The 57,671-nt window shown below is 45.2% G+C and carries 52 protein-coding genes and 1 pseudogene (2 of these 53 only partly in view); 30 read left to right on the top strand and 23 right to left on the bottom strand.

The annotated features are described in order from the left end of the window. The 4 genes from HQQ92_RS15790 to HQQ92_RS15775 form a co-directional block, all read right to left on the bottom strand. Nucleotides 1–971: the 5' portion of an AAA family ATPase gene (locus HQQ92_RS15790; protein WP_173246661.1), read on the bottom strand. It extends 202 nt beyond the left edge of the window; 971 of the gene's 1,173 nt are visible here — the first part of the coding sequence; the start codon lies at nt 969–971; its stop codon lies beyond the left edge, outside the window. Nucleotides 972–1,054: 83 nt separating this feature from the next. Beyond that, nucleotides 1,055–2,221 (bottom strand): membrane dipeptidase, encoded by a 1,167-nt coding sequence (locus HQQ92_RS15785; protein WP_173246658.1) that lies wholly within the window; start codon nt 2,219–2,221, stop codon nt 1,055–1,057. Between the two features lie 176 nt (nt 2,222–2,397). After that, nucleotides 2,398–2,844: a SufE family protein gene (locus HQQ92_RS15780; RefSeq protein ID WP_173246655.1), complete on the bottom strand. Its 447-nt coding sequence runs from the start codon at nt 2,842–2,844 to the stop codon at nt 2,398–2,400. Between the two features lie 84 nt (nt 2,845–2,928). After that, the gene (locus HQQ92_RS15775; protein ID WP_173246653.1) at nt 2,929–4,278 is read right to left on the bottom strand and encodes an aminotransferase class V-fold PLP-dependent enzyme; all 1,350 of its coding nucleotides are present in this window, start codon (nt 4,276–4,278) and stop codon (nt 2,929–2,931) included. A gap of 346 nt (nt 4,279–4,624) precedes the next feature. Between HQQ92_RS15775 and HQQ92_RS15770 the strand changes: the two genes are divergently transcribed. The 5 genes from HQQ92_RS15770 to HQQ92_RS15750 all read left to right on the top strand — a co-directional run bounded on the left by HQQ92_RS15770 (nt 4,625) and on the right by HQQ92_RS15750 (nt 9,839). Then, on the top strand, nt 4,625–6,325 hold the full coding sequence (locus HQQ92_RS15770; protein WP_173246650.1) for a methyl-accepting chemotaxis protein: 1,701 nt from the start codon (nt 4,625–4,627) through the stop codon (nt 6,323–6,325). Between the two features lie 280 nt (nt 6,326–6,605). Further along, nucleotides 6,606–7,445: a MipA/OmpV family protein gene (locus HQQ92_RS15765; RefSeq protein WP_028761859.1), complete on the top strand. Its 840-nt coding sequence runs from the start codon at nt 6,606–6,608 to the stop codon at nt 7,443–7,445. A 9-nt stretch (nt 7,446–7,454) separates the two neighbouring features. Beyond that, the gene (locus tag HQQ92_RS15760; protein WP_028761860.1) at nt 7,455–7,844 is read left to right on the top strand and encodes a DUF3019 domain-containing protein; all 390 of its coding nucleotides are present in this window, start codon (nt 7,455–7,457) and stop codon (nt 7,842–7,844) included. A 1-nt stretch (nt 7,845) separates the two neighbouring features. Beyond that, nucleotides 7,846–8,550 (top strand): response regulator transcription factor, encoded by a 705-nt coding sequence (locus tag HQQ92_RS15755; protein ID WP_105250123.1) that lies wholly within the window; start codon nt 7,846–7,848, stop codon nt 8,548–8,550. Further along, nucleotides 8,547–9,839: an ATP-binding protein gene (locus HQQ92_RS15750; RefSeq protein ID WP_173246647.1), complete on the top strand. Its 1,293-nt coding sequence runs from the start codon at nt 8,547–8,549 to the stop codon at nt 9,837–9,839. The genes HQQ92_RS15755 and HQQ92_RS15750 overlap by 4 nt, the downstream gene beginning before the upstream one ends. A 260-nt stretch (nt 9,840–10,099) precedes the next feature. Here the strand turns inward: HQQ92_RS15750 and HQQ92_RS15745 are convergent, their stop codons facing one another. From HQQ92_RS15745 to HQQ92_RS15730, 4 genes are all read right to left on the bottom strand, one after another. Beyond that, on the bottom strand, nt 10,100–10,558 hold the full coding sequence (locus tag HQQ92_RS15745; protein WP_028761861.1) for a hypothetical protein: 459 nt from the start codon (nt 10,556–10,558) through the stop codon (nt 10,100–10,102). Nucleotides 10,559–10,579: 21 nt separating this feature from the next. Next, nucleotides 10,580–11,353, bottom strand: a complete 774-nt coding sequence (gene ompV / locus HQQ92_RS15740; protein ID WP_173246644.1) for an outer membrane protein OmpV — start codon at nt 11,351–11,353, stop codon at nt 10,580–10,582. 232 nt (nt 11,354–11,585) lie between these two features. After that, a complete protein-coding gene (locus tag HQQ92_RS15735; RefSeq protein WP_173246641.1) occupies nt 11,586–12,014 on the bottom strand; it encodes a hypothetical protein in 429 nt (142 codons plus the stop codon). A 107-nt stretch (nt 12,015–12,121) separates the two neighbouring features. Beyond that, nucleotides 12,122–13,162, bottom strand: a complete 1,041-nt coding sequence (locus HQQ92_RS15730) for an NADP(H)-dependent aldo-keto reductase (RefSeq protein ID WP_105250120.1) — start codon at nt 13,160–13,162, stop codon at nt 12,122–12,124. Nucleotides 13,163–13,616: 454 nt separating this feature from the next. On the opposite strand from HQQ92_RS15730, the gene HQQ92_RS15725 reads away from it, so the two are divergent. From HQQ92_RS15725 to nqrF, 6 genes are all read left to right on the top strand, one after another. Next, nucleotides 13,617–14,990 carry a Na(+)-translocating NADH-quinone reductase subunit A gene (locus HQQ92_RS15725; protein WP_173246638.1) on the top strand — a complete coding sequence of 458 codons (1,374 nt, stop codon included), beginning with the start codon at nt 13,617–13,619 and terminating at the stop codon, nt 14,988–14,990. Next, nucleotides 14,990–16,222 carry an NADH:ubiquinone reductase (Na(+)-transporting) subunit B gene (locus HQQ92_RS15720; RefSeq protein ID WP_028759366.1) on the top strand — a complete coding sequence of 411 codons (1,233 nt, stop codon included), beginning with the start codon at nt 14,990–14,992 and terminating at the stop codon, nt 16,220–16,222. Before HQQ92_RS15725 ends, HQQ92_RS15720 begins: the two co-directional genes overlap by 1 nt. Further along, entirely contained in the window at nt 16,212–17,018 is an 807-nt protein-coding gene (locus HQQ92_RS15715) for a Na(+)-translocating NADH-quinone reductase subunit C (protein ID WP_105250117.1), read from the top strand. The genes HQQ92_RS15720 and HQQ92_RS15715 overlap by 11 nt, the downstream gene beginning before the upstream one ends. After that, nucleotides 17,015–17,635, top strand: a complete 621-nt coding sequence (locus HQQ92_RS15710) for an NADH:ubiquinone reductase (Na(+)-transporting) subunit D (protein ID WP_028761892.1) — start codon at nt 17,015–17,017, stop codon at nt 17,633–17,635. Before HQQ92_RS15715 ends, HQQ92_RS15710 begins: the two co-directional genes overlap by 4 nt. A 9-nt stretch (nt 17,636–17,644) precedes the next feature. Beyond that, nucleotides 17,645–18,253: an NADH:ubiquinone reductase (Na(+)-transporting) subunit E gene (gene nqrE / locus HQQ92_RS15705; RefSeq protein ID WP_105250116.1), complete on the top strand. Its 609-nt coding sequence runs from the start codon at nt 17,645–17,647 to the stop codon at nt 18,251–18,253. 77 nt (nt 18,254–18,330) lie between these two features. Next, nucleotides 18,331–19,548 (top strand): NADH:ubiquinone reductase (Na(+)-transporting) subunit F, encoded by a 1,218-nt coding sequence (nqrF, locus tag HQQ92_RS15700; RefSeq protein ID WP_105250115.1) that lies wholly within the window; start codon nt 18,331–18,333, stop codon nt 19,546–19,548. 119 nt (nt 19,549–19,667) lie between these two features. On the opposite strand, the gene HQQ92_RS15695 is transcribed toward nqrF, so the two are convergent. Continuing rightward, entirely contained in the window at nt 19,668–19,985 is a 318-nt protein-coding gene (locus tag HQQ92_RS15695; protein ID WP_105250114.1) for an ankyrin repeat domain-containing protein, read from the bottom strand. 166 nt (nt 19,986–20,151) lie between these two features. Between HQQ92_RS15695 and HQQ92_RS15690 the strand changes: the two genes are divergently transcribed. Together HQQ92_RS15690 and HQQ92_RS15685 are read left to right on the top strand one after the other, a co-directional pair. Continuing rightward, nucleotides 20,152–20,469: a hypothetical protein gene (locus HQQ92_RS15690; RefSeq protein ID WP_173246633.1), complete on the top strand. Its 318-nt coding sequence runs from the start codon at nt 20,152–20,154 to the stop codon at nt 20,467–20,469. A 252-nt stretch (nt 20,470–20,721) separates the two neighbouring features. Next, complete coding sequence (locus HQQ92_RS15685) at nt 20,722–21,921, top strand: serine hydrolase (RefSeq protein ID WP_173246630.1); 1,200 nt, start codon at nt 20,722–20,724, stop codon at nt 21,919–21,921. Nucleotides 21,922–22,066: 145 nt separating this feature from the next. Here the strand turns inward: HQQ92_RS15685 and HQQ92_RS15680 are convergent, their stop codons facing one another. The 4 genes from HQQ92_RS15680 to yjjX all read right to left on the bottom strand — a co-directional run bounded on the left by HQQ92_RS15680 (nt 22,067) and on the right by yjjX (nt 26,966). Continuing rightward, on the bottom strand, nt 22,067–22,486 hold the full coding sequence (locus tag HQQ92_RS15680) for a hypothetical protein (protein ID WP_105250111.1): 420 nt from the start codon (nt 22,484–22,486) through the stop codon (nt 22,067–22,069). A gap of 161 nt (nt 22,487–22,647) precedes the next feature. Continuing rightward, entirely contained in the window at nt 22,648–25,110 is a 2,463-nt protein-coding gene (locus HQQ92_RS15675; protein ID WP_173246627.1) for an ankyrin repeat domain-containing protein, read from the bottom strand. A 241-nt stretch (nt 25,111–25,351) separates the two neighbouring features. Next, nucleotides 25,352–26,401 carry a bifunctional helix-turn-helix transcriptional regulator/GNAT family N-acetyltransferase gene (locus HQQ92_RS15670; protein ID WP_173246624.1) on the bottom strand — a complete coding sequence of 350 codons (1,050 nt, stop codon included), beginning with the start codon at nt 26,399–26,401 and terminating at the stop codon, nt 25,352–25,354. A 4-nt stretch (nt 26,402–26,405) separates the two neighbouring features. Next, a complete protein-coding gene (gene yjjX / locus HQQ92_RS15665) occupies nt 26,406–26,966 on the bottom strand; it encodes an inosine/xanthosine triphosphatase (protein ID WP_173246621.1) in 561 nt (186 codons plus the stop codon). A 258-nt stretch (nt 26,967–27,224) separates the two neighbouring features. On the opposite strand from yjjX, the gene HQQ92_RS15660 reads away from it, so the two are divergent. Both HQQ92_RS15660 and HQQ92_RS15655 read left to right on the top strand, forming a co-directional pair. After that, entirely contained in the window at nt 27,225–29,789 is a 2,565-nt protein-coding gene (locus tag HQQ92_RS15660) for an acylase (RefSeq protein ID WP_173246618.1), read from the top strand. Nucleotides 29,790–30,240: 451 nt separating this feature from the next. Next, on the top strand, nt 30,241–31,536 hold the full coding sequence (locus HQQ92_RS15655) for an aromatic amino acid transport family protein (protein WP_028761640.1): 1,296 nt from the start codon (nt 30,241–30,243) through the stop codon (nt 31,534–31,536). A 109-nt stretch (nt 31,537–31,645) separates the two neighbouring features. Here HQQ92_RS15655 and HQQ92_RS15650 read toward each other — a convergent pair whose 3' ends face one another. Continuing rightward, nucleotides 31,646–32,089, bottom strand: a complete 444-nt coding sequence (locus tag HQQ92_RS15650; RefSeq protein ID WP_105250107.1) for a GNAT family N-acetyltransferase — start codon at nt 32,087–32,089, stop codon at nt 31,646–31,648. A 213-nt stretch (nt 32,090–32,302) separates the two neighbouring features. On the opposite strand from HQQ92_RS15650, the gene HQQ92_RS15645 reads away from it, so the two are divergent. Together HQQ92_RS15645 and HQQ92_RS15640 are read left to right on the top strand one after the other, a co-directional pair. Beyond that, nucleotides 32,303–32,599 (top strand): hypothetical protein, encoded by a 297-nt coding sequence (locus HQQ92_RS15645; RefSeq protein WP_105250106.1) that lies wholly within the window; start codon nt 32,303–32,305, stop codon nt 32,597–32,599. Between the two features lie 209 nt (nt 32,600–32,808). Next, the gene (locus tag HQQ92_RS15640) at nt 32,809–34,143 is read left to right on the top strand and encodes a dicarboxylate/amino acid:cation symporter (protein ID WP_173246615.1); all 1,335 of its coding nucleotides are present in this window, start codon (nt 32,809–32,811) and stop codon (nt 34,141–34,143) included. A gap of 73 nt (nt 34,144–34,216) precedes the next feature. On the opposite strand, the gene HQQ92_RS15635 is transcribed toward HQQ92_RS15640, so the two are convergent. Further along, nucleotides 34,217–34,633 (bottom strand): META domain-containing protein, encoded by a 417-nt coding sequence (locus HQQ92_RS15635; RefSeq protein ID WP_173246612.1) that lies wholly within the window; start codon nt 34,631–34,633, stop codon nt 34,217–34,219. Nucleotides 34,634–34,704: 71 nt separating this feature from the next. On the opposite strand from HQQ92_RS15635, the gene HQQ92_RS15630 reads away from it, so the two are divergent. Next, nucleotides 34,705–34,935, top strand: coding sequence for a hypothetical protein (locus HQQ92_RS15630; RefSeq protein ID WP_173246609.1), 231 nt, complete (start codon nt 34,705–34,707; stop codon nt 34,933–34,935). A gap of 36 nt (nt 34,936–34,971) precedes the next feature. On the opposite strand, the gene HQQ92_RS15625 is transcribed toward HQQ92_RS15630, so the two are convergent. Further along, nucleotides 34,972–35,988 carry a GGDEF domain-containing protein gene (locus HQQ92_RS15625; RefSeq protein ID WP_173246607.1) on the bottom strand — a complete coding sequence of 339 codons (1,017 nt, stop codon included), beginning with the start codon at nt 35,986–35,988 and terminating at the stop codon, nt 34,972–34,974. Between the two features lie 168 nt (nt 35,989–36,156). Here HQQ92_RS15625 and HQQ92_RS15620 point away from each other — a divergent pair, with 168 nt between their 5' ends. Then, the gene (locus HQQ92_RS15620; protein ID WP_131525099.1) at nt 36,157–36,699 is read left to right on the top strand and encodes a GNAT family N-acetyltransferase; all 543 of its coding nucleotides are present in this window, start codon (nt 36,157–36,159) and stop codon (nt 36,697–36,699) included. 80 nt (nt 36,700–36,779) lie between these two features. Next, nucleotides 36,780–37,130, top strand: coding sequence for a hypothetical protein (locus HQQ92_RS15615; RefSeq protein ID WP_131525100.1), 351 nt, complete (start codon nt 36,780–36,782; stop codon nt 37,128–37,130). Between the two features lie 38 nt (nt 37,131–37,168). Here the strand turns inward: HQQ92_RS15615 and HQQ92_RS15610 are convergent, their stop codons facing one another. Continuing rightward, a complete protein-coding gene (locus HQQ92_RS15610) occupies nt 37,169–37,573 on the bottom strand; it encodes a GNAT family N-acetyltransferase (protein WP_131525101.1) in 405 nt (134 codons plus the stop codon). A gap of 158 nt (nt 37,574–37,731) precedes the next feature. Here HQQ92_RS15610 and HQQ92_RS15605 point away from each other — a divergent pair, with 158 nt between their 5' ends. Further along, nucleotides 37,732–40,146, top strand: coding sequence for a TonB-dependent receptor domain-containing protein (locus tag HQQ92_RS15605; RefSeq protein WP_173246604.1), 2,415 nt, complete (start codon nt 37,732–37,734; stop codon nt 40,144–40,146). Between the two features lie 123 nt (nt 40,147–40,269). Here HQQ92_RS15605 and HQQ92_RS15600 read toward each other — a convergent pair. The 3 genes and pseudogenes from HQQ92_RS15600 to metK form a co-directional block, all read right to left on the bottom strand. Then, a pseudogene (locus HQQ92_RS15600) lies at nt 40,270–40,595 on the bottom strand (transposase); the annotation flags it as partial. Between the two features lie 77 nt (nt 40,596–40,672). Then, nucleotides 40,673–41,158 (bottom strand): hypothetical protein, encoded by a 486-nt coding sequence (locus HQQ92_RS15595; RefSeq protein WP_105252989.1) that lies wholly within the window; start codon nt 41,156–41,158, stop codon nt 40,673–40,675. A 142-nt stretch (nt 41,159–41,300) separates the two neighbouring features. Next, nucleotides 41,301–42,452, bottom strand: a complete 1,152-nt coding sequence (gene metK / locus HQQ92_RS15590; protein ID WP_028761631.1) for a methionine adenosyltransferase — start codon at nt 42,450–42,452, stop codon at nt 41,301–41,303. A gap of 445 nt (nt 42,453–42,897) precedes the next feature. On the opposite strand from metK, the gene tkt reads away from it, so the two are divergent. The 6 genes from tkt to nhaD all read left to right on the top strand — a co-directional run bounded on the left by tkt (nt 42,898) and on the right by nhaD (nt 51,271). After that, a complete protein-coding gene (tkt, locus tag HQQ92_RS15585) occupies nt 42,898–44,892 on the top strand; it encodes a transketolase (protein ID WP_028761630.1) in 1,995 nt (664 codons plus the stop codon). A gap of 116 nt (nt 44,893–45,008) precedes the next feature. Further along, nucleotides 45,009–46,025, top strand: a complete 1,017-nt coding sequence (epd, locus tag HQQ92_RS15580; protein ID WP_105250098.1) for an erythrose-4-phosphate dehydrogenase — start codon at nt 45,009–45,011, stop codon at nt 46,023–46,025. A gap of 134 nt (nt 46,026–46,159) precedes the next feature. Continuing rightward, the gene (locus tag HQQ92_RS15575; RefSeq protein ID WP_113939810.1) at nt 46,160–47,335 is read left to right on the top strand and encodes a phosphoglycerate kinase; all 1,176 of its coding nucleotides are present in this window, start codon (nt 46,160–46,162) and stop codon (nt 47,333–47,335) included. A gap of 223 nt (nt 47,336–47,558) precedes the next feature. Further along, nucleotides 47,559–48,626, top strand: coding sequence for a class II fructose-bisphosphate aldolase (gene fba / locus HQQ92_RS15570; protein ID WP_028761627.1), 1,068 nt, complete (start codon nt 47,559–47,561; stop codon nt 48,624–48,626). A gap of 205 nt (nt 48,627–48,831) precedes the next feature. Continuing rightward, the gene (locus HQQ92_RS15565) at nt 48,832–49,569 is read left to right on the top strand and encodes a YdiY family protein (protein WP_028761626.1); all 738 of its coding nucleotides are present in this window, start codon (nt 48,832–48,834) and stop codon (nt 49,567–49,569) included. 232 nt (nt 49,570–49,801) lie between these two features. Beyond that, nucleotides 49,802–51,271, top strand: a complete 1,470-nt coding sequence (gene nhaD, locus HQQ92_RS15560) for a sodium:proton antiporter NhaD (RefSeq protein WP_173246601.1) — start codon at nt 49,802–49,804, stop codon at nt 51,269–51,271. Nucleotides 51,272–51,452: 181 nt separating this feature from the next. Here nhaD and HQQ92_RS15555 read toward each other — a convergent pair whose 3' ends face one another. Further along, the gene (locus HQQ92_RS15555) at nt 51,453–51,971 is read right to left on the bottom strand and encodes a hypothetical protein (protein WP_113939812.1); all 519 of its coding nucleotides are present in this window, start codon (nt 51,969–51,971) and stop codon (nt 51,453–51,455) included. A gap of 10 nt (nt 51,972–51,981) precedes the next feature. After that, nucleotides 51,982–52,803: a cytochrome C gene (locus tag HQQ92_RS15550; RefSeq protein WP_168824862.1), complete on the bottom strand. Its 822-nt coding sequence runs from the start codon at nt 52,801–52,803 to the stop codon at nt 51,982–51,984. A 429-nt stretch (nt 52,804–53,232) separates the two neighbouring features. Here HQQ92_RS15550 and HQQ92_RS15545 point away from each other — a divergent pair, with 429 nt between their 5' ends. The 3 genes from HQQ92_RS15545 to HQQ92_RS15535 all read left to right on the top strand — a co-directional run bounded on the left by HQQ92_RS15545 (nt 53,233) and on the right by HQQ92_RS15535 (nt 56,028). Beyond that, complete coding sequence (locus HQQ92_RS15545) at nt 53,233–53,982, top strand: helix-turn-helix domain-containing protein (protein ID WP_105250092.1); 750 nt, start codon at nt 53,233–53,235, stop codon at nt 53,980–53,982. Beyond that, nucleotides 53,975–54,529 carry a hypothetical protein gene (locus tag HQQ92_RS15540; RefSeq protein WP_113939813.1) on the top strand — a complete coding sequence of 185 codons (555 nt, stop codon included), beginning with the start codon at nt 53,975–53,977 and terminating at the stop codon, nt 54,527–54,529. The genes HQQ92_RS15545 and HQQ92_RS15540 overlap by 8 nt, the downstream gene beginning before the upstream one ends. A 95-nt stretch (nt 54,530–54,624) precedes the next feature. Beyond that, the gene (locus HQQ92_RS15535; protein ID WP_028761621.1) at nt 54,625–56,028 is read left to right on the top strand and encodes a hypothetical protein; all 1,404 of its coding nucleotides are present in this window, start codon (nt 54,625–54,627) and stop codon (nt 56,026–56,028) included. Here the strand turns inward: HQQ92_RS15535 and HQQ92_RS15530 are convergent. After that, nucleotides 56,009–57,671, bottom strand: partial view of a PAS domain-containing protein gene (locus HQQ92_RS15530; protein ID WP_173246598.1) — the 3' portion only. It continues 575 nt past the right edge of the window; only the last 1,663 of its 2,238 coding nucleotides appear in the window; the start codon falls outside the window, past its right edge; it ends in the stop codon at nt 56,009–56,011. The genes HQQ92_RS15535 and HQQ92_RS15530 overlap by 20 nt on opposite strands.

Genomic DNA, 57,671 nt, shown 5'->3' with positions numbered 1-57,671 from the left:
AAGTCGGGATGTAGGCTAGTTTCTGGCTCATTTAACACCATAAGCTCTGGCGGTCTTGGGGTCAGTAGGGCGGCGATTAACAGCAAATAGCGCAGGGTGCCATCCGACAATTCACTGGCATTGAGTGGCCTTAATAAACCATGCTGATGAAATGCGAGCACTAAAATGCCGCCCTCTTGAGGTTCAATGCGAACCTCAGCACCGGGAAACGCATCGCTGACCGCATGGTCAAAAGCCGTTTTATCACCTATCTCAAAAATGGTTTGAATTGCTGATGCAAGGTCGCGCCCATCGTGGTGCAATACTGGCGTGGCTGTACCTAATTGTGGACGACGGGCTGGCGCTTCTGCATCGGTTCTGAAGTGATCGTAAAAACGCCATGCGCGGATACTGTCGCGAAGTTTTAGCACTTCAGGGCTGCGCTCTGGATCGGCAAGTTCCGTAAAAATACTGTCGCCGGTTTGCAGGTGTGCGCCTAAGGTTATCCAGCCTTGTCCGTCAGCACTGCGACTCTTCACCATAGGACCACGGCGCTCAACCAATACTGTTGAGGGTCGATACTTAGGCCCGTTCCAAATGGCTTCGCGCTTGATTTGTGGATCTAAGCCAAACAGCGTGGTGGAATCGGGTTTGGGTAAACCGAGTTCAATAAGATAGCTAAAATCTTCGCCGGCAAAGCCAAGCTTTAGGCGTCTTGGCGCTTGCCTGACGGTGGCTTCAATGGCGGTGTCGCCCGCTAGCATACTTTTGGTGGGGTTTTCTGGTCCCGCCCAAAAGCTGGAGTCGAGTCCGCCTTCTTGGGCTAAAGCATTGACAACGCCGCCTTGCGCCGTTTGTGCGAGTAAACGTAGTGCTTTGTATAGATTCGATTTACCACTGCCATTCGCCCCTGTGATCAAATTGAGTTGCCCTAGGGGCAAGACGATTTCACGCAGAGAGCGATAATTGAAAATAGCGAGAGTGGTCAGCATAGAATATCCAAGACTGAAACAAGCTGATAAGCCAGTAAATTTATCGACAAAGTAAATTAAACATGACGATAAAACAATGGCATTTACAGTAGCACTTTGTTGAGCACTCTTTGCCAGTTACCACCCATAAAACGGTCGCGGTCAGTAGATTTAAAGCGTGCCTTGGCTAAGGCATCGTCGATACGGCTCATGCGATCGATATGATTCAGCTCGGGGATCACTACATGCCTTGGCTCTGCATCAAAACCTAGCACGCCTTTCGCCCTCAGGCTGTACCACCATTCTTGATATTCTTTAATGCCTTTGGCGTTGTCATTACCCAGTGCCAGTAGGTTTTCTTGGCCACGGAGCGGGAAGTCATTCGCGATTGCCACGCAGTCCACTCCACCAACACGCATAACGTATTCCAGTTGTCGAATATAATCATCAATCGTGGGCACGGCATTATTGGTAAGCCAGAAACTCATCATAAATACGCCGAATACGCCGCCGCTATCGCCGATGGCGCGGATCACTTCATCGGGGGAACAACGGGCATGGTTTACTATACCGCGCGCTGCGCCGTGGCTTTGCACTATGGGTGATTTAGTGATTTTTGCGACATCTAAAGCGGTTTGAGCGCTGGAGTGACTCACATCAATCAAGATATTGGCGTGATTGAGTTTGGCGATAAGTTCGTGCCCGTGGGCCGTGAGTGGTTTATTGAGTCCGCCACTGGCATCATTATCTAAGGCGCCACCGGCAAAGGTATTGCCGTAATGGTGGGTGAGTTGCAGTACGCGTAGCCCTTGTTGATGAAACTCATCTACCCGCGCCCACTGGTTAGCTTCGCTGTCTTCTTCGACACAATCTGCGCCTTGGATTTGAAAGTATACCGCAGTGCGCTGGCTGTCGCGTGCACGTTGAATATCTCGTCCCCTCAGGCCTTGCAACAAAATATCGGGATGATCACTCACCCGTTTAGCGGCCTGCTTAATGCTTTCCATGCAAGCTTTATAAGTGCGTTTGTAGTTTTGAGTGCCATCGGCTTGTTCTATGGTCTCAATAGCCGAAATATCGCAAAGATAGGCATCGAGTTTAGCGGCGGTTACATCACTTAAGTCATCGGGTAGGAAGGATAAACCATCGACATATATCCGCCTTTGTTGGGCGGCAAAGCTAGGTAAACTGGCGAGTGGACTTAACAGAGTTGCTGCGCCAAGACCTTTAAGGAGTGTACGACGGTAGTGATTGACTGCCTTGATGGGCATGCTCGGTTCCTATCAATAACGCAAATGTAACTTCTTTATACCTTTTTAGGGCGTAGAAGTCTTTGATTAAATCCCTTTTTTGGCCTTTGCCCCTGAGCAAGAGTTGTGATTATTTGTTGTTGCCGAGTGGTTTCAATTATCGCTTGTCGCAGTAAATGAAAACCCTCGGGTTATGATTATCGAGTGGCTTCAACCATTGCTTTTGCCAGTGAGTTAAGGCCGTTAGTGCGCGATGGGCTGAGCTGACCTTCTAGGCCCAATTGTTTGAAGTAAGCTGTAGGATCAAATGCTTGGATTTCAGCGCGGCTTTTGCCATGGCAGGCACCAAGCAATAATCCGATCAATCCCTTAACGATGCGGGCATCGCTGTCGGCTAAATAATAGTGCCTGCCAGCCTGTTCTAGATGATAAATCCACGCATCACTTTCACAGCCTTTTACTTGAGCGGCCTCGATGCGAAGCTCAGGGCTTAAACTTGGTAAGTCTTTCCCTAGCAACATAATTTGGCGATATCTTTCCTGCCAGTTAGGGGCATTGGTAAAACGCGCCAGTAAGGTTTCGGCATCTTGCACTAAATAGTGAAAATCGGCTTCATTTGGCATAGGCATGATTGAATCTGTCATAGGGCTAAATCCTGTCTCACTTACTTGAGCGTAACTTGTCTTGAGCATCGTATGAGTGGCGTAGATCAGTGGCTAAATGCTGGATTACAGCAGCAAGTCTTTTACCGAGGCTAACGCGGCAATAAAGCGGTCGATATCGTCTTTATTGGTGTAGATACCGATAGAGGCGCGGCAACAGCCCTTAAGATTCAGGCTCTGCATTAATGGCATGGCACAATGATGGCCACAACGAACGGCAACCCCTTGTTGGTCCAGCAAAATGCCTACATCTTGGTGATGTTCGCCGGCAAGATTAAAGGCGACGACGCCGATATTGTCATCAAAGGCGCCGTATAAGTGCACTTCACCGAGCGCGCGCAATTGGCTTTGTAAATAGTTAACTAGTTCTGCTTCATAAGCTTGAACCTGCGGCATGAGCTCGGTTTGTAAAAATGTAATGGCCGCGCCCAAACCTATGACTTCAGCAATCGGCGGCGTGCCCGCTTCTAAGCGATTCGGCAGGTTGCCAAATTCTGTCGCTTCAAAACTCACGTGTTTAATCATCTCGCCGCCAGTTAATAGTGGCGCGAGATTATCTAACGCGTCGAAACGGCCGTAAAGTACACCCGCACCAGTGGGACCATACATTTTATGCCCCGAGAAGACGTAAAAATCACAATCGATTTCAGTCACATCCAGCGTTAAATGCGCCACTGCCTGTGCGCCATCAACTAAGGTGATAGCACCTTGTTTTTTCGCTAACTGCACTAGCTGAGCCACGGGATTGACTGTACCTAGGGCGTTGGAAACATGACACAGGGCGACGATTTTAGGCTTTAACTCGAGCAAGGTTTTATAGGCGATGATATCTAAGCGGCAATCCTGACAGAGCGGGATTGGTTTAATGATTGCCCCTGTGCGTTTCGCCAGTTCCTGCCAAGGCACGATATTGGCGTGGTGAGCGGCGGCGTCGATTAATATCACATCGCCAGCGCTTAATTGGGCAGTCAGTCCAAAGGCGACTAAGTTGATTGATTCTGTGGTGCCGTGGGTAAAAATGATTTCTTCGCGGCGTTTTGCCTTCAAAAATTGCTGCAACTGATCGCGCACTTTCTCATAGCTTAAGGTCGAACGCGCTGATAACTGATGCGCAGCACGGTGTACATTGGCATTGTCGTTAGCGTAAAACTGCGCCATGGCATCTAACACCATTTGCGGTTTCTGGCTGGTGGCTGCTGTGTCGAGATAACACAAGGGATAACCATCAAGCAGTTGATTTAACACTGGGAATTGCGACCGAATCTGAGCATTTAGCTGATATGCCTCAGATGAGCCAAGTGTCACTGTGGTATCAGGCATAGCATTCACCGAGGCATGGGATGTTTCAATGTCAGCCATTGTATTCGTCGCTGTGTTAGTCACAGTATTTGGCGTAGGCGATGCAGGTTGAGTCATGGGCGAGGCTAAGGGCAATGAAAAAGGCCAAGGGATCTTCTGTGATCTGCCATGTGAATGCAAGTTTTAGCAGTTTGTTGAGGCGTTGGTATTGGACAGTGGTATTGAATGCCTAATTTCACCAAGGTCTGTTCAAACTGTTGCCTAATAGATATTTCGCACGCCTCAAACGGTTTTAGACTCTAACGCATCATTGAGCTTAGCTATGATGCGATTTTTCTAATGTTTAAGTTTTTCTTTTAAATTCAGCTAATACTTTACGCTTAATTCATCCACAGAAAGTTAAAACTCCGACTATCCTAAATTGGACGTCCTTCGTTGTCAGTGTTTGCTGGAGAGTAGTTTTATGGTGAAGTTTTTAAAAGACTTACGGATTAAACATAAGATGATCGCCCTCGTTGGGGTGATGTTAGTGCTGATCTTGATTTTGTCTGGATTTAGTCTGTTGAAGATGCAGCGTGTATCGGAGGAAATTCATGGCATTGCAGAAGAGAATATTCCATTAGTCAGGCTATCGACAGACATCACCATTAAGCAGCTTGAAAGCTCTGTCATTCTAGAAAAAGCGTTTCGTGCCGCGGATGTTGACGCCGTATCCAGCCCACTCATTCTAGCGGCTTTTATTGCGGATGTTGTTCAGCACAATGAAGACATTAGCAAGGAGTTGCTCTCGACTCAAACCATGCTTGGAGAGGCATTAAAAAACGCTAAAACTCCTCAAGTACGTGAGAAAACACAGCAGCTAAATCAAGATATTGGCACGATTATTCAACGTTTTGGTGACTATGAAGCTTTACTTGCTACTGTCATCACAGGTATCCAGCAAAAAGAAGAACCAGCCGCTTTAGCTAAGCGGGTTGAATCCTTAGAGGTTGCGCAAAACGAGTTTAATACTGAGCTAAGTCAGTTCGTTGAGCGGTTAGAGCAAATGACTCAAACCGCGGTTTCTGTGACTGAGGACGAAGAGCTTAGGGCGATTTATGGCTTAACGATTATTTCTATCGTGTCTTTAGTCATAGGCTTATTGATTGGCATCGCTTGCAGTCAATACATGGTCAAATCTATCAATCGGTTACGTAATTCTGCCGCTAAGATGGAACAGGGTAACTTTAACCAAGAGCTGCGCGTCGATTCTAAGGATGAACTGGGCGAACTCACCGTCAGTATGAATCAAATGGCGTGGACCTTAAGTAAAACTGTTGGCCAAGTGATTGCTCGAAGTGAAGAAATTGCCTCTATGGTGACTGAGCTTAATGCGGTGGCCGAGAATAATCGTGAGGCCATGTTGAGGCAGCAGGATAACACCGACCAAGTCGCCGCCTCTATGACCCAAATGGCAGCAACGATCACTGAAGTGGCGAGTAGTGCAGAAACCGCTTCTTACTCAGCGGGACAAGCCGAGCATAAAGTGAAAGAAAGTTGTGAAGTTGTCGATGCTAGCGAAAAAATCTCGAAGCAGTTGGTTGCCAGCGCCCAGTATTCGAATCAACTTATTCAACAGGTTCAAGCGAGTACTGGAAAAATCCTCAACTTTGTTTCTGTGGTCGATGCGATAGCGGGGCAGACGAACTTATTAGCTTTGAATGCATCGATTGAAGCGGCGCGGGCGGGAGATCAAGGTCGTGGTTTTGCTGTCGTTGCCGAAGAAGTGCGGGCATTGGCAACGCGCAGTCAAACGGCCACGCAGGAGATCAGCGATCTTATCCAAACACTCGTGAAAGATGCCAAATCCTCAGTCGAATCCTTCGCCAATAACGATAAGCAAATCAGTGAGTCATCACTGCTCGTTAATCAAGCCAAGCAGCACTTATTTGAGATTTTAGATGCGTTGACTGAACTGACTCAGGCTAATACTCAAGTCGCGACCGCCAGTGAGGAGCAAGCTGTGACCGCCGAAGATATTAGTGAGCGCATTAATGCGATTCGTGATTCGGGTGAGTTGGTACTCAGCAGCGCTAACGAAACCGCGAAAGCCAGCGAGTCACTGTCTAAGCAGGCTAATTCATTGAGGGAAACGATGCAGCAGTTTAAGGTGCGAGTTGTTTAAATGCATTAGCCCATAATTCAGTGTGCCAATGACTGACAGCGGTTAACTTAACAGCGCCACTTCATCTTAGCTTGAGCCTCATTTGTGCCTTAACTCAATGTGAGGTGTGTGTATCACCAAACAATTTGAAGATGCAGGATTCAAGTTGTTTGAGATATAGGTCTCTCTTGTTATCCGACACACAATTGCCGTAAAAATGATACTGGTTGTGCAGTGACTTGCAACAAACTGTTGTAGTATGTAGCGCTAAATAACGACTAAAAATGTGAATTAAATGGGCATGCGTATTCTTTGGCTTCTTGTGTTAACGCTGAGCATTCTTCCTAGAACCGCTGCAGCATCAGATATTGCGAGCAGTGTTACTGGAGGAACTAATCGCCTTGCTGACGGCGGTGATTTTGAGCTGGGCATGAGTGTTTACGGGATTAATCAAGTCGATGTTCGGCAAACGGATTCTGGTTCTGCACAGTTGTCGCTGTTAGTCAGTGGCATGTACCAGTACAAAGGGCTGTTTGTTGAGATGATCCATCAATCTCAAGATGGCATTAATCTGGGGTTTAATCTTTGGAGTTCAGAGGATTGGTCATTAGAACTGCTATTGGCTAACTTACAAGGTTCTTGGTCCCGTCCTGATGTGGATCCCAGTACGCTGGATGAAGCTGGCCGCAATGCTTATCTACTATCGGAAGATTCTCTCTATGTTGGTGCCGGTTTTCGTGCCACACGTTATTGGGGCGATAACTATGTTTTTCAGTATAGGTTAGTATCTGATTATTATGATGATCAAGGTATTCAAAGTTCTGCCAGATTGGGTAAGTCCTGGCAGGTTCGTAATTGGAATTTTCACGTATTGGGGAGCGTAGGTTACTCATCTGCCACCTTGAATCGCTATCTTTTTGGGATCAGTAAGGAAGAAGCCACTGAACGCTTTCCTGAGTATCGACCGGATAGCTCTTTCAGTTACGGCATGGAGTTAGGGGTTGCCTATCCGCTGAGTGAAAACTTTGTCTTTCGGGCCATGTATCGCTTCAATGTGTTATCCCAAGAAGTGACCGACAGTCCCTTCAATCAAGCGAGTTATACATCGTATTTTAATGCTTCTCTTAGCTATGTGTTTTAGGAGGAGGGCATGAACCGATTTTATCAATTGTTAGCGGTAGTGATGCTGAGCGCGCCTTTTTGGGCTTGGAGTCAGGATGATGCCGTTATTTTTACCGCAACCCCAGAACGCTGCATTGCACTGCATAAAGGGCAAACTTGCTATCAAGATGTATTGTTTCGATGGCAGACACCTGCTAGCGGCGAGTACTGCCTCATACTGACAGACCGTCAGCACCAGTTAACCTGCTGGACTGGCAAAGCTTTGCAAGAATATCAATATAGTTTTGAAGGGGATAAAACGGCGACTTTTAGTCTTATCCGTAATGATGATGTGCAACCGCTCGCGCAAGTTAAAGTGGTCGTGACATGGGTTTATAAGGCCCCTAAACAGAGTCAGTCCGGTTGGAGGTTATTCTAATATGTCAGTTGCAAAGCATATCTTAGTCGTAGAGGACGATACCTCACTGGCAGAGTGGATCAGTGATTATTTACTGGATCACGGTTACGGAGTCACAGTGGCTAGCCAAGGTGATTTTGCCTTAGAGATGATAGCCGATGAGATGCCTGACTTAGTGCTACTCGACGTGATGATGCCCGTTAAGAATGGCTTCGATGTGTGTAAGGAGGCCAGGGCATTTTATACTGGGCCCATTTTATTTATGACGGCTTGCGTTGAGGACGGCGATGAAATCCGCGGGTTAGATGCTGGGGCTGATGATTACCTCACTAAGCCGATTCGACCACAGGTGCTGTTAGCGCGGATAAAGGCCCTGTTACGCCGAGTGAGTGATGAGGAGCAAAAGCAGCAATTAGTGTTTGATTCTTTAGTGTTAAATGCGACGGCAAAATCAGTCACCATTGATAAACAGCCGCTGGATTTGAATGCCAATGAGTTTGATGTTTTGTGGCTGCTGGCATTGAAGGCGGGTACGATAGTGAGCCGCAATGAATTGGTGGCTCAACTGCGAGGCATTGAATACGATGGCCTAGACCGCTCAGTGGATATTCGCATATCGCGCTTACGCAAGAAGTTGCAGGAAGCGTTGAGTCAGCCCTATAAAGTCAAAACCATTCGTGGCAAGGGATATTTGTTTTGCCGCGATGAGGCCGAGCAAGCTTTATGAAGAAGTTAATGACTTCTCTGGTGTTGGTCGTGCTGGTGGCCATTGCCAGCCTAGGCTGGTCGATAAGTGAATTTGCAACACTTATTGATCCTGATAATGAAACGCCTAGCCCAGCAACTCACCTCGCGGCATTAAAACTGCTGGGCGGCTCACTGGCGCAAACGTTAGATAACGATCCCACCCCTAATAATGCGTTTATAGACAACTGGAATCAGCGAAATGCAGATCAATTGTCTTTGGTGAATGAAGCGGATTTTGTCTTACCCTCAGCCCTAAAGACAGAGTTTTATTCAGGGGAATCATTACTGCTGGAGTCCGATGACGGTATCTCTTTGCACTATTTATTGCCTAAAACGGGTCAGGTGCTGAATATCAATACCCAGATAGTGACGCCAGCCGATGTGAGTTTTAACGCGAATAAGCTGTATACCATGCTTTTTTATGGCGGTGTGGTGGTGATTTTGTTGGTGTGGGTGTCTCCTTTAATCCGCCAACTGGTTAATCTCAGTAAGGTGACTCAAGCATTTGGTATGGGAGAATTACAGCAGCGAATTGTGGTCAGTAAAGCGTCCTACATAGGCACAATAGAAAGTGAATTCAATCGCATGGCAGATCGTATCCAGCAATTGATCGATGATAATAAATTGCTTAGTCGGGCAGTTTCCCATGATTTAAAAACTCCGATTGCGCGGCTGCGATTTGGTATTGCGGCGTTAGAAGAAACCCAAAGCGAACAACTTAGGGTGAAGTATTTTCAGCGATTGAACCGCGATCTGGACACTATGGAAGAGTTGGTCATGACACTGCTCAGCTATGCCCGTCTCGATGAGGCGAATATCCAACCTGATTGGCAACCTATTGAGCTTAATACTTGGTTGCTGGAAAAGTATCAAGGCCAAGTATACCCAGGGTTTTCAGTGGAACTCATCACCTGCCCAATACCGTTGAACATCAAAACAGATCCTAAGTACTTGTCAATGCAGGTGAATAACTTGCTCAGTAATGCGCTGCGTTTTGGCCGTGCCAATATCCGGCTGATGTTGGCATTGGAAGATGGGATTGCGTGGTTACACGTTGACGATGATGGCCCTGGCATAGATGAACAGGAATCTGCTCAAGTGATTAAACCTTTTGTGCGTGGTCAGCATAGCCGCGGAAATTCCGGTCATGGCATGGGTCTGGCGATTGTCGATAGAATTGGTTGTTGGATGGGTTCCCCATTACGTATTGGCCGTGCTCCTGACTTGGGTGGGGCTCGCATGTCACTAAAATTCAAGGCTGAAGTTTAAAGTTGGGGTTTTATACGATTGGTATAATGCGAGGTTTGAGCCGTTTTTGTCTGTTTCTTTAACATGAGCTGAAGCGAGCAATGCGGCTAGGCCTACGTAATCTAATCTGCTGAGTTGATTTAGAGATAGAGGCAGAATGACTCAACTCACTATACGAATGAGTGCCTAACGAATTGGTGCTGAACAGGGGGATTTATAAATAAAACGCACCAGCCTTGATACCTAACGAGAATCTAGACTGGTGCATTTTTGATGAGCAATTAACTTTTCACATTGACATTGTTAAGTATGTAATCTGTTTCATAGATGCGGGAACTCGCATTTTCTGGCTTGCTATGTAAACCTGTGACTTCGACCATGACAGAGGTTTCTTGATTCATCGTCGAACTCCCCCACAAGATATCCTTACTCGCGCTCGCTCCTACTCCAAACTGGCCAATTGCATCACGATCGGTTTGTTCGTGAGTAAAAGTGAAGTAGTTATAACCCGCTTGTTTGCATAACTCTGCTGACTTACGCATGACGTACTTTCGGGCCAATGCGCGGTCAGTGTTGGTATTGCCAACAAAGCTTATCTGCCAGCTATCGGGTGCAATCTGTGCGGTTTCAAATCCTTTACCGAAAGACCAAAATTGCTTTTCGGTATCGTAGGAAGTGGCACAAGCTGAAAGCATCAGAGCTAATCCAGCACATAAAAACGTTTTTCTGATAAGTGTCATGGTCTTGTCTCGTCAGGTTGTTTAGAAGCTATAGTTCACGCCAAGGGTAGTAACCCACTGGTTGTTACTGTCTATTAGCGGAGAGTCTGCCATGTTGGCACCTATGTGCGAGTAACCTGTGGCTTGAGTAATATCTAAATGCTTAGTGACTGGAATAACCAAAGCGTAGCCTAGCTTATAGGCAAAGGTGCCGTCGGCTTGATAGGCAGGGCGCTGCGCCGTAGCTTCAGATGGTGTCACACCTGTGTAGTAGTTTGCGAAGTCTTTACTGAAGTAGTGCACACCCGCATAAGGCACCAGATCACCGAAGCCTACATTTATTGGATGGTAATAGGTGATATCAGCCTGAAAACCATCATAAATATTGGTGACATCGTGTTGGAATTTGGTTGATAGCGTGCCATTTCCTAAATGAATGTCGGCGTTTAAACCCAGATCACCACTGAATTTGCGATCCTTCATGCCCGTTAAAATATCCGCATCATCGGCATCAAAGCCGGGATTGGCAACGGCAAAGATACTGAAATTAACGGCACTATCGTTCGTGCCTAAAAAGCGGTAGTTGATGCCGGACAGATCGGCGTTGAAGTCTTCACCGTGGTAGCCGCCATTGAGATAGGCACCTGTCTGGTGATCTTGACCCTTATAAAATTGACTACCAGTAGCAACACCTGCGCCAGCAAAGAACTGATCTTGATGACTATAGATATTACCGTTACGAATGTAGGTATTGCTTTCAGCAAGAGCGTGGCTTGACATCAAAACACTTGTGATTACAAAGCAAAGTTTTTTCATTTTTTTATCCTTAAGACATCTGTCTAGTGACTGTGATGCCACTATATTTCACTTCTTAAAAGGACTCTGTATCCGAATGTAACCTAGATAAGGTTTGAAAGGAGGATAATCTCTTATTAAACGAGGAGGGATTAGGTTTGTAATAAGGTTTTAAGATTATTAATTTTTAAAATTGATAGCATCAAGAGCGTTTCTTGATGCTATTAGGTCATCGAATTAACCAAGTAGCAGACTAATTCCAAACTTTACACTGATTACAAATAGCGACACCGTTATATAGGTCATGCGTTCTTCTACTTTTACAGATACTGCATGGCTGACCGTCAGCATTTTCATCTAAGATTGCAGCATGTTCTACTTGGGGTATTTCCTGCGGCACTACCTCTGAGCCACAATGTTTACACCTTCGGGCAGCGCATTTTATTTCTTCAGCGCATTCTGGGCAGTCACGATAAAGTGATTTATCTTCTTGAACATTTTCATTTGTGTGTGCTTGAGCCTCATTTTTCGTGATTGCAGGCATACAAGCAACGCAAATAATGCCAATCAATGGACTCACAATAAATGAGATGAAGAACCATAAAACGGCTGATCTGTTTTTACTGGAAGCTATAATTGCAGTGACAAAACATAGCATTAGCCAAAAAAGTATATAGAACATGATAAGGTCCATTTAATCAATTGAGGTGTGATTCTACTGCTGAAAAGCCTATAGCATCAGGTGCATTTACCTGATGCCATAGTTCCACTATTTAACCCGATTATCGACTAAGGGCAAGGTAATCTAAATTGATCGGACAGTTGGTTTAATCGCACTAATAGCTCTGGTGATAAGGTGACTTTTAAACTGTCGATGTTTTCTTTCAGTTGATATAAGTCGGTGGCGCCTATGATATTGGAGCCGACAAACTTACGTGAGTTAACAAAAGCTAACGCCATTTGTGCGGGCGTAAGTTTGAACTCGCGGGCCAAATCGACATAGGCTTTTGTCGCCTCCAGAGCCATTTGCGAACCTGTATAGCGGGCGAAACGCTTAAACAAGGTCAGGCGCGCGCCTTCAGGCCATTGGTCGTTGCAATATTTTCCCGTCAAGGCGCCAAAGGCCAGTGGCGAATAGGCCAGTAATGGCAAGTTTTCGCGGTGACTGATTTCGCTCATGCCGACTTCGAAACTGCGATTAAGCAAGTTATAGGGATTTTGCACACTCACAATACGCGGCAAGCCATGTTTTTCGGCGAGTTGCAGGTATTTCATCAAGCCCCAAGGCGTTTCGTTCGACACCCCGATATAGCGCACTTTACCTTGGCGGATCACTTCTGCGAGCGCTTCTAGGGTCTCGAGGATCGGCGTTTGATGCTCATGCTCTTGTTGATCGTAAAACAGTTCACCAAAGAAGTTGGTATTACGGTCAGGCCAATGGATTTGATAAAGGTCGATAGTGTCTATTTGGAGGCGTGCTAAAGATGCATCGACCGCTTGATGGATGTTGTTCCAGTCCAGCGCCATATTTTTGCGAATGTAATCACTTTTACCCCCCGGTGCGGCAATTTTAGTGGCGATAACTAAGTCGTCTCGGTTACCGCGGGCCTTAATATATTGCCCTAGGATACGCTCGGTTTCCCCTTGGGTCTCCGGCTTAGGTGGTACGGGATACATTTCCGCCGTATCGATAAAGTTGATGCCATTGCCTATGGCGTAGTCCAGCTGTGCAAACGCTTCGGCTTGGGTATTTTGTTCGCCCCAAGTCATAGTGCCCAAACAAATTTTACTGACCTCAAGATTAGAATGCGGTATGCGTCTGTATTCCATCTATTTCTCCTACGGAAACTCTCTTAGTTTGAGGCTACCAAGCTTTTGCTGTAAAGCAAAGGTTAAACCATAGGTTGAAATGTTAGTGCGCTAAAAATAGCCAGCAAGTTTAGCCATCCTGCCCCATTTTGAGGCATGCCATTGGTTGAAGTTTGTTCGCTGAGTTGCTCTTTTAACGGTTTTAGCGCTTTACTGCACTGAAATGGAGATTTTTGCTTATTTTTGTGAACCTTAGGTACTACTAAATCAGTAATGACGTATTTATGAATAAATTGTTATAAAACTACATTTGCAGATTGCAGTAAGTAAGGATGTGAATCTGTGTCACAAAATTGCGTAAATTTACGTATCTAACTTACGAATTTGCAGCGGAATGTGACGCCAATATCGGAATCTGCGTTAACAAATCTCTACCCTAAATTTATCTAAAAATTTTTCATGGTTGATATTTGTGATGGCAGATTTTTCAAACCAAATTGTAACGATCAAAAAAGGCCTCGACTTGCCGATTGTTGGTGAGCCGCGACAGGTCATTGAACTCGGTGCTAAGCCATCCCAAGTGGCTGTTCTGGGAGAAGAGTTCGTTGGGCTTAAGCCGACGATGTTGGTCGAAGAGGGTGATTTTGTTCAAAAGGGCCAAGCCCTATTTGAAGACAAAAAAACGCCTGGTGTGTTGTTCACTGCACCTGCTAGTGGCCAAGTCGTAGCAATTAACCGCGGCGAGCGTCGAATTCTACAATCAGTCGTCATTCGTTGTGATGACGGTGAAAACCGCGATGGGCAGATTTCCTTCGATATCCATCAAGACATCGCCGCTTTAGCAAGGTCAACCGTTCAGGCGCAATTAGTGAAAAGCGGTCTATGGACTGCACTGCGTACTCGGCCTTTCTCGCGCGTGCCTGCGCTCGATAGCACGCCCGCAGGGATTTTTGTTACCGCAATTGATACTAATCCACTGGCCGCCGATCCGCGTTTGATCATCGCCGAGCAAACCGAGGCTTTTAAAGCTGGCTTGCTGGTGTTGAGCCGTTTAACCGAAGGCAAGGTTTACCTGTGTCAGGATAAGGGCGAAGCGATTGTTAAAGAAGCATTACCACAACTTGAGGTGCGCCGCTTTGATGGTGTTCATCCTGCGGGTTTAGTGGGCACTCATATTCATTTTACCTTGCCAGTGAGTTTAGAACGTCAGGTATGGCATATCGGTTATCAAGATGTGATTGCCTACGGCAAGTTATTCCAAACCGGTGAGTTGTATACCGACCGCATCGTCGCCTTAGGTGGCCCGAGCGTGCTGAACCCGCGTTTACTGCGCACTCAATTGGGCGCTGAGCTAAGTGCCTTAGTGAGTGATGAAATCAAACCTGGCCATAACCGCGTGGTATCGGGATCTGTGTTATCTGGCCATACCGCGGCGGGCGTACATGACTTTTTAGGCCGATTCCACAACCAAGTGTCAGTGTTGGGCGAAGATTCGCAGCACCATGTTCTCCCTTGGGTGCGCGGTGGTTCTGACAAATTCTCCATCACTCGTGCCGTAACATCACGTCTGTTTGGTGCGACTAAATTGTTCGAGTTTACGACTCATCAGGGCGGTTCTGCTCGCGCCATGATGGCTTTTGGTCAGTTAGATCGCGTGATGCCACTGGATATTTTACCCACCTTACTCGTTCGAGACTTAGTGGTGCGTGATACCGACGAGGCGCAAGCCTTAGGTGCATTGGAGTTAGATGAAGAAGATCTGGCGCTGTGTACCTTCGTATGTCCCGGCAAATATGACTTTGGTAAAGAATTACGTGCCTGTCTAGATGTTATTGAGAGGGAAGGTTAATGACCAAACAAGTGAAAAAACCTGATTTACAGGACGCCTCTGATTTACAACAAGAGTACTACGCAACGGGTAAGTCGATGAAGGGCTTTTTGCGCTCACTCGTCATTGCCAACGGTCGTAGCACTAAGGGCCAAGTGCATGTGCGTGACGCGATTGACGTGAAACGTACCATGACGCTAGTCGGTTTGTGTTTACTGCCCGCCATTTTATTCGGTCTATATAACATTGGCCTACAGGCACAGCTTGCGCTCGCGGGAGGATTATCGACGCCAGATATTTGGAAGTTAGAAATCTTTAATACCCTGTTTGGCAGCCTTAGCCAAGACACTGGGATATTAGGTTTATTCCTCTATGGTCTTAGTTTTTATCTGCCGATTTACCTGACAGCACTGCTCACCAGTTTGTTTTGGGAAGTGGTGTTTGCGCGGGTTCGTGGTCAAGAGTTGCACGAAGGCTTCTTCGTGACGGCCCTGCTGTTTACCTTAATCTTGCCAGTATCGACACCGTTGTGGCTGGTGGCCATGGGGATTTCCTTTGGTGTGGTCGTGGCTAAAGAGCTATTTGGTGGCATGGGATATAACTTCCTTAACCCTGCGCTGGCGGGCTTGGCTTTTATCTACTTCGCCTATCCATCTGAAGTTTCAACCATTAAACAGCTCGTTGCCGTTGATGGTTTCTCTGGTGCAACAGCGCTGGCACAAACCGCAGCGGGCAAGTTGAGTTTTGCCGATTACTCTTGGTTTAGCGCCTTTAGCGATCCTAACTGGTGGAACAACTTTTTTGGCTTTACCGTGGGCGCGATTGGCGAAACCAGCACCTTAGCGATTTTGATCGGCGGTTCATTATTGCTGATCAGCCGCTTAGCGGATTGGCGCATTGTGCTCGGTGTGTTGCTGGGCATGATAGCGACAGCAACGCTGTGTAATTACATCGGTTCTAGCAGCAATCAAATGATGGCAATGCCGTGGACTTGGCATCTTGTCACTGGCGGTTTTGCGCTAGCAATGATGTTTATGGCCACCGATCCTGTAACCACTTCGTACACTCGCCAAGGCAAGTTTGCCTACGGTGCTTTGATTGGTTTTATGACTGTGCTTATCCGTGTCGCTAACCCCAAAATGCCTGAGGGCGTGATGTTAGCCATTCTGTTCGCCAACCTTTGGGCGCCGCTGTTCGATTATCTGGTGGCCCGCGCCAACATCAAACGGAGATTAAAACGTCATGGTATTTAAGAAAGATACTGTGGTGGGGACCATGATCTTCACCATCACGCTCTGCCTCCTGTGCTCTTTTATGATCACAGGCACAGCAGGCATATTGAAAGAACGTAAAGTCGCCAAAAAACGTGACGAAGTGCAGCGCTATGTGTTGATGGCCGCCGATGTGAACTTAGGTCAGGGCAATGAGTTTAGAGAGATTTTTGCTAAATCCGTTAAGCCATTATTGATCAACTTAGATACAGGCAAGGTGGACTCAGACGCTAACGTCCTCGATTTCGATGAGCGTATGGCGGCAATTAATCCTGAGACTTCAAGTGCGCCGAAAAAAGATATCGCCAAGATTAAAACCCGTGCGAACGATGCCCGCGTGTTTAAAGTGCTCGATGCCAACGGCAAGTTAGACAGCGTGGTTGTGCCTTTCTATGGCAAAGGTCTGTGGTCGATGATCTACGGTTATGTGGCGGTTGAACCCGATTTCAACACCATTAAAGGGCTCGTCGTGTACGAACACGGTGAAACCCCTGGTATCGGCGATTTTTTAACTGATCCTAAGTGGGTGTCACTATGGAAGGGTAAGCAATTGTTTGATGAAAAAGGCAAGTTTTCGATACGTCTTGTGAAAGGCGGCGCTAAAGAAGGCGATATTCATGGTGTCGATGCGGTGAGTGGCGCGACCATGACGGGCCGCGGCGTGCAGCGCGCAATGGAGTTTTGGTTTGGCGTTGAGGGTTTTCAAACCTTCTTCAATCAGCTGAAAGCGACGGCCACGCAGGGTGAATTGCAAGGTGAGTTGGGAGAGGCAAAATGAGCAACACTTTATCCATGCGTGACATGTTAACGGGGCCAGTGTTTGCCAATAACCCCGTCGCGATGCAAGTGCTGGGCGTATGTTCGGCACTGGCGGTCAGTAACTCAATGCAAACCGCTGTGGTGATGACACTGGCAGTGACCTTTGTGTTGGTGTTTTCTAACCTGATTATCTCTGCCATCCGTAACTTTATCCCGACCAGTGTGCGGATTATCGCGCAGATGACGGTTATCGCCTCCTTAGTGATTATCGTCGACATGGTTCTGCAGGATGTAGCCTATGAGTTATCTAAGCAACTTTCTGTATTCGTTGGGTTAATTATCACTAACTGTATCATCATGGGCCGTGCAGAAGCCTTCGCCATGAAGTATCCACCGCATTTAGCGGTCGTCGATGCGCTGGGTAATGCGACAGGCTATGGTTTGATTTTGATCAGCGTCGCCTTTGTACGCGAGCTGTTAGGGACGGGTAATTTATTCGGTCACCCTGTGTTTACCACCATCGAAAATGGCGGCTGGTACTTGCCAAATGAGATGTTCAAGTTACCACCGAGCGCCTTCTTCCTGATTGGTGTGTTGATCTGGACTATCAATGTGATCCAGCGGAAACGGGGTTAAGGAGCAGATATGGAACACTATATAAATCTATTTTTGCAGGCCACTTTTATCGACAACATGGCGCTGTCGTTCTTCTTGGGCATGTGTACTTTCTTGGCCGTGTCTAAAAAGGTGTCAACCGCCTTTGGTCTAGGTGTCGCTGTGATTGTGGTGATGACCTTAGCCGTGCCGTTAAACCAGCTGATTTACGTCAAAGTGCTCGCACCTGGCGCTCTGTCTTGGGCGGGATTACCCGGTATCGATTTAAGTTACCTGCAACTGATCACTTTCATTGGTGTGATTGCGGCGTTAGTGCAAATCCTTGAAATGTTTTTGGATAAGTACATTCCTAGTCTGTATGACTCCCTTGGGATCTTCTTACCTTTGCTCACAGTGAACTGCGCGATTTTTGCTGGGGTGATCTTTATGGCGAACCGTGATTACAACTTCGGTGAGTCAGTGGTGTTTGCGATGGGCTCGGGTCTTGGTTGGGCAGTGGCGATTGTACTGCTGGCGGGACTGCGCGAAAGAATGAAATTCAACGCGATTCCCGAAGGCTTACAAGGTATTGGTATCACCTTTATTACTACAGGCTTGATGGCGCTGGGCTTTATGTCTTTCTCAGGGATCTCGCTGTAAAGCTACAGTAGGCGAGCCAAGAATTGAGAAAGTGAAACCAGATTCTTTTTAGAAAAGAGCTAGAAAAGGGTAATACGATGGAAATGGCAATTGGCATAGGCATGTTCACGCTAGTGGTCTGTCTATTGGTGATAGTGATTCTAATCGCCAAAAAGAAATTAGTGGCTACGGGTGAAGTGACAATCAGCATCAACGAAGATGCCGAAAAAAGCATTCAAGTTGCCGCGGGTGACAAGTTACTCGGCGCTTTGGCGAGTCAGAGTATTTTTATTCCGTCTGCCTGTGGTGGCGGCGGAACCTGTGGTCAGTGCCGAGTGAAAATCAAATCGGGCGGCGGTGACATTCTGCCGACTGAAATGGGCCATATCACCAAGAAAGAGGCTAAAGAAGGTTGTCGTCTCGCCTGCCAAGTCTCAGTGAAAACCGATATGGAACTTGAGCTCGACGAAGAAATCTTTGGGGTGAAGAAGTGGCAATGTCAGGTGATCTCTAATGATAACAAGGCAACTTTTATCAAAGAGCTATTGCTTGAGTTACCCGAAGGTGAAGATGTTCGCTTTAAAGCGGGGGGTTATATTCAAATTGAAGCACCAGCCCATGTGGTGAAATACGCTGACTTTGATATTCCTGAAAAATACCGTGGCGATTGGGACAAATACGGCCTGTTTGACATTGTCTCTACCGTTAATGAAGAAGTGTTGCGCGCTTACTCTATGGCCAACTATCCCGATGAAAAGGGCCGCATTATGCTGAACGTGCGGATTGCGACGCCGCCATCGGCCAATGTGCCAGCGGGCAAGATGTCATCTTACATCTTCAACCTGAAAGCGGGCGATACAGTGACCATTTCAGGGCCATTCGGTGAGTTCTTTGTGAAGGAAACCGATGCGGAAATGGTGTTTATCGGTGGCGGTGCCGGCATGGCACCTATGCGTTCACACATTTTCGATCAGCTTAAGAGTAAGAAAACCACACGTAAAATGAGCTTCTGGTACGGTGCTCGTTCGACCCGTGAAGTGTTTTATCAAGCGGATTTCGATGCTCTAGCGGCCGAGAATGACAACTTCGTTTGGCATGTGGCGTTATCTGAGCCATTGCCTGAGGATAATTGGACTGGCTACACTGGCTTTATTCATAATGTGATTTATGAGAATTATCTTAAAAATCATAAGGCACCAGAAGACTGCGAGTACTACATGTGTGGTCCTCCAATCATGAACTCTTCAGTGATTAAGATGCTTGAAAGCCTAGGCGTTGAACCAGAAAATATCCTACTCGATGACTTTGGTGATTAGGTTGTAAGTGAGTAATAAAAAATCGCGTTAGGCCCAGCTTAACGCGATTTTTGTTTATAGGGCTTTTTATCATTTTGCAGTTTTTAGCTTTCGCATCTTGATGCTATTTAGCACCTCACCTAGCTAAAAGATTTGCCGCCGTGGCGGGTTAAATAGCTCACCATGCGCTCACTCTCAGCGGTATAGCATCCCATGCGGAACTCACCCTGCCAGTAAGCAATATCGAGCGGATGATACCCCTGCGAGTTTGGATGATTCACATTGGCCCCCGCATCCACCAATAATTTGAGCAGTTCAAAAGACTGCAACTCACAGGCATGCAAGAGTGCCGTCATCCCGCCATTGTCCACGCCTTCAAGATTAGCGTCATTTGCAATAATGCGCTTAACAGCAAGCGTATCTTTGGCTTTAACCGCATCGATGAGTTCAGTGCTCATTTGATCGCTATTTAACCTCATCCAAAGGATTTAATTTAAGTGGATTTAGCCTAGGTTTCTTTAACTTGTGGGCGAAACTCCGTAAGCTGAATAGCTTATACCTAAATGCTTATATCTACAGGTATAACTTATCATGGATGTAATAGTTGTAGGATAGGAGGCTTGTTTGAAAAAGTTAGCAGTAGTATCACTTATCTGTTTCTCCCTCTGCGCATGCTCTTCACTCAATGAAGTTAAATTGGATTCTCAATCGGTATCCAGCTACATAGGTGAAAAGGTCAAAGTCACCACAATATCTGGCGAACAAATGGAATTTCAAGTCGAAAGTGCAACGGAACAGCATATCGAGGGAGAAGGGCAACTAGTCAAAATTGAAGATATACAGACGTTGGAAGTTGAGGAGTTTAGCCCACTAAAATCGATATCACTTTCTGCAGGCTTATATATGGTAGGTGCGATAATTATTACTATTGTCGTTTTATAGCCATTTTGAATGTGTATTCGCTGCAACTTGAGATATTCAGTCTACAAACTGGGGCAGACTGCCACTTGGTTTATACTGCTCGGATTAGCTTCGTCGCCCTAGGTATCACTTTGTTGTGTCATTTTTATATGGAATATTTCCTTTATAATTCAATTGTAAAGATTAAATTGTATTATCCATAAAAAGCGCTTGTGATAAGCTTGCTTTTTTCTAGCAGGCAGCATTATTTGTTAATTACGTTAAGGATAACCCATGCGTTTGAGTGTCATCAGTACCCTGTTGACTGGTTTTTTATTATTCCCAAGTGCCAATAGTTTTGGTCTGTTATTAGAAACAGGTGCTGAACAAGAGCAAATCGGGCAAGGCAGTAGCTCTATTGCCGTTGAAAGCCAAACCGCATCTTCAGTATCGAAGGTGGCGGAGATCAAGACCTTAATCCAAACCGCGATAAAGGATTCGCCGCAGCCATTTAGTGGTAGTGTTATCCTGCTTGAGCAGGGCAAGCCGCAGCTTGAACTGCAAAAGGGTGAAGGTATTAGTCAAGATTCGCGCTTTGTGATGGCATCGCTCTCTAAGCAGATTACTGCAACCTTGATATTGCAGGCACTCGATGCGGGGAAACTTGATTTAACTCAAACGCTTAATCATTATCTTTTTGGTGATTCTGAAGGGAAGAATAAGGCGCTAAAAGGCATGGATGCAGGTGTAAATCCAAGTGCGGATGCACTTAATCCCAGTCAATATGATGAGCGGATTACGCTACACCAACTGCTGACGCATACATCGGGTGTCGATAAACTGAGTAAGGCCAATCGATTCGAGCCGGGAAGCCAATTTGAATACTCCAACTTTGGTTATTCACTGCTTGGGCAAGTGCTTGAGAAGGTCAATCACCAATCCTTTGCCGAGCAAGTGGCGCAGTTTGCAACGCGATACCAGCTTAATGGCTTGAGTGCTGAGCTTGGCAGTATTGAGGCGATTCACGCCAAAGTGCCTTCACTTGCCGTAGGTTTACAGGAAAGCGAGGTGATTGCCCCTGCTGACTTAGTGCTTGATGAAGCTTTGTTGCCCGCAGGGGGATTAATTACCTCAGCGCCAGCTTATGCCGCCTTTCAGCATCTATTACATTCTGGCAAGTTGATGAGTGCAAAGAGTTATCAACGGATGACAACGGCGTATACCGAGATCCAATTCTTATGGCCGAATATGCGCTATGGCTATGGGGTGAGGATCAATAAGGACGATGGTCTCATCGAATACAGTCATACGGGCTATTTATCTGGCTATATGTCGATGACACTGCATTATCCTGAATTCAATTTGGATCTGGTGATGCTGGAAAATCTATCGCTAAATCTTAATGATCGCGCTCGAGTATTTGAACTGCATAATCAGATACGTCAAATCATTCGTAGCCAGTTACTGCTTATTAAAACATCACTTGCACAGTGATTTGAGTAAACTGACTACTGACATAAGTGCCCTTATGCTGATATTAAGCACGGTACTTTAGTACTTAAAAGATTACTAAGATATAGTTTCTGCGGGAGATAGTGGCTACTATCTCCCGCGTTAAGGGAATAAATAGAGTCTTTTACTACTTAATGTCGCCATATTTAATTGAATCACGACTATCTGTTTCATATATCATTTCATATTCATAGTTCAATGAGTCTAACAAGCTAATTATATAATCTTCGGATTTAATTCTTTCGTATCCAGGAAAATCTTGGTGGAAAATGATACTCAATAACCAGCTGCATTCAGGTTTTGATGGTGCGAAAGTATTTTCATCAAGATCTACATTGGGGAATAATTTAATGAATGTGCCTGTCTCTTTATTTAGATTCCAATGGTAATGTTTTATCCTGAATGGTAAAAAACTCTCAAGCATAGTAGGGTTCTTAGCTGTAGATGTTTTTCTATCTATTAATGCTAGAAATTCTTTGAGTTTATTATGAATTGTTTTTTCATCTTTACTTGTTGATTTTATACCAAATAGTACTTGATGTTTCATATGGTTGAATCTCCTCATTGAATAGATTTTATCGGCACTGGTGTCTTTTAAAGAGCCATTTTCTTTAGTTAAGGGTGTAAGTTTGTTAGCTAACAGAGAATTTAAACTCTATTTTAATGATTAACGTCCCTAACAAAGAGACGTTAATCTGTGACTGACAGTTACCAAAAGCGCTTTCTAAGTGCGGTCTCGATATCAATCTCAACCCTAAAGTACTGTAAAATCGTCCAAACTGAATCGACTAAGGCTTCGGTAAGCGCTGGATAATCATCCTCGATAATTCCGTTAATTTCTTCGACGGTTTCATCGATATATTCCTGAACACCTTCCTCAAATTCGGCCTTTGTCGCTTGATTGCGGAAAAAGCTAAAGTTGTCGAGCTTTTCTATCAATTGATCAATAAGGACTCTCACCGAATTGAGTTGCTCAACTGTGATCGTCGGATCGGTGGCGATCAGTTTAAAAAAGCTATGCACTTTGGTTTTGAGATCGAATAGCGTTGGGATTTTATCTCGATTTGCCGCCGCATTACTCACCTCTAATTTGGCTTGCTTGACGGGGGCAGGTGTCACATTCACCTCAGATGCTTGCGGATTGGCCGTCATAGGCTCGGCATTGCTCGAAGCTGTTGCTGGTATTGCGCGATTGTGGGCTATGGTTGTGGGGGCTGGCGGTATCTCGCGTCCCAGTGTTTGTAGCAGGCGGCGCTGGAAATAGCTTTGCGGCAGGGCTTTGCTAAGTGCTTGCTCAAGCTGAGTTTCACTGTAGGAGGCTATCTGCAGCAGCGCTTCGAAAATCTCTTTATATTCTTGCTCAATAGCCGCTATTAGCGGGCTATTGCCTAAGCTATTGGTCACGGTTAAGTCGGCGCCATATTGCTGCAAAAGTCTTAAGATCCGCACCGCCGTTGATTCAAAGCGGGGGAACTCGATTGAACTGCCGCCTATCACAGCGCAAAGGGCTGGGGTTGTGTCTTCGGCATTGATGGCATTGGGGTTGGCGCCATGTTCGAGTAGCACTTCTACGCAGGACTGTGCGCCGTAGTAACTGGCGCACATTAATGGCGTAAATTGCTCATCTACTGAGAATTCTTCTAACTTTGCTCCATGGCGCAGTAAGAGTTCTACTGTTTTTCGCCGCATAGGGCCGGTAATTTCATCCCACCAGTAGGTCGAAATCGCCTTGTGTAGAATGGGTGAGTTATCGTGACCGCAATGGGTAAAAATATCCCCGCCTTGGTGAATGAGCCATTCAAGTAGTTGGGTTCGACAGGAGATAGCCGCCGCAGACACATAGTTAGTGTTGTAGATATTGGTGAGGCTTAAATCCAGCCCCTTGGTGAGCAGATATTCCATCACTTGGATATGCGTTGCTTGATCTTCTTTCCCTGAACCACGCTGGCAGATAGTGAGTAAGGTTGGTTCATCCACCGCCCCAAATTTTTTATTGATATCCATACCATATTGCAGGAACAGATCGAAAAACTCGGGCAGAAAGGTTTTCTTTTCGACCATTGGATAAACCAATAGTCGTAAATTCGACCAGACTAACATCTCATAGGGTTTACCCGTATTCACAAATTCGGCATTTGGATTAGCGCCATATTTGAGCAACAGTTCAAGGGCTTGGTAGATGTAGCTCCGTTTATTCGGATCGGTAAATTGGGCATTATTAATATATTGGTTGAGCAAGGGTGAATGGTCGGCATCAGGCGGTGTCATCCTATAGATGCGATTGATATCGACGGTGGCCTTAATCAGTTTTTCGATAATCCTAAGGTCAAATTCTGAGGTCAATGCCGCATAGACCAAACTTTTAGCGTGGGAGTCGGCTTTGAGCTGCGGATAATGGTCTAACAGGTATTCAGTGTAGTCTTGCGCTTTAGCGTAAACGCATAGTTCGAGTAAATTAGCATCATCCCAGAAGCTGCTATCGTTGGCCATAATATAGCGTGACTTTTTAAATGCAGGGAAGCGTTTAACTAAGGGAGAAAATGTTTCTACTCCCCAAAATTCGCTCGAAGAAATAATGTTTTCAATTAGGCTTAATTTGCCAATGTCTAATGGAATATCTTTATTAATGATATGCAGGAACAGATCTCTATTGCGTTCATCATATAATATTTCTAGCGGGTGATTTAATTCACCATTGGTCCAAAAGCTCACCGGTTTATTGATATCTAAGTTAGCTGCAAGTAGAAGGTCGATCATGTCTCTACGTTGATGGTCTTGATAGATATATTGCGGATTAGGATGAAATAGATAGTTGAGCCAGCAATTATTATATTGATTTTGAAAGTAAAGATTGGCACTAGAGTCTAGGTATAGGGTAACGAGTTCTGAGTTGTTATATTCAATAGCCGAATGCAAGGCACTGAAACCATTACATTCGATTTTAGCGCCTTTGCTGAGCAAGTATTTTATAAGCACTAAATCGGACTGAGGACTGCAAGATAGTGGAACTAATATATTGCAGGGCGAAACATTGAGATCAATAAAGTTGAGATCTCCACTATCGGCAAGAAATTGATCAACTTTCTTTATTTTAGCCGAGGTCGAAAGCGTGTTATCTAGGCATATTTCCCGAAGTGTGAGTTTCTTATCACTAAAAATCCAACTGAGCATAATGTTCCTTATTTAATGCCGTTAACAAAATGGTATCAAACACCTTTCAATTTATTAAAAATTGAGTGGGGTAAAATTGCCATATTTTAATGCATTTAAGTTAAGAAAAACTATGCCCTGAGACTGATAATTAAAATGATCCTGTTTGAATAACATTTTTTGATACAAATTGATAATGCCAAACAAGTTGCATGATGACATGTTTGGCATTGTTACTTTGATTGGAATTCTGCTTCATATCCTATTGATTAAGATCTAGCAGCATCGGCATTTCGCAGGCGTCGTGGCCTGTGTTCCCTAGGGGAGCCGACAGATGTACAAAGCCTAATTTCTCATAGAGTTTTACGGCTTCATTTAGTACAGCGGTGGTTTCTAAATAGCAGCTTTGATAACCCGTTTCGCGGGCGAAATCGAGTGCCATTAACGCTACGCGTTTTGCGAGTCCTTTGCCGCGGATTTCGGGCATAAAGTACATTTTTTGTAGTTCGCAGACGCCATCATTGTTAGCTAAAGGCGCAATACCGGCGCCGCCTGAAATGCGGCCCTCTAATTCAATAATCCAATAGTTGGCGCCCGCTTGGGAGTAAATCTGGCTTAGGCAATCTAAGGTCGGGTCCGCCACACTATAGCCTTTATCTGCGGTTAAGCCGTATTCGGCCGAAACATCGCGGATGACTTTGGCAATTGCGGCATCATCTTGGGCTGTGGCTTGGCGAATGTGACAACCACTTTGCTGCTTGGCGTTATGTACGGCTTGGTTATATAACACGAGGGCCTCTTCGATTTGTGAAGTTTGCAATGGAGTCAGTTGGGCTAAGATCCCTTGGAATAATTGATTCTGCTGAGTATCCAATTTAACGAGTAACTTCTTACCCGCAGATGTCAGTTGCACAACTAAGCAGCGACTGTCCCGTGGGTGCACCTGACTCTGGGCAAGATGTTTATCGATCAAATGCTTGATAGCGCGGCTCGCATTGGACTTATCTATGCTGAGTTTGCTTGCAAGCTCTTTGATGGTCAGGGGCTGCTTGCCTATCTCAAACAGGGCATGGGCTTGCACGGGCGAAAGGGGTAAATCCCCAAAGGCGGCGTTGAGCATGCCTAAATTTCTCACCAGATAGCGAGACAAATGCCTGAGTTGGGCGGATGAGCCTGACTCAGTCGTTTGCTTAGTTTGAGTCACAGGCTTCGCAGGATCTTGAGCCAATGGTGCGTCTGTTTGAGCCATAGTCGAATAGGTTTGGTTGCATGTCACAACTAAGTTAGCGGGCTTTAATTCCTCTTGCAACATATTACTAACAATCTACTGTGTAAATATCAGGATTCAATAATGGCGCCATGGCGAGAATAATCGCTTGGGTGTAATTACTTTCACGGGTCGCATGGCCGTGGGTGAGTAAACCTATGGCACCGCCTTTTTGCTTAATATTGATTGTATTGAACAACCTATCCATGACATCCCCGAGTTCTTCCCCCGCTTCTAATGCCCGATAAACTTGCATTGGTAAAGGTAAAATCGCACTGCGGCCAATGGCAAGCTGGTCTTTATGGCCAATCGCGATATAGGCGAATGTGGCAGGGCAAAAGTCGAAACAATCGACACCGCCTTCCATCGCAAAATAGTAGTCGGCTTTAGTCTCTTGCGGGTCCTGCTGTTGACAATAGCGCACCCGATTGATCGCCCCTTGGCGAGTGTCGAGATCTGTCATTGGCTGCGCCGCAACACCAGAAGGGGCATCCATACCGCTAGCTTCTATGATGCTCTCAGGGAACAGCTGTGCCATGGCGTTAGTTGCAGCGTTGATTTTTACCGGGTTTTTAGAACCCACTTTTATCTTAATAATGTTTTGTTGCATATAAGTTATTTATTTTGGATTTTAATGTGGACGCTCGTTTGAATCATTGCTTAAATGGTCTGAGGTGTCTAAGCGTTTGGGTTTTCTATTCTGCCACAGTCGTCGGCGAAGCTCAGTAAAAAAGCCAACAGTAGGGGAGGCAATAGCCAGCCTTAGGGACTAGGAAGCGACATGCAACTATTGCTCCTTCAGTAATTTGGGCTGGAATAGGCAGTAAGGCTATGTCATTGAAGGAACCAAAACCAAGAGATAATAATAATGAAATTCAACAAACTCGTGATTGCTATGGGAATGGCCTGCGGTGTAATACTGACCGGCTGTAACGATAGCGAAGATAGCACTACGCCTACCGAACCTGAAACTCAACTGCAAGCTTTTGCCCCCAATGGTTTACTCAAAGCCAGTATTCGCCGTACGACCTACGGCGTGCCGCATATCCAAGCTGACAACTTAGAAAGTTTAGGTTTTGGTAGCGGTTATGCGCAGGCACAGGACAACTTATGTGTATTAGCCGATGGTTTTATCAAGGCGAACTCACAGCGTTCTATGTACTTTGGACCCCATGCGTCGATTGACTTCACTACGGGTCAACCCACGGCGGAAGATAACGGTAACCTTATCTCAGATTTTGCCTATAAAGCGCTAAAGATCAGAGCGCAAGCCGAAGAAAAATGGCCGAAATTTAGTGAAAACTCTCGGGCACTTATCCAAGGTTTTACCTCTGGTTATAACCAATATCTTGCTGATGTCGAAGCGGGCACACAAACGGCAGAACCTTTCTGTGGCGGTCAGCCTTGGGTGAAGCCCATAGTGCCAGAAGATGTGGTGACTTATTTGTTTTCTATCGCCTTATTACCGGGCGCAGCTAACTTTCTCGATCTGATTTTTTACGCTAACCCAGGAGATGCACAGGAATACATGCCGCGTATCGTTGGGCCAGCGCCTAGCCAAGACCAAACTGCGTTTGTGGCCGATATGCAGTCTAAGTTGATTGCCCGCGCGGCCCGTATCACGACACCAGAGACCAATCCCCGTGATTTAGGTTCAAATGGTTGGGGTTTAGGCAAGGATAAAACCGAAAATGGTAAGGGCATGGTGCTAGGTAATCCGCATTTCCCGCATACGGGTAACCTGCGTTTTTGGCAATCCCATATTACGATCCCAGGGCATTTAGATATGATGGGCGGCTCGTTAGTGGGTATGCCTGGACCGATTAATATTGGTTTCAATAAAGATCTCGCTTGGACTCATACCTTCTCTACCGCTGAGCATTTTGTGATGTATAACCTTGAGTTAGTCTCGGGTGATCGGATGCAGTATTTGTTTGATGGTAAACCTATGCCTATCACCAAAGAGACAGTATCGGTTCTAGTGAATGCAGGTCCAGCGGGCATGCTGGTCGCCGAGAAAGATATTTATACTACGGCCAAAGGCCCTATGGTCGAAGCTCCACCCGCTTTAGCGCCTTTTGGTTGGGATGATGGCAGTGCCTTTATGATCCAAGATGCCAATATGGGGACTATGGACCCTGTTGACCATTGGTTAGCCATGAACATGGCCACGAGCAAAGAAGAGTTCCAACAGGCATTTAAGGACTACGATGGCGTCATCTTCAATAACACTATGTACGCCGATAAAGAGGGCAATGCTTTCTATATCGACGACTCAACTGTGCCAGGATTATCCGAATCGGCAGTCGTGTTGTTAAAAACCTCACCGGATATTAAAGCGGCTAAGGCAAAAGCCGGATTTACGATTTTACCCGGTAACACTTCACTGTTTAGCTTCGATGCTCCTACGCCCTATGAGCGTGCGCCCAAGCTTGAGCGCAGCGACTTTGTGCAAAACTCCAATGACTCCTTTTGGTCGACTAACTTGAATGAACCGCTGACTTACTTCTCGCCTATGTACGGCGCAGAGGCTGGACAGCTATCACTGCGGACACGGATGGGTTTGAGTTTAATGCAGGACGCCGCGGGGGCTGATGGCAAGTTCAGCTTGGAAGAACTCGAAGCGGCTGTGCTGTCGAATCGCAGTTATCTCGCCGAGTTAGTGCTGCCTGACTTGATTGCCCAGTGTGATGCCCAAGGCAGTACACCTGTGGTGGTGTCGGCGAGTTTATCTAAGGATGTCTCTTCGGCTTGTGCGGCATTAAAGGCGTGGAACGGTAAGCAAGATAACGACAGTAAAGGTGGTGCTTTACTACGTGAATTTGCCCATCTATTCAGCCAAACAACTATGTTGACCCAAGGATTCGATCCCACAAATGCGGCAACGACACCTAAAACCTTGACTACGGATGGCAGTGCCTTAAAGGCTTTGGCTCACAGTGCGCTTAACCTTGAGACTGCAGGCTTTGCCTTAGATGCGCCATTGGGGGATGTGCAATTTGTGGAGAAATCTCTGCCAGATGGAACGCCAAGCGGGTCGCGTTTACCTTGGCCGGGTAGCCATAATGCTGAAGGTGGATTCAACGTGTTTTCAACCAGTTTGTCGGGTGATGACACTTTGATCCCGCAGCACAAATACGCAGTTGTGATGGATGTGGTCACTGGCAAGGCGATGAGTTCTGGCTTAACGGCGAAAGGATACCAAGTGCGTTACGGTTCGAGTTGGATGATGGCGGTGAACTTTACCGACGAGGGGCCTGTGGCGCGGGGGATTTTAACTTACTCTGAGTCGAGTAATATCTTAACGCCTGCGTTTGCTGATCAAAGTATCTTGTACTCGAGTGCTAAAAGCTTCCGTCCTTTGTTGTTCAAAGAGGCTGACATAGCACCTGCTGTAGTGTCGACGACTGAGCTGACACTACAAAAACCATAAGTCAGATTTTGCGCTTTAATCGTTAGCGGCTCACTTCGGAGTTGAATCCGGATGAGCCGTTTTTTATGCGTGTTTGCGACTAATAGCGATTTGTAAAAATTTAACATTAACGACTGTGATCTCGATCTACCTTAGGTGCGAGTATGCGGCGACTGGTCTCGTTTTGTTGATTTTTGTGACACATGCCCGGTTAGCTGTTTTTCTCGGCGCTTATGCAATGTCACTAGATTTAGCTTGAGGTGAATATCTTGTATTTTTAAGTGGCTTTTTATGTATATGTTTTGATGCTGCATTGAAAACTTATTACATTAAATCAGCGATCTAGATCTCAATATCAGTTTATTATGAAATTCCCTTACATAAAGCCGTGTCAGATCAACTTTTATGGGCTTTTTTTGGTTATCCTTAGCGCGAATTTATTATGCTAGTCACACCGTAAGGTAACTTTTATATGCAAAAAGATGCGACCAGTGTTCTTGGAACACCTCAAAGCACACAGAATCTAGATTCAACGAAACACTTACCTTGGACTCGCCAAGATACGACTTGGATGTTGAGTTTGTTCGGCACTGCCGTTGGCGCTGGAATTTTATTTTTACCTATCAATGCGGGCATGGGCGGCTTTTGGCCTCTTGTGTTAATGGCAGTGATCATCGGTCCTATGACCTATCTTGCCCACCGTGGTTTATCTCGTTTTGTTTGTTCATCAAGCATTCCTGGTAGCGACATTACTCAAGTAGTTGAAGAGCATTTTGGTGTTGGCGCGGGTAAAGCCATTACCGTACTGTATTTCTTTGCTATCTATCCGATTGTATTAATTTACGGTGTGGGTATTACCAACACTGTCGATAGCTTTATCGTCAATCAGTTAGGCATGGCATCGCCACCACGCTTCATTCTATCGGGTGTATTGATCCTCGGTATGATGGCTGTAATGGTCGCAGGTGAGAAATTCATGCTCAAAGTGACACAATTGCTGGTGTATCCGCTGGTGGGTATTTTGGCCTTTATGTCTATCTACCTGATCCCTGAATGGAAAATGGATGCTTTACTCGTTGTACCAGAAGCGGGTGCATTTTTAGGCACAGTTTGGTTAACGATTCCAGTTTTAGTGTTTGCCTTTAACCATTCTCCAGCGATTTCACAGTTTTCTGTGTCATTGAAACGTGACCATGGCGCGAATGCTTCTCGCAAAGCTGATGTTATTTTACGTAATACTTCCATGATGTTAGTGGGCTTTGTGATGTTGTTTGTGTTCTCTTGTGTGCTGTCATTATCGCCAGCACAATTGGCCGAAGCGAAAGCTCAGAATCTACCGATTTTGTCTTATCTCGCCAACGTGCATTCAAGTGGTTTTGTGAGCTACTTTGGTCCATTAATCGCCTTTATCGCGATTGTGTCTTCTTTCTTTGGCCATTACATGGGCGCGACAGAAGGCATGAAGGGGATTATTGTTAAGCAGTTAGACACGAATAAAAAAGGCATTTCAGAGCAAAAAATCAACAAATTTATTCTGGTGTTTATGTTTGTGACGATTTGGGCCGTGGCAATCAAAAACCCAAGTATTTTGAATATGATTGAAGCTTTAGGTGGCCCAATTATCGCGGCTATCCTGTACTTGATGCCTATGTATGCTGTATACAAAGTGCCAGCATTAAAAGCGCACCGTGGTCGCATCAGCAATATCTTCGTGGTTATAGCGGGTTTATTGGCAATGACGGCTATTCTGTTTGGCTTCTTTCGTTAAGTTTTAATCTTAGTAGGAACGCGGTTTGAATGTGAATCGTGAGTCGTAAAAAGAAAAGGATCGTGCCATTGGCCCGATCCTTTTTTATTACGTATAAGATTTGAATCGCTTATTTTTCTTCGTACATTAAGTAGTAACTCTGCTTCATCCCTAACGCTTGATAGGTCTGCTGTGCGGCGAGGTTTTCTTGTTCTACATATAAACGGAAGCTTGCGGCACCACCATTGGCTTCGGCCAGTTGTTTGACTTCGCTGTAGAGTTTGGCATAGATGCCTTGGCGACGATTTTTCGGGCGAATATACACACTCTGGATCCAGTAATAATCCTTCGCACGCCAATCGCTCCATTCAAATGTCACCATGAGCGAGCCGACTAGCTCACCTGCGATTTCAGCGACCAGGTAAAACCCTTTTTGCGGGCTCTCAAGTAGCGTGCCCACACCTCGAGTCAGTGTCGCTTCATCTAAGGCTAGGCCTTCGGTTTCTTGGGCCATGGCCTGATTAAACTGCACTAAGGCGATTAGGTCTTGAGCCTTAGCTTTACGAATCAACATACTACAACTCCTAGGCGGTTATTTGGCAATACCGCTCTTGTTTAGTAAACAACATTTTGTGATTCACTTTATCATGGAACGACGAGGGATAACGAGTTTGGCAGTGGCAGGTTAGGCACTGATATTATTTATTGTCGTGGATATTTGTACGACTAAAGTCTTATCTGCTAGGCTTATCTTTAGTGTCCTTTCGCTGAACTAAGTGAGTTAATGATGGGATTTATTAAGTCTACTCGCCGCTATAAACTTAAAATTTTACCCGTCTATGATATTGCTGCTGATGAACAGATAAATCATCTTCTGCATTTTATTTTAACGCTGTTGAGCTTCGGTTTATGGGGTTTAGTTTGGTGGTGGTTGGTCTTAAAAGCTAACGGTAAGTCCGACTTTATTTTCAGTGGTTTTGATGACGATTATTGGAGTTATTTGATTGAGCGTGAGCAACCGCCTGCGTCGCTTTATCGTCAGCAAATAGCACCAAAAAAAGTCACAGAATATTTTGATGCTTAAGCAGGAAAACTAACATCTAAGCGGCCAATTTAACAAACTTGGTTTAGTTAATATTGCTGATTTTAAGGCGGTTTAGCTCAACGTGACCCAGATCATCCCTCGATTAAAACCCCTCTGCTAGACTCGGCGATTGCCCCATTTAGACTGAGAAACTAGCGCGCTAGTTTTGGTCTTTGCCCCATCATAGTTTTGAATTCAAGGTTATCAATATGACAAAACAAAAGTCGTCAGCATTAGGCCGTGTTTGGTCTCGCTGGATGTCAGTGCCGCTGTGGCTGCAAATTGTTATCGGTATGGTGCTAGGTATTTTAGTGGGCATCATCTTCGGCGAGCAAGCGACTCACTTAAAGCCGATAGGCACCTTGTTTGTTAATTCCATTAAGATGCTGATTGTGCCATTGGTGTTTTGCTCACTGATTGTGGGCGTCACTTCGATGCAGGATACGAACAAGATGGGGCGTATTGGTTTTAAATCTTTTGCGTTTTATCTCTTTACCACGGCTATCGCGATCACTATCGGTTTAATTGTTGGTTATGTTCTTCAACCCGGTGCTGGTTTAGGTTTGTCATTGGCAGATAGCACGGCTCAAACTGCCAAAGAAATACCTTCTTTAGTCGATACTTTGATCGACATAGTGCCGACGAACCCTATTGCGGCTTTAGCAAGCGGGCAAATTTTGCAAGTTATAGTATTTGCGATTGTTTTAGGTATCGCCTTAGTGCTGATTGGCGAGCATGGCAAACCTGCAATTAAAGTGTTCGAAAGTTTAGCTGAGGCCATGTATAAAATGGCCGACATGGTGATGAAGCTCGCACCCTACGGTGTATTTGGGCTAATGGCTTGGGTAGCGGGGGAGTATGGGATTGATATGCTCTGGCCACTGATCAAAGTCATTATTGCTGTGTACCTTGGCTGTATTATTCATGTGATTGGATTCTATAGTTTTTTACTGCGCGGATTTGCGAAGTTAAGCCCGCTGCAGTTTTTTAAAGGGATTAGCAATGCCATGTTAGTGGCGTTTACCACATCGAGCTCTGCGGGCACGCTTCCTGTGAGTATGAAGTGTGCGAGTGAAAATTTGGGGGTTCATAAGAAGATCTCTAGCTTCGTGTTACCGCTAGGCACCACAATCAATATGGATGGCACAGCATTATACCAAGGGGTCACAGTGCTGTTTGTGGCACAGGCGTTTGGTATCGACCTGACTGTCGTCGATTATCTCACCATTATTTTAACGGCGACGTTGGCCTCTATTGGTACTGCGGGTGTGCCCGGTGCGGGTTTAGTGATGTTGACTTTAGTACTCACAACCGTAGGGCTTCCCTTAGAAGGGGTGGCATTGATTGCGGGAATTGACCGTATTTTAGATATGGTGCGTACTGTGGTAAACGTCTCCGGTGACTTAGTGGCGACGACTGTCATTGCAAAGTCTGAAGATGAGTTGGATATGGCGCATTATAATGCCGACACAGATCAAAGCGCCGTAATCGCCGAACAGAATATCGCCCTCGAAATTGCAGCGGCTAAGAGTGTCAAAGCATAGGGAGCTTTTATTGCTGGTTCGTTAACTAAAAAAACCGCCATTGGCGGTTTTTTTATGCTGACAAGTTTTATGGTTACTTCATTTGGCTTAACATTAACACTGGCTTGTCGTCGCTGTTAAGTAAGGTAAGTCGGCCTTGCACTAATTTTGCTTTGGTAACTAATGGCATAGCTTGCATCACTTTGTGCTCTTGCTGCATTAGGGCATCCACACAGGCTTTCATTGTGCTACCGGCAGGAGATAGCTTAAGCTCTTCGCCTTGCTGAGTATATTGACCGAAAAAGTTATTGCAGCTGTTGTTGCCATGTAATTTACCTTCGGCCTCAAAGATGATTTGCGCTGGGCTGTAATCGATAGTCGGTTGGCCTTGAACCATTTCAATGTGCCAGCGGCCTTCTAATGGAATGGTATCATTTGGGGCTATATCGGCACTTTGGCAGGCTGTGATGCCTAAGAGTAATGCACCTAAGATGAATGTTTTTTTTAACATCGTTGCGGTTCCTTTTTCCATGATTATGGCCATAGTGTGACAAGTTTTTCGTAAGATCTAAAGGGGTTTATATGACAGGCTCATTTAAAAGTACTCTGAATTTGTTGAAGTTTTTACATTGGTTAGGTGTATTGATGCTAGTTTGTGGATTTGGGTTTTATATGTTGACGCAATGGAGTCTAGAGATAAGCGGCATGTTATTGATCTCAAGTCTGATTGGTTTAGGGTTGGTCTTAATGTCGCCCTATCCTGTGGTGCTGTTTATCCAATGGGTGAAGCGCCAAGATGAGCATTCCAAGTAATTTTGTACTGCCTAATTAAGCCTAAATTTCATTAAATCAAAGCTCTGCCGAATCTGCGGCTGGATTATCGTACAAGCTTGAGTCAATGGCGGGTTCTACTGGCGTGTCTGCGGCTTGGGGTACAGGTGGGCGCATTGAATCAAGTTTACCCCGTGCGAGTTCCATCATAGGTGCAAGTTTGGCGCTGGATTCTGGAGTGAAGAAACTGTAACTCGCATCGAGTTTAAGCTGGTGGTTTTGCTGTTCTAACTGTTTTTCTACCCGCTTCATAATATGTTGAATATCTCGTTCACCATCCACAAAGGCCAGTACCACAAATTGAGTGGTGTTGTAGTGGGCGGCAACGTCGGCGGTCCGTATCGTATCTTGGATCAACTTGCCTAACAGCCTGTGGTGATTATCTTCGAGGGGGATGGGCGTGTTATCCGGACTCAGTAATTCAAAGAAGATGATGCCTGCATGGGCACCAAAGCGGCGGCCTAAATTGAGCTGTCTTGGCGCCATCATCAAAAAACCGTAATGATTGAGCATGCCGGTTTCTTGGTCGCGCATCGAAAGGGATTCAATTCTATGGTTCTGACACAGCAGAGATAATTCCTGTTGCAGCAATATCTGAAACGGTTCGAGCATAGCGGCATTGGCTAGCGGGTCTGCCATATGTGGGTTGAGTACGCACAGGGCGCCAAATTGGCTGCCATCGGGCCAAGCGATTGGGCGCGAGAGAATGTGCTGAATGCCATCAAAATCCCTTGGTAAATCCTCTAACATAAAGCTGCCGAGGTTTTGATATAAACCATCAGGTTGGCTGTTTTGTATCTGTTTGAAGAGTTCGAGTGCTGGTGGATATAAAGTGCCTGCGGTAAATTGCGGTGTTTCAGTGATTGAACTGACGATGATCTCAAACCCTGCACTGATTTTTTGGAATATGAAAACCGTGTTGGCGTTGTAATAGCTTTTGATGAGCTCACATTGGTGCATCCAGCGTGTGAGATTGACTTGTTGATTATCGGTATCAAGTAAACTCAAGTTGGGATTAATGGTTTCTGGCAACATACAAACGCCTAACTATGGCTAAATATCCATTAAGTTTGGGAAATAAAAGGATATTTAGCAAATCAAAGCCCTAAATATTGCCTTGTCCTTGCTGTGCCTATTAACCCAACCGAGTATACTGGCGGGCTGAAATTGGGCCAAAAGCAGAAATAATGCTGTGAGAATACTGTGAAAATTAGACTAGCCTTACCTCAAGATGTTGATTTATTAGCGATGCTAGAGAAAAAACATCTTAATGATGAATTAGCTTCCGCCAGTATGGGGTTACAAGGACAAGCTTTTTCCCACGGTGAACTGAGCGAATTAGTGCAGCATCATTGGGTCGTAGTTGCACTGGTAGAACAGCAGATCGTCGGTTATGTGATTGCAGGCCGTTGGGGATTTTTCGAACATTGGCCCATTTACCGCACTTTGTTGAATCGTTTAGGGCAACTCGATTGGGATGGACCTAAATTAACTAAGGCCAACTCTTGCCAATACGGGCCGATATGGGTGCAGCAAGCCTACCGTGGGCAAGGGATTTTCGAGGCATTAGTCCATGAAATTCGTCGCCAAGTTGCTCCGCATTTTAGCTATATGTTGACCTTTATTGCTGAAGATAATGAACGTTCCTTTGCCGCTCACTCGGGTAAAGCGCACATGCAGGTTGTGGATTTTTTCACCGTTTCGGCAAGAGATTATTATTTAATGGCGGCAAAGACCCAAGCTTAGTTGTTCGATGATAGAAATTAAGGATTCAATCTCTACTGTGTAAATAACCCGAGTTCAGGTTAAATAACGGAGATAAATACATGAATGTACAATTTGTTGAGTCACTATTAACGGCCTATGCCGAAGTCAATTTATCGGCTTGGGACAACTTGAGATTGGTCCTATCTGAGTGCGCTCACCATGAATGTGAGGCGAGGGGATTTGAAGTCGAGTTTATCTCCGATTCAGGGCAAGTGCAGCATTATTGGGTACAAGTGGGGAATATTTGGCTCGATTGTGGTCGAACCAATGCCTATTCGACGGTGATTACGCGACTGACCGATAAGGAACTTAGCCGTGTAAACTCCAAGAGCGCGTTAGAATGCGCTATTTTATCCCAAGAGCAGATTGGTCTACTCTGCATGCAAAACGCCCATTTCGATCATTGCTGAGAGTGTTAATTCAGTCCGTTTCTCAATCGCTTTTTTGATCAATACTTCTTCATCAGAAAGATGCGCTGAGGGTCAGTGGTGACAGTGCCTATGATCTCAAACCCTTGTTTTTCATAAAACACAGGTGCTTGAATCGATAAGGTATCCACTTGAGCTACCAAGCAACCCCGCTGTTTCGCCTCAGCTTCGGCAAGTGCCATCAGTTTATGCCCAAGCCCAGTGCCTCTGGTTTGCTCATCAACCCAGACAACATTGATTAAGAAGTTTTTATAGATAGTCCGGCCACCCACACCACCAATCAACTTGCCAGCTTCATCACGTGCAATGACAGTCAAAGGCACTGATTTCTCAGGTCCTAACAGCCCAGCATTAAATTGCCTAACGCCGTCTACCAGCGCATCCACAATCGCGATATTTTCTTCACTCATAACTTCAAAGTTCATGTCAAAAACTCTTTCTGGAATGTGATTACTTTATAAACGTAAATGTTATTTCTGTTGTATTCAACTTTTGATTGATCTCACTAATGTTAATCATTATCATTCGCGAAATCATTTATAAGTTACATTTGTAAACTAAGTTTACTAAACAGGAGAGGTTTATGTTATTTCGTCAAACTTGCTTGGCAGTTGCCATTACCGCTGTATTTACGGGTAATTTTGTCCAAGCCGAAGAGGCTCCCGACAGAAAAATGGAAGTTATGGTTGTTACTGCCTCTGGATATGAACAGAAATTGGTTGATGCACCCGCCAGTATTTCTGTTATCACCCAAGAAGATTTGATGATAAAACCTTATACCACTCTCCTAGATGCAGTGCGTGACTTGGAAGGGGTTGATATTGGTGAAACCTGTGATAAAACAGGGCAAGGTACCATCAGTCTACGCGGTATGGGATCTGACTATACCTTAATCCTTGTCGATGGTAAGCGTCAGAATAACCATGGTGATATTTATCCAAACAGTTTTGGTGGCAATCAATTTGGTCATGTACCACCACTTGATGCTATTGATCGAATTGAAGTTATTCGTGGGCCAGCATCAACGTTATACGGTGCAGATGCTCTAGGTGGTGTGGTGAACATCATCACTAAAAAAGTGGGCGACGAATGGTCTGGCTCTATCACTCACAGCCGAACTCATCAAACCAATGATGCCTATGGCGAAGATATCACTACCGATTTCAGCGTGATGGGTCCCCTCATTAAAGGCGTTCTTGGGTTATCGATTCATGGCAGTATTTATGATCGAATGGGGTCTACACCAGAGTATGCACCAGTAGATTATCCCAATGGAGAAGTACGCACTCGTTCACTCGGTTTTGGTGGTGGCGGTAAAACCGTCGATAACGAAAATCATATGTTAGGTGGGAGTTTAAGTTGGACGCTAAATGAACATCACAAAATTTGGTTTGATTTAGATTCCTCATCTCAAGATTATGATAATACGCCACTGATCAATGATAACGGTGAACGCGAGTATCCGCTTGGTACTGTTGATAATATCGATAGTCTCTGGATTGCCAGTAACTTCTGTAAAGGCGGCGTAGGTTCCCGTGAGGCTGCTTGTCTAGCTAGCGGTGGTGAATGGGCAAGACGATCAAATCCGCGAGCGGGTTACAGCGAGACTCAAAAATTTACCCGTGATGCTTGGGCGTTAACCCATGAAGGTGCTTGGGATTTTGGTACAAGCTTTGTGTCACTATCCTATGTAGACACACAAAATAATGGCCGCACACTGCCATTTACCACTGCTGAAAGAGTATTACTACTGCAGATGATTGATGGTAAAGGGGATTACACCGGCATGACTGAAGCCGAACGTAAAGCGATTGCTGAATCCACTTTCCTGCCTAGACCTAAACGCGAAATGGCAAGTAATCAATATACGCTTGATATGAAACTCGATATTCCATTTGAAGCTGCAGGAAATCATGTCGCAGTGACGGGGGCGCAGGTGATTCGTGGTGAGTTGAAAGACGGTGTATTTGGTATGGAAGAAGGTACGCCGGGCGCAGTACAAGAACACAATATGTGGTCTGTTTTTGCTGAAGATACATGGAGCATGACTTCTGATTTATCTGTTACTGCGGGTTTACGTCATGATGATCATGAAATATTTGGCAACCAACTCAGCCCACGTCTATACGGCGTTTACACCATTAATAATGAGTGGACTGTAAAGGGTGGGGTGAGCACAGGCTTTAAAACACCTAAAACCACACAATTGTATGATGGTGTCGTTGGCTTTGGTGGCCAAGGAACCTCACCGCAATTTGGTAACCCAGATCTCGAAGCTGAAACCAGTGTGTCCAGCGAAGTCGCCCTGTATTGGTCTCATCCAGATGGCCATAATTTTAACGTCACTATTTTTAAAAATGACTTTGACGATAAGATTGCTTCACAACCCTGTGGTAAAGGTACGAGCATAGAATGTTCCGATGCGGGTGAATATGCTGATTTAGGTTATGCAGTCAGTAGCAAAACAGTCAACATAGATAAAGTTACTATTCAAGGTGCTGAGCTCGCGGGACGTTGGGAAATTCTAGATGCCTTAACATTAAATGCTAATTATACCTACACAGATAGCGAGCAGAAAAGCGGTGCAGAGCAAGGTCGTCCACTCGGCAACAGTGCCAAGCATATGGCAAACGCGACATTAAAATGGGAGTTGACCGACTCATTTAACGTATTCTTGACCTCAGAATACCGTGCTAAACGTTATCGCTCTTGGGATATCATTAATGATGCTGCACTTTACTATAAGGGTTATAACGTGTTCCATCTTGGTGGTTCTTATCAGGCGAGTGAGTTTGTCACCTTCAACATGCGAGTAAATAACTTGTTTGATAAAGATTTTACTTCATACGATATTGTCTTCACCGAATGTAGTGACACTAGCACCACTTGTGTCTCTGACGACAATGGCCCAAACGGATACACAGCATCTTACGTTGATGATTTTAATAACAAAGATAAGGCCCGTAACTTCTGGGTTGGTATGAATGTACGTTTCTAAACTAATACTCTGTGCATTAGTCATTATTTGATATTCATGGGCGATAGATAAAACTGAGAGTTACCCGTTTGATAAAGGTATCCACTATCAATTAAACAATAGGGTAACTCTCATTACTCATTACTCATTACTCAGTGCACCTGCACTGTGCTGGTGAGTCTGCACTATCGAGCCATCAATAAAGACCCATTCCGTGTCGGCCATTTTCGCTAAAGCTTTGAATAAATAGGCCTGAATGTCTTTTCAGACCATAAATAAAACCGTCTAAAGACCGTACTCCAATGGCTCAACTCTTTGGGTAAATCTTGCCAAGGGATACCTGTTAGAAGGTGGTAAAGAATGCCTTCGAATGTTTGTCTATGTTCAGGTTTATCATAAACACGGCCTGTGCTTTTCATTAAATGAAATAGTGTTTCCCAGTGTGCATTGGTTAGCATCAGTATTGGTATGCTGTCTAAAAATCATTCTCGAAAGCTCAATAGACCCTAGATGAAGTCAGAAAAATTAAAGGTGCTAGCGTATAAGGCTACAGAATGAGCCATTGTCCGTTTGGATAAGTACCAATATAACCAAAGGGGATTCTTCCACAGAGATACCAAGATAGGCGTTCACTCGTAAAGGCTGAAAGTTTAACGTCAGCTAGTAGCAGTGTTGCGAGCGTATTAGCGTCATCGGATGTCAGCGCGCATATTTCTGCAACGGGAATAATTTTCCAAGTGGAGAGGTAAGCTGACTTAGAAATTTCATCGACTTCGCTGTCAGAAATCCAAGCATGCACATCATTTACTACTGCCTTTGTTTTTAACGAATTTGCCAAGTCATGGTCTGTTACACACAGGCTTTCATAGTGGATTTCGTAAGGTGTTTCAAAAAAGGCTTCAGGATCGGATTCAAGAAAAGCGGCGATCTCCTCTAATGTACCGTATGTCTTTGCTGTTTCCTCTGGCAGACCTACGTTGGCTGCCCATGCACAAGATTGAAGTTGCTGTAATAAGATGGCGTTATCGGTCATGGGGTCTGTGCACTCTAATGGTCTGTGTATATGCTGCTTTTATTTTGCCATATTTGTAATCTAACTAAATGTCAGACATAAAAAAACCGCTGGGTAGCGGTTTTTCATGGATCTTAAGTGTAAAAATTGAAATGAATTAAGACTATAGACCCGCGTCAGCACGTAATATTTCGGCTTTATCAGTCGCTTCCCATGGGAATTCGCTGCGACCAAAGTGGCCATAAGCGGCGGTCGCTTGATAAATTGGACGTGCTAAATCTAGCATGGCCGTTAAACCGTATGGGCGCAGTTCAAAGTGTTGACGGACTAACTTGATCAGCACTTCTTCAGACACTTTACCAGTACCGAAGGTCTCGATGCTGATAGAGGTCGGCTCTGCCACACCAATTGCGTAAGACACTTGGATTTCACAGCGATCAGCAAGACCTGCTGCAACTATGTTTTTTGCCACATAACGTGCAGCATATGCCGCGCTACGATCCACTTTTGATGGATCTTTACCAGAGAATGCGCCACCACCATGACGGGCCATGCCGCCGTAGGTGTCTACGATGATCTTACGACCCGTTAAGCCGCAATCGCCTACTGGACCACCGATAACAAAACGGCCAGTTGGGTTGATAAAGAACTTAGTGTCTTTGTTTAACCATTGAGCCGGTAATACAGGCTTGATGATGGTTTCCATCACGCCTTCAATTAAGTCGGCTTGTGAAACGTCATCTCTGTGTTGAGTCGATAACACAACTGCATCGATACCGACAATTTTGCCATCATCATAGGCAAAAGTGACTTGGCTTTTCGCATCTGGGCGTAACCAAGGTAGCGTGCCATTTTTACGCACTTCAGACTGACGTTTCACTAATGCGTGAGCATAGGTGATAGGTGCAGGCATCAGAATGTCAGTTTCGTTGTTGGCATAACCAAACATTAACCCTTGATCGCCAGCACCTTGCTCTGCAGGGTCTGCGCGGTCTACACCTTGATTGATGTCGGGTGATTGCTTACCAATGGCGTTTAATACTGCGCACGAGTCTGCATCAAATCCCATATCTGAATGGGTATAACCAATTTCACGCACCGTTTTACGGGTGATTTCTTCAATATCAACCCAGGCAGAGGTAGTGACTTCGCCACCGACTAATACCATGCCGGTTTTGACATAAGTTTCACACGCTACGCGTGCTTTTGGATCTTGAGCCAGAATTGCATCTAGCACAGCATCAGAAATCTGATCTGCAATCTTATCGGGATGACCTTCTGAGACCGACTCAGAAGTAAACAAGTGCTTTGCCATAGTAGGAAAATCTCGTCGTTAGCATTCAAACGTGTAGAAGCATCTACATCTAGACGGCTATTTTAGTTTAAATCCGATTGCCGATCACCCCCGATAATAAAAAATCCTCTCAGATTGTGACCTGAAAACGACTACGCCCTGCCATAAATAGGTTATTTTACTTATATTTCATGGTATTAAGTTTACTATGTTTTTGAGAAATTTATTTCTCCATTATAAGTGATCCTTGCTATGCCCTCTCAAGTAAACGCGAGCAAAGTGACTAGCTTATTTCTGCGACTTATATACTCAAGCTACCTGAATCCTGCATCTTCAGGTTGTTTGGGTACATATTCGGCCATCTTTTGCTGAGTGAATGGCAATTTTAGTTTGCGTCACACTGGCATGTAGGGGAAAATATGCATCCAAATTGCCCGCTAGACCCCACAAACAAGCAGGAGAGAGCATGTCTTCCCGTAAAGTACTCGCAAACGCAATCCGTGCGTTAAGTATGGATGCAGTTCAAAAAGCAAATTCAGGCCATCCCGGCGCCCCAATGGGTATGGCAGATATTGCTGAAGTGCTGTGGAATGATTTCCTTAAGCACAACCCGAACAATCCGAAATGGGTAGATAGAGATCGTTTTATCCTCTCTAACGGTCACGGTTCAATGCTGATTTACTCTTTACTTCACCTGACTGGTTATGAATTACCAATTGAAGAGCTTAAACAGTTCCGTCAATTGCATTCTAAAACCCCGGGTCACCCAGAATACGGTTACACCCCAGGTGTTGAAACCACAACGGGTCCACTCGGTGCGGGCATCAGCAACGCTGTTGGTATGGCGATTGCTGAGAAAACCTTAGCGGCACAGTTTAACCGTGATGGTCACGATATCGTTGATCACTACACTTACTGCTTCCTCGGCGATGGCTGTTTGATGGAAGGTATTTCCCACGAAGCCTGTTCATTAGCCGGTACTTTAGGTTTAGGTAAACTGGTCGCATTTTGGGATGACAACGGTATTTCTATCGATGGCCATGTTGAAGGCTGGTTCACCGATGATACGCCAAAGCGTTTTGAAGCTTACGGCTGGCATGTGATTGCCGGTGTTGATGGTCACGATAGCGCGGCAATCCGTGCTGCTATCGAAGCGGCGAAAGCGGTGACTGATAAACCAACCATGATTTGCTGCAAAACCATTATCGGTTTTGGTTCACCTAACAAATCAGGCAGCCACGATTGCCACGGCGCGCCACTAGGCGATGCGGAAATCGCAGCAGCCCGTGAATTCCTTGGCTGGCCACATGCGCCATTCGAAATCCCTGCTGACGTTTATGCGGGTTGGGATGCCAAAGAAGCCGGTGCTGCCCGTGAAGCAGCGTGGAACGAGAAGTTTGCAGCTTATCGCGCAGCTCACCCAGAACTGGCTGCTGAATATGAGCGTCGCGTTCTGAAAGGTGAATTACCTGCTGATTTCGAAGAAAAAGCGCAGGCATTCGTGCAAGCATCACAGGACAAAGCCGAAGGTATTGCGAGCCGTAAAGCCTCACAAAATGCTATCGGTGCATTTGGCGCTATGTTGCCTGAACTGTTAGGCGGCTCTGCTGACTTAGCGGGTTCTAACTTGACACTGTGGTCAGGTTCTAAAGGTATTCAAGACGATCCAGCTGGTAACTACATTTACTACGGCGTGCGTGAATTCGGCATGAGCGGCATTATGAACGGTGCTTCGCTGCATGGTGGTTTCATCAACTACGGCGCAACGTTCATGATGTTCATGGAATATGCTCGTAACGCAGTTCGTATGTCGGCGCTGATGGGCATTCAAAACATCTTCGTTTATACCCATGACTCTATCGGTCAAGGTGAAGATGGCCCAACGCATCAGCCAGTTGAGCAATTAGCTAACCTGCGTATGACGCCAAATATGGCCGTATGGCGTCCATGTGATGCTGCAGAAACGGCAGTTTCTTGGAAAGCTGCGATTGAGCGCCGTAATGCACCTACGTCACTGATCTTCAGCCGTCAAAACCTGAAAGCTCAAGCGCGTACCGCTGAGCAATTAGCTAATGTGGCTAAAGGTGCTTATGTACTGCAAGACTGTGCGGGTACACCAGAACTGATCCTGATCGCAACTGGTAGCGAAGTACAATTGGCAATGGATGCAGCCGCTGCACTGACTGAGCAAGGTAAACACGTTCGCGTGGTCTCTATGCCATCGACAACTGAGTTCGATAAGCAAGATGCTGCTTATAAAGAATCTGTATTACCACGTGCTGTGACTAAACGTGTGGCTATTGAAGCGGCGCATACCGATTTCTGGTACAAGTACGTCGGGTTTGAAGGTACAGTTGTAGGCATGACCACATTTGGTGAGTCTGCACCGGGTAACGTGCTATTGAATCACTTCGGTTTCACCGTTGAAAATGTGCTGAATGCTGCAAAATCATTGGGCTAATGGCTCAAGGGATTAGATTCAATACAAAAGGTTAAACTTTTTAAGTGTTAATCTGTATAATGCGGCCTGCAATCGTTTGCAGGCCGTTTTTGTATTAAGAGGAAATTGAGACCTCAATGATCCGAGTCGCTATCAATGGTTATGGCCGTATCGGCCGCTCTATTCTCCGAGCTTTATATGAGTCTGGAAAACGGCAGCAAATGCAGATTGTCGCGATTAATGAATTAGCTAAACCTGAAGCCATTATTCATCTGACCCAGTACGACACAACCCACGGTCGGTTTGCGCATAAAGTGAAGCTTGTTGATGATCATATGCTGATTGGCGACGATGCGATAAAAATTCTCCACGAGCCCGATCCGGCAAAACTCCCTTGGCACGAGATGGACATAGATATTGTCTATGAAGCCACAGGCGTATTAGTTGATCGTCAAAGCTGCGAAGCCCATATTCATGCTGGCGCTAAACAAGTGCTGATAAGCCATCCATCCTCAGCGGATGTCGATGGCACGATTGTCTATGGTGTGAATCACGATTTACTCCGCGCCGAACACACAGTGGTTTCCAACGCTTCTTGCACCACAAACTGTATCGTGCCTGTGATCGATGTGCTCGATCGCCACTTCGGAGTTAAAAGCGGTGCCATTACCACTATCCATTCGGCGATGAATGATCAGCAAGTAATTGATGCTTATCATGATGATTTGCGTCGTACCCGCGCTGCTGGTCAATCGATTATCCCTGTCGACACTAAGCTTGCCCGCGGTATTGAGCGGATCTTGCCACACATGAAAAATAAGTTTGAAGCGATTTCGGTGCGCGTGCCCACCATCAACGTGACCGCCATCGATTTGTCCGTGACCTTAGAAAAAACCGTCGATATTGCCACAGTCAATCAGGTGCTGGAATCAGCCGCCAATGGGCGATTTAATGGCATCTTAGGCTATACTGATGAGCCCTTAGTCTCATGTGATTTCAACCATGATCCGCGCTCCAGTATTGTCGATGGTACCCAGACCCGCGTGAGCGCCGGTCAGTTGGTAAAGTTACTCCTGTGGTGCGATAACGAGTGGGGTTTTGCCAATCGTATGTTAGATACGAGTTTGGCGATGATTGCGGCCAAGCGAGGCTGATAAAAGTAGATTATTCACTTGTGGGTCACTGAATTTATGCCAATTCGACGGGATGTCGAGCGCCGAGCGGCAGTCAATTCATACCGGCTATGTGTGAAACAGTTTGTTTTTTGATTATAAAAGGAAGCGTTACCATGGCAATTATCAATATGTCAGATCTGGATCTACAAGGTAAGCGCGTGCTTATCCGCGAAGATCTCAATGTCCCTGTCAGCAACGGCGTCGTCACCAGTGACGCACGTCTGCGCGCCTCTCTACCGACTATCGAGTTGGCACTTGAAAAAGGTGCGGCTGTGATGGTGATGTCGCATTTAGGTCGTCCGACCGAAGGCGAATACAATGCTGAATATTCTCTGCAACCTGTGGTCGATTATTTGGCAAAAGCCCTGTCTTGTCCTGTGCGTTTAGCGACCGACTATTTAGATGGCGTTGACGTTGCCGTGGGTGAAGTGGTTGTGTTCGAAAACGTGCGTTTCAACGTGGGTGAAGGTAAGAACAACGAAGCCTTATCGAAAAAAATGGCGGCGCTGTGTGATGTCTATGTGATGGACGCCTTCGGTACTGCACATCGTGCCCAAGCATCGACTCATGGCGTGGGCATGTTTGCCCCAATCGCCTGTGCCGGTCCATTACTGGCACAAGAATTAGATGCCTTAGGCAAGGCATTAGATAATCCTGCGCGTCCAATGGTGGCGATTGTCGGTGGCTCTAAAGTGTCGACTAAGCTGACTGTGCTAGAAAGTCTTTCAGGCATAGTCGATCAGTTAGTGGTTGGCGGCGGTATTGCCAATACTTTCATTGCGGCGGCGGGCTACAATGTCGGTAAATCGCTGTATGAGGCGGATTTGATCGACGAAGCTAAGCGTTTAGTGGCTAATGCTAAGAGCCGTGGCGCCGATATTCCTGTGCCGACCGATGTGGTCGTTGCGGGTGAGTTTAGCCCAACAGCAGCGGCAACGTTAAAATCGGTTAGCGAAGTCGCTGATGGCGAAATGATTTTCGATATTGGTCCAGATAGCGCTGAAGCACTGGCTAAAATTATCGAATCTGCAGGCACTATCGTGTGGAACGGCCCTGTGGGCGTGTTCGAATTCGACCAATTCGGTGAAGGTACTAAGCGTATCGCCCAAGCGATTGCTGATTCAAAAGCGTTCTCTATCGCAGGCGGTGGTGACACTTTGGCTGCGGTTGATAAGTACGGTATTGCCGATAAAGTGTCTTATATTTCGACTGGTGGCGGTGCTTTCCTCGAGTTCCTCGAAGGTAAAGAATTACCGGCTGTGGCTATGTTAGAAAAGCGCGGCGCTTAATCATTAAGTTTTAAAATACGCGGCGCATAAGACGCCGCGATAAGCTCTGATAACATCAAAGCTTTGATAAAAAGTAAAAAATTATAAAAAAACCGCCCGTATTCATCTAAGGTACTTAATTTAAGTTGTTTATTTAAGGTACAGAGTTGAATGCGGGTATAAAAATCCATCCAAACGATAGCGACCTCGGTGATAGATATCACCCTATTATTGGAGTTAAAAAATGGCGTTAATTTCCCTACGACAACTACTTGATCACGCAGCAGAACATGGATACGGTGTGCCTGCGTTTAACGTTAACAACTTAGAGCAGATGCGTGCCATCATGCAGGCCGCTGAAGCAACAGACAGCCCTGTGATAGTGCAAGCTTCTGCTGGCGCGCGTAAATACGCTCGCCCACAGTTCTTAAAATATTTGATGGCAGCGGCTCTTGAGCAGTACCCAGATATTCCTGTGTGTATTCACCAAGACCACGGTACCGATCCTGATATTTGTCAGCGTTCTATCCAATTAGGCATGTCATCAGTCATGATGGACGGCTCTTTGATGGCTGACGGCAAAACGCCTGCATCGTACGAGTACAACGTTGATGTTACCCGTCGTACAGTGGCATTTGCCCATGCGTGTGGTGTGTCAGTTGAAGGTGAAATCGGCTGTTTAGGCAGCTTAGAAACTGGCCAAGCTGGCGAAGAAGATGGTGTTGGTGCATCAGGTATTTTAAGTCACGATCAAATGCTGACTAGCCCTGAAGAAGCGGCGCGTTTCGTTGCCGATACCCATGTTGATGCACTCGCGATTGCTATCGGTACTAGCCATGGTGCATATAAGTTCAGTCGTAAACCGACGGGCGATGTACTGCGTATCGACCGCATCAAAGAAATTCATGCGCGTATTCCTAATACTCACTTAGTGATGCACGGTTCATCTTCTGTGCCACAAGAGTGGCTAAAGATCATCAACCAATATGGTGGTCAGATCCCAGAAACCTACGGTGTGCCATTAGAAGAAATCGTAGAAGGTATCAAACACGGTGTACGTAAAGTCAACATTGATACCGACTTACGTTTAGCATCAACGGGTGCAGTTCGTAAATTCCTAGCTGAACACCCAAGTGAATTTGATCCACGTAAATTCCTGAAAGCATCAATGGAAGCCATGGCCGATATCTGTACGGTTCGCTATGAAGCTTTCGGCTGTGCAGGTCAAGCATCTAAGATTAAGCCATTGTCTTTACAAGCAATGTATAAAGCGTATCAGTCTGGCGCGTTAGATCCTAAGATCAATATGTAAGCGTTATCGCTGAGATAAAAACCCGCTAAAGCGGGTTTTTTTATACTTAAAATAGCTGCAATTTTCATTTTTTAATCGTAAATGTTAATATCGCGCAGATTTTCAGGGGAAAATACTAACCCTTATTAATATGTGCTTATTCAGCATCGCTGGGACGAACAGATATTTATAGGGATTGGATTTAACGGAACAGGAACGGATAAACATGAAGAAAGTACTGACCGCAGCACTATTAATGACTGCACCTTTTATGGCGACAGCTGGGGCCGATTTTGTAAAAGGCGATGAGACATTCGCAGGTGAAGCTGAGCTTGGTGCAACCTTAACCACAGGTAACACTGAAACCTCATCATTCAAAGGGCGTTTAAATCTTAAGCATGAGCTTGGCGATTGGGAGAATCAGTACTTACTCGAGGGTTTATATAAAGAGGATACAGGTTCTGTTACCGCGAAACGCTATTTAGCGGGCGCACAAGGTAACTACAAGATGACAGATCGTAGCTACTTGTTTGCTAACGGTAATTATGAAGTTGATCCGTTCACAGGTTATGATTACACGCTATCTGGCGCAGCGGGTTATGGTTATAGATTCTATGATACTAGTAAGACCTTTTTAGATGTCGAAGTCGGTCCAGGTTATATCTATCAGCGTCTTGATACAGAGCAAGCACTTATCGAAGGCCATGACACCAATGACAGCGTCGTCGCTCACGGCGTGATCAACTTTGAAACCGAAATCACTGACACCTCTAAATTCCAACAACGTTTCGTTGCAGATTACGGTGATAAGCTCGATGCCCGCTCTGAAACTTCGTTAACGGCGAATATTATCGGCGCATTAGCAATGAAGTTTGCCATTATTGTGCGCTACAACAGCGAGCCGTTGGATAATAAGAAAAGTACAGATACAGAAACCAATATGACCTTGTTATATTCCTTCTAATGCTGTGACACTGATTTAGAAACTAAAAAGCACCTTTGAGGTGCTTTTTTATTGGCTCTTTTTAGACTAAGTTAAATGTTTCTTTATTAGTTATCGCTGTAGTTATACAAAAATTAATGTTTTAAACGCCTTTGGTTATAGGGTAATGCATAGAAAGTTGCGTTTTATCAACATTTACTATGCCGAAGCTATGGTAATTTTCGACTAATTTCCTACGTAGAGATGAACTTTAATGAAATTACAGCGGTTGTTTAAAGGCAGTGGAATGGCGTTATGGAGTCTATTCTGCGTTGCAATATTGAGCGGATTCTCACCTGCAGCATGGGCTATGACAGAAGGGATAGAACGGCTTAATTTAACCGCCTCGAGTGTGGGTTATGTTGCCGTCTTTGTGTTTGTACTTGCATACATAATGGTGATGGCTGAGGAATCGTTACATTTACGCAAGTCGAAACCTGTGCTGGTCGCGGCAGGGATTATCTGGGGCATGATAGGTTTTGTGTATGTACAAAATGGTATGTCTGAAGTGTCGGAAGCGGCATTCAAACATAACTTGCTTGAATATGCAGAGCTTTTACTCTTCTTACTCGTGGCAATGACTTATATCAATGCTATGGAAGAGCGAAATTTGTTTGATGCCATTCGTGGTTGGCTTGTTGGCCGTGGGTTTAGTCTAAGAACCGTATTTTGGTTGACGGGGTTTATGGCGTTCTTTATCTCACCCGTGGCAGATAATTTAACGACTGCACTATTGATGTGTGCCGTGGTGATGAAAGTGGGGGCAGGGCAACGCAAGTTTATCACCCTAGCCTGTATCAACATTGTTGTTGCGGCTAATGCGGGTGGCGCGTTTAGCCCGTTTGGTGATATCACGACCTTAATGGTGTGGCAAAAAGGATTAGTGCACTTTAGCGATTTCTTCCATCTGTTTATTCCTGCTTTAGTGAACTTTGCATTACCCGCTGCCATTATGAGTGTGTTTATTCCACATTTCGTGCCAGAGCCAGAAAAAGAGCATGTTTATACTAAGCCGGGTGCTAAGCGAATTGTTGCGTTGTTTTTACTCACAATCGCTACGGCAGTGTGTGCTCATTCCTTCTTAGGTATGCCGCCTGTATTGGGTATGATGACGGGATTAGGTTTCTTACAATTCTTTGGTTTTTATCTGCGTAAAACCTTCAATCGTTCCGTTGCCCGCGAACGTGCAAAGGCTGAATTGCGTCAGGACGAGCAGCGTCTTCAGCAGCTTGGTAGTGTGGTGCCCTTCGATGTGTTTAGCAGGATCTCCCGCGCTGAATGGGATACCCTGTTGTTCTTTTATGGTGTAGTGCTATGTGTGGGTGGCCTTGGCTTTATGGGGTACTTGAGCTTAGTATCTGAGGCTTTGTATTCCAATTGGGATACGACTTATGCCAACGTGGCTATCGGTCTGTTGTCTTCTGTTGTTGATAATATTCCGGTGATGTTTGCTGTGTTGACGATGAACCCTGAGATGGCCTTAGGCCAATGGTTACTGGTAACGTTAACCGCAGGAGTTGGGGGCAGTTTATTGTCAATTGGCAGTGCTGCAGGGGTCGCGTTAATGGGACAAGCTAGGGGGATTTACACCTTTGGTGCCCATTTGCGTTGGACACCTGTCATTGCGCTGGGTTATATCGCGAGCATTTTAGTACATATGTGGCTCAATGCTGCGATGTTCTAAATAAAAGTACTGCTCATTCACCTTTTGGGCTGTATTGACGTTTGTGAGTCGTTTTGTAGCGAATTATTTAGCGAACAACATCGATCTAACAAAATTCAATCGCATAACGTCTAGATATCAATGAATAAAATAGAGGCATCCGATGGATGCCTCTATTTGTTTGGATATGTCATTGGAAGGATTATTGCGGTAGCACTTGGATTAAATCCAGCTCGTTATTGGCTTTTGCGCCGTAGATCTGAATCGCGACTTTAATTTGTGTTACTGAACCACTTGGATCCTGCTGAGCCCAATCTAAGCCTGCTATCTCAAATTGATATTGACCGCTTGTGACTTCGGTTAATTTACCGCTGCATTCTCCAAGACTTTGGCAACGATAATTTTGGGTAACATGCCAGTGTTTCCATGCCTTCGGATTCGAGGATTCCTTGGCTTTATCGGGGAACCCAAAATAGTAAATATCATAGGTTTTTGCCGCAGTGATCGCTTCTTGTTGCGCATCCGTCAGTGAAAATTGAATTGTCCCTGTACTCGAGTCAAATTGCTCAAGCTTGAGATTTATTTGCGTTGCTTCATCAATGTTTACTGCATTTTCGACGGGAGGTGGCTGCGGAGTTTCAGGCTCAGTGTTATTGCTGTCACTGCCACATCCTACGAGCATTAATGTCGCGAGGGTCAATGTGAGTAATGGGTATTTCATCACAGTCTCCTTAATTGAAATGCCCTGTATGGCAAGTGGTGCATTCCATGTCTGTTTTTACACTTGCCGCAGAGCCTAGTGTGCTAGTACTACCGTGACAAGTTTGGCAATCTTGTGCATCTGGTGTTGGTTTACTACCAACAAGGGCGCCGATATTCTCCCCTTGATAGGCACGATTTAATACATCGACTAAGTAATAAGCCATAGACGCGGATAAGCGATAACAGCGTTCACCTTTTTTCGCGAATGGTAAACCAGAAGCCTTTGACCAGTTACTGATAGATGAGTGACATAACACGCTCTTGGCTTTTGATGAACTGCCCACAAGAGCCGTTTTTTCTGCTGTCGAGCCAATACCAGTAACAAATTCAGGTGAAGATAAAGGGAGCGTTGTATTTTCGTAGTAGCGGAAGGTATTAGCTATCACGGCGTTATTGTGACCATTAATGTCATCTAAAATATTCACTAACATGCCTATTGCATTAAGATTACCGCAGAGTGTGCCTTGACCCGTTACCCCTGCAAAACCATAGGCAGCTAATGCCGTTGGAATTGTTTTGAACTTGTCTGCATCGGCACTATTGGATTGGGCTAGCATAGTCACAACGGCATGAAAAACTTGGTGCATACAACCACCACCCGTTTCATAGGCCAGTTTTGCTGTTGCCATTGCATCAAGTGGAACGTATTTAAGTTTCTCACCTATCGCTAATTGATATTGACCATCGGCATTCGTTGCCGCGAGAACCGATGTTCCCATGAGTGTTGCACCTGCCGCAGCGGTGCTAATACCAATAATACGGGTTAATGCTTGACGTCTATTTATGCTCATTATGTATTTCCTCTATGTAGGATTACTTCTATTTATCAAATGCTAAAGATAAATTGATGACGTAAATTCTAAGCATGCTTGAGATAAATATTGTGATTTACGCCGGAGGATATTTGCCTTTTACATGAGCGGTAAATAGCGTTACTACAATAGAATTAACCGACTTAAATTCTGCATTTTAATTAACTAAACAGATTGCAAGGTGCTCATCGTCCCGATATTTATTATATTTATGTAAATTTATGCCGAATTTTCCATGTGCTAAATGGTATTTATTCCTGTGAGTTAACGCATGTTTTTGCCTAATAGCGCTGAACTTGGGGGTCGTCTCACGAAAATTAACTATTTGCTGACTTGGGTTAGCAAGATCACATTAATCATTAGTTAGTTTGCATAGACTTAACTTTGTGTTTTTATGGAGTTGAGTGGATGTTGATGCAATTGGGAGACTGCAGGTTTGATCGGGAACGAGGCATACTGATTGAGTTGTCTCGCGATGAATCTTGGCATCTTCCTCGAGCCGAGTTACAAGTGCTTAATTTGCTTGTTGAGCATCAAGGTAAGTTGGTTTCTAAGCACATGCTGAAGACGGGGGATGGAAAGCATCCGCCGCTAACTGATACCTCTGTGGCCCGTGCTGTTTTTATGCTTCGCAGCTTTCTTGGACCTCAATATGAGGGCTTGATTGAAACCGTGAAAGGCCAAGGTTATTTACTTCAACCATCTAATGGGACTGAGTTTAGAGGTGTTAATTACCTCAGATTGCATACAGTGCCTTTGTGGAGTGCCTTAGTATTATTCGGGTTTATGTTAGCGTTTTCGGTGTTTTATTTGAATCATACGGATCACAGCAAGCCAACCCAAGCACTTATGACCTCAATATTACCTTTGGCTTCTGGCCAGCAAGTACGATTACACTTATTTGCTGATTCCAATACTAATAACACTTTACTCTTCGAATTAGGTGAGCGCTTAAGTGCAGGATTAATCGCCTGCGGTCAAAGTGATTGGGCTGATGTTTATGCTTCTTTGTCCCATGATAAACAAGTGCTTAATATTACTTTTCGAGGCGAAAAACTCGGTCAGTCAGTGATCCGTAATATTAAAATCAGTGATTTCACTCGACCGAAAACCTTCATCGATGCTGCTTGGCTGCAGGAGGTTAACATCTGTGGCTAAATGGCTAAAGTGGACGATTAATATTGTTATCTTGTCGGCATTGATTATGGCTTGCGGTGTGATATACAAACAGTCGGCTACTAATCAGACGATGATTTTAAATTGCAGCTCTGAATTATTCGACCGCCATTCTAGTGCCAATCCCAGCGGCAGCTCGAGTGTTAGCAGTGACGGTAAATTTTACCTACTCGTGGATGTTTTGATTGCCGCTGACAATACGCAGATCAATTATCGTTACTTTAATATTGACGGTACGAGTGCGGGCAATATTTTAATGCAAGGCAAAGTCGACAGTATTGAGGCCAATAGCATGACCTATAAAGTTACCGTTAAAACGAAAACGGAATCTGAAATTGAAAAGCAAAAAAATTGGCCAGAACATATGAAATATCTATCCTATATCAGCAGCTTACATTTTAATGACTCGGAAATGCACAATCTCAGTATCGAGGTGTTAGATATGGATGACACCAAAGATTATGCCGTGGTCCTTTTTCAGCCTAGCAATACCATTTGTGGATGCAGAATCGTAAATAGTCGAATTTAATCAGTGAATTTGAGTTTATTTCAGTTAAGATTAGTGCTCATTGATTTGTGATTACTGTGGTGAGTCTCCAGTGAGGGATTCATGAAAAGGGTGTTGTGTCTAAGATACGTGTAAAGCAAGAAGAATCCCTGTCGATTAAGTTCAGCCATCAGATGGAAAAGGGCGATAATCGTCAGCTTGATCTCTATTTCTTTTTACCTAAGGAAATGGGCATAGGCTCGCGCACGCTCAATGAAGAAGAGTACTACTACAGCTCAATAGTTGGACGTCGCTCATACTATTCAGAAGGCTTGCACTTACCTCTGGTGCAGGGGCGTTTTGCCAGTTTAAATCGCCGTACTGTTGAAGAGTTCAGGTTGTACCTAAATCTCTTCGCCTATCAGTTTGCGGTTGCGGTTGAAAACGATGTTAAAGAACTCAATCAAATCACAGATGTAACCCATTTTTATTTTGCCCTCGACGAATTACGCGAACAAATTGCCCAGTTGCTGAAAAAGTTTCGTCGTAACGAACCAGGTGATCCCAAATGGAAATCTTACTTTGAAAATGCTGATAACTACTTGTCTTGGTTTTGTGAGCAGCAGTTACTCAAAGTGCTCGCTTATGCCACTCGTACCAGTGATTTCAACGATATTTTAGAGCGGGTACTCACGCTATGTCGTAATGAATGTGCCTATCGTGATGAGCATAAGTACAACTCTGCGCAAACTAAGCAAGATCCTAACCGTATCTCTAACAAGATGTTGTTGTTGCGCCGTTTAATCCAACAAGGTGTGGTACTCAAAGAAGAGTTAAAGCCTTTAGGGATTGGCCTTAAAAAGTTTACGACAGGACTGGCAACCGCGTTAGTGATGTTGGTGGTGTCTGCGTTGATAATTCAAGCGCAGGGCGCCTTTAGTGGTTTTACTATTGCGCTAGTGCTGACCTTGGCCGTGATCTACGGTTTTAGGGAAATCTTTAAGGACGATGTGCGCAATGCCATGTGGCGATTTATTCAGCGGGGTCGACCACGTTGGAGCCGCATTTTACGGGATACTACGAGTCAGGCGGTTATCGCTAAGCAGTTGGTATGGCTTGAGTTTATGCGTCAGCAAGATCTACCTGAAAAAGTCAGTGACATTCTAAAGCACAGACATAGTCAAAATAAGGTCGATGCGGAAATTCTGCACTATAAAATCGCCACTAAGGTGAATCAGAGTGAATTCCAAGCGGGATATTCGACTATTCAAGAGCAAGTGAGCTTTAGCTTAGTGCCTTTTGCCCGTTATTTAGAACGGGGTAAAGCGAAGATTTATAAGGAAGTTGAGGGCAAAATTAGTTATGAATCGGTTGAGCGGCGCTATCAAGTCAACCTGATTTTAGTGTTGCGTGATGGGCGCGAAGCCCCGCAGTATATCCGCTATAAAATCACCATGAACCGCTCGGCAATCATAGAAATTACCCAGAGTCAGTTGCCTGACTCAGTTAATGCACCCGAATCTACGATTGATGACGAGTAAAGGCTTGACCGATATTTTGATCGTTATTTTGCTTCGCCCGTTTTAGGGCGATTTCGGCATTATTCAAATATTGCTCTAATGTCTGGCCTTCTTGATAACCCGCAATACCAATACTAATACCTTCCCCTAAGCCATTACCATTGAGCTTTTCCATCATATTGAGGGCAAAGTTGTGCGCATGGGTGGCGTCTGTGTCAGGTAACATCACAATGAGCTTCCCTAGCTGCCAATGCAGAATTTGATAATTAGCTGGAATTTCAAGCAATAATTGCACTTCTATTTCTTGCTGACGATTTGCCAGTTGGTCGATATCACTCATGTGGCTTAGCATGCCCTCTGGATTGATATCCATTAACAGTAAGCTTGAACTGAGACGGCTTGGTGGCGGCAGAGAGTTAAAGTAACGTTCTAAATCTGCCAAATTCAGCAGAATAGTACTGCGATGGGGTACAAGGTTACGCTTCTCTGTGCCTCGACCACGCTCGGCGGCTTGCTCTAAAGTGCAGACGATATAATCAATCTCACCATCGGCGGCCACATGGCCCTTCAATGTGGCTTGCAAACAATTGGAATGCGCCTGTTTAGGTGAGCATAGAATTTGCCCTTGCCACTGACCTTGCATGGCTATCTGAGCGCTGATCCTCTGCCATTGATTGCCTAAATCATTCGCGAGTAATGACGCTAAATCTTGATTTAAATCGCCATTGAGTTGCATTAACGCATCGAATACAGGATTGATTTTAATCAGTTTACCGTTAGCATCTGTGAGGGCTGTCGCGACTGTGTTATCGCATAAAAGCTCACTGAGAAAAGCATTTTGTTTGCTGCTGATTAACTCACTGATGTCCTCAAGGGTGATTAATAGATGTGGTGAGCCTCGGCTCGCCCTTGGTGCTTGGCGGATATGAACGCGTAAAGTAGGGCCATCAATACTCTCTAGACTGATTTCACCAGACCATTGACCGGTTTTATGTACCTGCTCCATTAACTCCGTGTAGGTTTTATCATCGAGGCATAAGGTACGCTGTAGGCTTCGGTCTGTCAGTTCATCTAATGGTACTAAGGTCGCTTGTGCCGCTTTAGTATTGGCACTGATGACTCTGGCATTTTCGTTTACCATCATAAAGCCGATGTCACTATTAAATAAGCCATTAGCAACATCAATACTGTATTGGCGTGAACGCTGTTGTAAGCGATACATGTGGCTGAGTAGTACAACCCAAGCGGCTAAAACCGTTAATATTAACGATGCCACAATGACAATGTTTTGCCATTGTGAGAAACGAGCAGCTATGTCTGAGTTGCGCACATAGGAGAGTAAAAAATATTCTCTGTGAGTCTCAGGTTGGGCAGTTAGTTCGATTTTAAGGTAAACATAAGTGGCTTCTTCACCGTGGAATTGTCCAAAGTTGCTCATGGACATATCGCGCCACAGGGCCGGATAGCTCTGTCTTAAACTTGCTCCTAAGGTCTCTGGCATATTGCTTAGAGGGGCGAGATCGCTCGCGCCAGCATAGAGTAATCCTTGAGTATCAAGCACTAACATAGGGGACTTATTGCTCGAAAAGGCTGGTTTTATGGCCTCCAGCATTTTTACCATAGAGTTGTACGTCACCAGATAACCGATAGAACTCTGATCGGGC

It is taken from the genome of Shewanella sp. DC2-4 (genome assembly GCF_013248875.1).
In the GTDB taxonomy this organism is placed as follows: Bacteria; Pseudomonadota; Gammaproteobacteria; order Enterobacterales; family Shewanellaceae; genus Shewanella; species Shewanella oncorhynchi.
Note: the sequence above shows the minus strand (reverse complement) of the source record. Positions and strands in the feature narration are given on the sequence as shown.

Coding starts and splice junctions, on each gene's coding strand:
- HQQ92_RS15785 (WP_173246658.1), bottom strand. CDS start 2,221: ATGCCCATCAAGGCAGTCAATCACTACCGTCGTACACTCCTTAAAGGT.
- HQQ92_RS15780 (WP_173246655.1), bottom strand. CDS start 2,844: ATGACAGATTCAATCATGCCTATGCCAAATGAAGCCGATTTTCACTAT.
- HQQ92_RS15775 (WP_173246653.1), bottom strand. CDS start 4,278: ATGACTCAACCTGCATCGCCTACGCCAAATACTGTGACTAACACAGCG.
- HQQ92_RS15770 (WP_173246650.1), top strand. CDS start 4,625: ATGGTGAAGTTTTTAAAAGACTTACGGATTAAACATAAGATGATCGCC.
- HQQ92_RS15765 (WP_028761859.1), top strand. CDS start 6,606: ATGCGTATTCTTTGGCTTCTTGTGTTAACGCTGAGCATTCTTCCTAGA.
- HQQ92_RS15760 (WP_028761860.1), top strand. CDS start 7,455: ATGAACCGATTTTATCAATTGTTAGCGGTAGTGATGCTGAGCGCGCCT.
- HQQ92_RS15755 (WP_105250123.1), top strand. CDS start 7,846: ATGTCAGTTGCAAAGCATATCTTAGTCGTAGAGGACGATACCTCACTG.
- HQQ92_RS15750 (WP_173246647.1), top strand. CDS start 8,547: ATGAAGAAGTTAATGACTTCTCTGGTGTTGGTCGTGCTGGTGGCCATT.
- HQQ92_RS15745 (WP_028761861.1), bottom strand. CDS start 10,558: ATGACACTTATCAGAAAAACGTTTTTATGTGCTGGATTAGCTCTGATG.
- ompV (WP_173246644.1), bottom strand. CDS start 11,353: ATGAAAAAACTTTGCTTTGTAATCACAAGTGTTTTGATGTCAAGCCAC.
- HQQ92_RS15735 (WP_173246641.1), bottom strand. CDS start 12,014: ATGTTCTATATACTTTTTTGGCTAATGCTATGTTTTGTCACTGCAATT.
- HQQ92_RS15730 (WP_105250120.1), bottom strand. CDS start 13,162: ATGGAATACAGACGCATACCGCATTCTAATCTTGAGGTCAGTAAAATT.
- HQQ92_RS15725 (WP_173246638.1), top strand. CDS start 13,617: ATGGCAGATTTTTCAAACCAAATTGTAACGATCAAAAAAGGCCTCGAC.
- HQQ92_RS15720 (WP_028759366.1), top strand. CDS start 14,990: ATGACCAAACAAGTGAAAAAACCTGATTTACAGGACGCCTCTGATTTA.
- HQQ92_RS15715 (WP_105250117.1), top strand. CDS start 16,212: ATGGTATTTAAGAAAGATACTGTGGTGGGGACCATGATCTTCACCATC.
- HQQ92_RS15710 (WP_028761892.1), top strand. CDS start 17,015: ATGAGCAACACTTTATCCATGCGTGACATGTTAACGGGGCCAGTGTTT.
- nqrE (WP_105250116.1), top strand. CDS start 17,645: ATGGAACACTATATAAATCTATTTTTGCAGGCCACTTTTATCGACAAC.
- nqrF (WP_105250115.1), top strand. CDS start 18,331: ATGGAAATGGCAATTGGCATAGGCATGTTCACGCTAGTGGTCTGTCTA.
- HQQ92_RS15695 (WP_105250114.1), bottom strand. CDS start 19,985: ATGAGCACTGAACTCATCGATGCGGTTAAAGCCAAAGATACGCTTGCT.
- HQQ92_RS15685 (WP_173246630.1), top strand. CDS start 20,722: ATGCGTTTGAGTGTCATCAGTACCCTGTTGACTGGTTTTTTATTATTC.
- HQQ92_RS15680 (WP_105250111.1), bottom strand. CDS start 22,486: ATGAAACATCAAGTACTATTTGGTATAAAATCAACAAGTAAAGATGAA.
- HQQ92_RS15675 (WP_173246627.1), bottom strand. CDS start 25,110: ATGCTCAGTTGGATTTTTAGTGATAAGAAACTCACACTTCGGGAAATA.
- HQQ92_RS15670 (WP_173246624.1), bottom strand. CDS start 26,401: ATGTTGCAAGAGGAATTAAAGCCCGCTAACTTAGTTGTGACATGCAAC.
- yjjX (WP_173246621.1), bottom strand. CDS start 26,966: ATGCAACAAAACATTATTAAGATAAAAGTGGGTTCTAAAAACCCGGTA.
- HQQ92_RS15660 (WP_173246618.1), top strand. CDS start 27,225: ATGAAATTCAACAAACTCGTGATTGCTATGGGAATGGCCTGCGGTGTA.
- HQQ92_RS15655 (WP_028761640.1), top strand. CDS start 30,241: ATGCAAAAAGATGCGACCAGTGTTCTTGGAACACCTCAAAGCACACAG.
- HQQ92_RS15650 (WP_105250107.1), bottom strand. CDS start 32,089: ATGTTGATTCGTAAAGCTAAGGCTCAAGACCTAATCGCCTTAGTGCAG.
- HQQ92_RS15645 (WP_105250106.1), top strand. CDS start 32,303: ATGGGATTTATTAAGTCTACTCGCCGCTATAAACTTAAAATTTTACCC.
- HQQ92_RS15640 (WP_173246615.1), top strand. CDS start 32,809: ATGACAAAACAAAAGTCGTCAGCATTAGGCCGTGTTTGGTCTCGCTGG.
- HQQ92_RS15635 (WP_173246612.1), bottom strand. CDS start 34,633: ATGTTAAAAAAAACATTCATCTTAGGTGCATTACTCTTAGGCATCACA.
- HQQ92_RS15630 (WP_173246609.1), top strand. CDS start 34,705: ATGACAGGCTCATTTAAAAGTACTCTGAATTTGTTGAAGTTTTTACAT.
- HQQ92_RS15625 (WP_173246607.1), bottom strand. CDS start 35,988: ATGTTGCCAGAAACCATTAATCCCAACTTGAGTTTACTTGATACCGAT.
- HQQ92_RS15615 (WP_131525100.1), top strand. CDS start 36,780: ATGAATGTACAATTTGTTGAGTCACTATTAACGGCCTATGCCGAAGTC.
- HQQ92_RS15610 (WP_131525101.1), bottom strand. CDS start 37,573: ATGAACTTTGAAGTTATGAGTGAAGAAAATATCGCGATTGTGGATGCG.
- HQQ92_RS15605 (WP_173246604.1), top strand. CDS start 37,732: ATGTTATTTCGTCAAACTTGCTTGGCAGTTGCCATTACCGCTGTATTT.
- HQQ92_RS15595 (WP_105252989.1), bottom strand. CDS start 41,158: ATGACCGATAACGCCATCTTATTACAGCAACTTCAATCTTGTGCATGG.
- metK (WP_028761631.1), bottom strand. CDS start 42,452: ATGGCAAAGCACTTGTTTACTTCTGAGTCGGTCTCAGAAGGTCATCCC.
- tkt (WP_028761630.1), top strand. CDS start 42,898: ATGTCTTCCCGTAAAGTACTCGCAAACGCAATCCGTGCGTTAAGTATG.
- epd (WP_105250098.1), top strand. CDS start 45,009: ATGATCCGAGTCGCTATCAATGGTTATGGCCGTATCGGCCGCTCTATT.
- HQQ92_RS15575 (WP_113939810.1), top strand. CDS start 46,160: ATGGCAATTATCAATATGTCAGATCTGGATCTACAAGGTAAGCGCGTG.
- fba (WP_028761627.1), top strand. CDS start 47,559: ATGGCGTTAATTTCCCTACGACAACTACTTGATCACGCAGCAGAACAT.
- HQQ92_RS15565 (WP_028761626.1), top strand. CDS start 48,832: ATGAAGAAAGTACTGACCGCAGCACTATTAATGACTGCACCTTTTATG.
- nhaD (WP_173246601.1), top strand. CDS start 49,802: ATGAAATTACAGCGGTTGTTTAAAGGCAGTGGAATGGCGTTATGGAGT.
- HQQ92_RS15555 (WP_113939812.1), bottom strand. CDS start 51,971: ATGAAATACCCATTACTCACATTGACCCTCGCGACATTAATGCTCGTA.
- HQQ92_RS15550 (WP_168824862.1), bottom strand. CDS start 52,803: ATGAGCATAAATAGACGTCAAGCATTAACCCGTATTATTGGTATTAGC.
- HQQ92_RS15545 (WP_105250092.1), top strand. CDS start 53,233: ATGTTGATGCAATTGGGAGACTGCAGGTTTGATCGGGAACGAGGCATA.